This is a genomic window from Duganella violaceipulchra, assembly GCF_019166075.1.
Lineage (GTDB): Bacteria > Pseudomonadota > Gammaproteobacteria > Burkholderiales > Burkholderiaceae_D > Rugamonas > Rugamonas violaceipulchra.
Genome location: NZ_JAHTGR010000002.1, coordinates 114096 through 170895, shown reverse-complemented (window position 1 = coordinate 170895; position 56800 = coordinate 114096). Strand labels below are relative to the sequence as shown.

The window sequence follows — 56800 nt, the reverse complement described above, 5'->3', positions numbered from 1 at the left end:
CCGCGCGCGAATGGCGGCGCGGGAAGACCACGTCGTGCACCACGGCGGCGCAGATGATGCCCAGTCCGACCTCGGTCACGCGCGTGACGGCCAGCGTGAACACGTGGTCCGGCGCGTCGATGGCGGGGACGGCGATCATGCAGGCGGTGTAGCCGGCCAGGACGAAGCTGTACGACTGCTGGTTGCGGTGCATGGCGGCGCCGCCGGTGCACAGGGCGATCCAGACCGCCACGCCGAGCAACAGCAGCGGCGGCGATTGGGGAAACAGCGCCACCAGCAGCAGCGCGGCCGAGCAGCCGACCAGCGTGCCGAGAAAACGGTAGAAAGCCTTTTCCAGCACCATGCCGCTGCTGGGCAGGGCCAGGATCACGGTGGTGGCGAGTGCGGTGTAGGGGGCGTCGAGGCCGAGGCGGAAGGCCAGCCACAGCGCGCAGAAGGACGCCAGCATGGTCTTGGCGACGAACACCCAGCGCGCGCCCTCGGTGTTGAACCAGCCGGCGGTTTGCGCCGCCAGCCAGCGCATTACTCCCCTTGCCGCGCTGGGGTCCTGTTGGGGAGTGGCGGCTAGGGGAGGGTTCATGGCGTCGGTTCAGGCTATGTGAGTGCTTCGAGATTATCCAGCTGCCTTTTGAGCAGCGCTTCAAGTACTTTAACTTCTTCAGGGCTGTAGCCGTCGTAGGCGCGGGTGGTGGTCGCCCAGACTTCCGGCAGCACTTTGGCGGCCAGCTCGCGGCCGGCGTCGGTCAGCGTGATCATCACGCAGCGGCGGTCGCCGGGGCGGTTGCCGCGCGAGATCAGGCCTTGCGATTCCAGGTCGTTGCATACCCGCGTCAGGTTGGCCGGCTTTTCCATGCAGGCCTCGCCCAATGTGGATGCCGTCGATGTCTCGTCGTCCGAGCCGTACAGCACGGCCAGCACCATGTAGCTGGCGTCAACCAGCTCATATTTGCGCAGCGCCGCGTTGCTCAGGTCTTTCATCCTTTTTTGGATGTGGTAAGTCATGCGCAGCACGCGCATCAAATCCTCGGGGAACTCGGGCATTCGGGCATGGATGTTTTTAAGGCGTTTTTTAGTCGCTTCAAAACTGCTCATTGCCTGCTCCTCATACGTTTTTCAAAGGCTTTGATTGTACTATCTAAGCATCATGGCAATTCCAGTTTTATGCCGCCACCCAGCGCGGTCATCAACAATGTGTAGTTATCTAGTTGTTTGCTAGCCACTTGCGCCATCTGCTGTTCCTCGTTCAATAAGGTCAGCTGCGCATTGATCACGTTCAGCGCGTCGGTCATGCCGGCGCGGTAGGCGCGCTCCGCCAGTTCCTGCTGGCGGCGGGCCGAGGCCAGCGCGCGCCGCGCCAGCCGGTCCTGCTGCGTGACCGAGGCGATGCGCACCACCGCGTTGGCCACGTCGGCCATCGCCTGCACCACGGCGGCGTTGTACTGCTCGACCGCGCCGTCGTAGAGCGCGGTCTGGTTGCCGAGTTGACTGCGCAGGCGGCCGCCTTCGAAGATCGGCAGGCTGATGGCCGGCGTCACGCCGCGCATCGCCGAATTACTGTCCAAAAAATGCGTGAACCCCAGCGACTGGAAGCCGACAAACGCCGCCAGGTTGATGTTCGGGTAAAAATCGGCCTTGGCGCCGGCGATGCGGGCGGTCGCCGCTTCCATCCGCCAGCGCTGGGCCGCGATGTCGGGACGGTGGCCGACCAGTTCCGCCGGCAGCGAGGCGGGCAGCGCTTCGCCATGGCCGGCGTCGAGGGCCAGCATCGGCCGGGCGATCGCATCGCCGTCGCCCGGTCCTTTGCCGATCAGTGCCGCCAGCTGGTTGCGCAGCAGGGCGATCGATTCGCCGATCTGCTCATGCTCGCGCCGTCCGGCCGGCAGCGTGGTTTCTATGCTCGCGACGTCGATCTCGCTGGCCAGGCCCGCGGCCTGGCGCTTGCGCGTGATCTCCAGGATGCGCTGGCGCTGCGCCAGGTTCTGCGCCACGCTGTCCTGCAGCGTGTATTCGAGCGACAGCTGGATGTAGCTGCGCACGATGGCCGATTCCAGCGTCAGCCGCGCCATCTGCGATTCGGCCGACGCCATATGCACCTCGTCCAGCGCGGCGGCCAGCGCGTCGCGGTTGCGGCCCCACAGATCGAGGTCGTAGGAGCCGGACAGCGCGGCCGTGTTCTTCCACGCATAGTTGCCGGCCAAGGGAGCGGGCACGGTGCTATGCGCGGAATACAGTTCGCGGTCGGCGCTGGCGGCGGCGCTCACCTGCGGCAGCGTGCCGGCCCTGGCGACGCCGGCCAGCGACTCGGCCTGGCGCACGCGCGCCTGGGTGGCGCGCAGCGTCGGGTTGTCGGCCAGCGCGGCGGCCACCAGTTGGTTCAGCTGCGCGTCATGCAGCGCTTCCCACCATTGCTGCTCTGGCCAGTCGACAGGGGCGCTGGCGGCGGCGATGGCTTTGCCGGGATGCAGTTCTGCCGGTTTCAGCGCGACTGCCTGCGGCTTGATCTTGCCCATGTCGGCGCAACCGGCCAGCAGCGCCAGCACGCAGGCTGCGAGGGCGAAGGACTGGACGGCGCGCGGCGATTTCATGGGGCTGTTTTCCGATTACTTGACGAAGTGCTTCTTGGTCTGGGCGACATCCATGTCGGCTTCAGTTTCGATCAGCGTGCCGTTCTTGCGCGCTTCGAGGAACTCGGCCTGCACCTGGGCGCGGGTCAGGCCGGCCGGTTGGGCTTTGGTGGCCGTCGCCAGCGCGCCGTTGGCGACGACGGTTTGCGCGGCGGAAGTGGTGGCGGCGGTGTTGGCCGTGGTGGCCGTGGCCGGCGCGGTGGTCTGCGCGAATGCAGTGGTGACGGTGGTGGCCGCGGCGGCGATAGCAAATGCGACGGTGGCGGCGGCGGTGATCAGGTTTTTAGTCGTGATGCTCATGGTGCTACTCCTTTGGGTTGGCTGCGGTATGAGTTAACTATAGAGATGAACATTACATTTGTAAAGTAAAAAATTCCTATCGGCACGATAGCCTTTATGCGTGGTCGCGCACGGAACGGCCGCGACGGCGGTGGTCAAATAGGGGTTTTCATAGGGAGGGCAGATCATGTCTGACAGTACCTTGGAGCCGGATAACCTACCGGTAGGCACCGACCGCACGCTGGGGCGCGGCCATGGAACGCGGGCGCTGGGCCCCGGCGACAATTCCGACAGCGGCAGCGACGTCGCCGGCGAGCCCGACCTCGGCCTCGATAGCGACACCGACGCCGAAGGCACCGGCGAGCGCGCCGGCGTGGAGATTGAATCGCTGCCGGCCGATACGGACATAGGCTTCGATTACATCGAGACCATACCGGTGGTGGACGGCGCCTTCCACGACGCCGGGCCGGACCAGCGCCCGGAACGGCGCGACTGGTCGCGCACCAACTAGCCGGTCTTACTTATGGCTGGACGAGCCGGCCCACAGATTGATGGCGCCTTCCTTGGCCAGCAGGTCGATATCGGCCAGCTCGCTGGCGCTGAAGGCCAGGTTCTGCAAGGCCGCCACGTTCTCGCGGATCTGCGCGCTGCTGCTGGCGCCGATCAGCGTGGACGTGACGCGCGCATCGCGCAGCACCCAGGCCAGCGCCATCTGCGCCAGGGTCTGGCCGCGTGCCTTGGCGATCTCGTTCAGGCCACGCACGCGGTCGAGGTTTTCAGCGCTCAGGTGCGCCTTCTGCAAGGAGCCGCCGCCGGGCCGGTTCACGCGTGAGTCTTCCGGTATCCCGTTCAGGTATTTGTCGCTCAGGATGCCCTGCGCCAGCGCGGTGAAGGTGATGCAGCCCATGCCCTGCGCGGCCAGCGTGTCGAGCAGGTCTTCCTCGATCCAGCGGTTCAGCATATTGTAGGACGGCTGGTGGATCAGGCACGGCACCTTCCACTCGGCCAGCAGGCGCGCCGCCTCGGCGGTCTTCTCCGCCGAATAGGACGACACGCCGACATACAGCGCCTTGCCCTGCTGGACCGCGTGCGCCAGCGCGCCCATGGTCTCTTCCAGCGGCGTCTCCGGATCGAAGCGGTGCGAGTAGAAGATGTCGACGTAATCAAGGCCCATGCGCAGCAGGCTCTGATCCAGGCTGGCCAGCACATACTTGCGCGAACCGCCGCCCTGGCCGTAGGGGCCGGGCCACATGTCCCAGCCGGCCTTGGTGGAGATGATCAGCTCATCGCGGTAAGGCTTGAAGTCTTCCTTGTACAGGTGGCCGAAATTGGTTTCGGCGGAACCGTAGGGCGGGCCGTAGTTGTTGGCCAGGTCGAAGTGCGTGATGCCCAGGTCGAAGGCGGTGCGCAGCATGTCGCGCTGCGAGGCCAGGGGATTGGAGTCGCCGAAGTTGTGCCACAGTCCGAGGGACATCAGTGGCAGTTTCAGGCCGCTGCGGCCGCAGCTGCGGTATTGCATGGCGTCGTAGCGTTGCGGCGATGCGAGGTAGGTCATGTTTGATGGGCTCCAGGGTGGATGGGGGCGTCCGCGATTATAGGCATGCCGGCGAAATTTTGCCGTGCAATCCAGCCGTCGATTCTTGCAAACCGTCGCCGCTGCTGGCGTTTCGTCGCATTCCGGCGGCTTGCCGGACCAGGTTTGGGCATGCTGCCGTTTTTATATCGGATGCGGCGCGATGTTCAGACTATCGTTTTCCATGATGCTGCGCGACTGGCGCGCGGGCGAGTTGCGGTTCTTGCTGGCGGCGCTGATGCTGTCGGTGGCGGCGCTGTCGTCGGTGAATTTCTTCGCCGCGCGCATGGGCGCCGGCATCGCGCGCAACGCCAGCCAGGTGCTGGCCGCCGACCTGGTGCTGGCCTCCGACCAGCCACTGCCCGCCGACGTGCGCGCCGAAGCGCAGCGGCGCGGCCTGCGCAGCGCGGACACGGTCGCGATGCTGAACATGGCGATCGCCGGCCGGGACGAGCAGGGCGCGTCGATGCTGGTCGCGCTCAAAAGCGTCAGCGACGCCTATCCCTTGCGCGGCCACCTGAAGCTGCGCCGCGACGGCCAGCCGGACGCCGTAGCCACGGCCATGCCCGCGCCGGGCACCGTGTGGGTCGATGCGACGCTGTCGGCGGCGCTGAACCTGCACACCGGCTCCGTGCTGCGCATCGGCGACCGCAGTTTGACGGTGGCCGGGGTGATCGCCTCCGAGCCCGATGCCGCCGCATCCTTCCTGGCGCTGGCGCCGCGCGCCATGATCTCCAGCGCCGACCTGATGTCCACCAAGCTGCTGCAACAACATGCCATCGCCACCTACCGCCTGCTGCTGGCGGGCGAGCCGGCGCTGCTGGCGGGCTTTGAACAATGGCTCAAGGCACATATCGCCGCCACGCCCAAGCTGGGCATTGAAATCAGCTCGCTCGCCTCGGCGGGCAAGGACAGCCAGTCGATGCAGGACCAGGTGCGGCAGTTCCTGTCGCTGGTTAGCTTGTTGTCCGCGCTGCTGGCCGGGATCGCGGTGGCGATGGCTGCCGGCCGCTTCATGCAACGTCACCTCGACGCCTGCGCGGTGCTGCGCTGCCTCGGCCAGACGCAGGCGCAACAGACGCGCATGTATCTGCTGGAGTTCCTGATGCTGGGCGTGGCCGGCAGCGTGGCCGGCGTGTTGCTGGGCTTTGGCTGCCACTTCGTGCTGCTGGAATGGCTAGGCAAGCTGGTCGACGCCGACCTGCCGCCGCCCGGCTGGCAACCGGCGCTGCAAGGGCTGGCGGCGGGACTGGTGCTGCTGCTTGGCTTCGCGCTGCCGCCGCTGCTCCAGCTGCGCAATGTGTCGCAGGTGCGATTGCTGCGCCGTGAGCAGGAAGCGCCGCAGGCGCGCGCCGTCGCCGCCTATGCGCTGGGCGCCGCCACCTTCACCGCCTTGCTGGTGTGGCAGACCGAGGATGTGATGCTTGGCCTGATGGCGGCCGTCTGCTTCGCGCTGTGCGGAGGCGTGTTTGGCCTGGTGGCCTGGCTGGGCGTCGGTTCGCTGGCGCGGCTGCGTCGCCTGTTCAATCATCCCGCCTGGCGCTTCGCCATCACCGACTTGCGCCGCCGTCCTGCGGCCAGCGTGACGCAGATCGTCGCGCTGGCGCTGGGACTGACCGCCTTGCTGCTGCTGACGATGGTGCGCGGCGACCTGCTGGCGGCCTGGCATCAGGCCACGCCGGACGGCGCGCCGAATCACTACATCATCAACATCCAGCGGGACCAGCAGCAGGAGCTGGCGGCGCGTCTGAAAAAATACGGCCAGCCGCCGATGCATGTGCTGAGCCGTGGACGGCTGATCGGCATTAACGGCAAGCCCGCCAAATCGGACGATCCGGGCGCGAAGGAAATGATCGAGCGCGAACTTGAAATCGAGCAGGCCGACCAGCTGCGGGCGCCCAACACCATCACCGCCGGCCGCTGGTACGACGGCAGCGCGGCGGAGGTCTCGGTGGACCGGGGCATCGCCGAAATCCTTGGCATCAAGCTGGGCGACACCCTGAGCTTCGACGTGGCCGGCGAAACGCTGGAAGTCAAGGCCACCAGCCTGCGCAAGATCGACTGGCGTTCGCACCAGGTGGGCGCGGCGTTCGAGGTGGCGCCCAAGCTGATGGCCGGCATGCCGATGACGCTGGCGACGACGGCGCATGTGCCGGCCAACGACCGGCGCTTCGCCTACCTGCTGGCGCGCGACTATCCGAACCTGAGCGTGTTCGATATCAGCGCCTTCATTCAGCGCATGCAGGATACGCTGGCGCAGGTCAGCGCGGCGGTCGAATTCCTGTTCGGGTTCACGCTGATATCGGGATTGCTGGTACTGTACGCTGCGATGGCGGGATCGCTGGATGCGCGCAAGCGCCAGGCGGCCCTGCTGCGCGCCTTGGGCGCCACGCGCAGGCAGCTGTCGCAGGCACTATGGATAGAACACTTGCTGACCGGCGCCCTGGCGGGCTTGCTGGCGGCGGGCGGCGCAACGGCCGCCAGCTGGGCGCTGGCGCGCTTCAGCTTTCACCTGGAATGGCAATGGTCGCCGCTGTTGTGGATAGCCGGCCTGGCCGCCGGTGCGCTGTGCGCGCTGTTGGGCGGCTGGGCGGGTCTGCGCGGCGTGTTGAACCAGCCGCCATTACTCAGTCTTCGGGAAACTTAGGAGTAGCAATGACCAATATGAATCTCGCCGCCAGCCTGCTGCGGCCCGCGATTGCTGTAAAAAGCCTGTGCAAGCGGGTGGCCGACGCCACCGGCGAACTGACCATCCTGCATGACGTCGACCTGACGGTGCAAGCCGGCGAGACGCTGGCCATCGTCGGCGCCTCCGGCTCCGGCAAGTCGACGCTGCTGGGCATACTGGCGGGGCTGGACTTGCCGACCAGCGGCACGGTGGAGCTGGAGAACACCGACATCTTCCAGCTCACCGAAGACGGTCGCGCCGTGTTCCGGCAGCAGAACGTGGGCTTTGTGTTCCAGTCGTTCCAGCTGCTGCCGCATCTGACGGCGCTGGAGAATGTGATGCTGCCGCTGGAGCTGCGCGGTGAAGGGCAGGCCAGCGAGAAGGCCAAGGCGATGCTGGAGCGGGTAGGCTTGTCGGCCCGCCTGCGCCACTATCCGAAGTACATGTCCGGCGGCGAACAGCAGCGGGTGGCGCTGGCGCGCGCCTTTGTCTGCGAGCCGCCGCTGCTGCTGGCCGACGAACCGACCGGCGCGCTCGATGCCGCCACCGGCGCGGCGGTGATCGAATTGATGTTCGCGCTCAATCGCGAACGTGGCTCGACGCTGGTGATGGTCACCCACGACCTGTCGATCGCCGCGCGTTGCGGCAGAACCGTTACGATGACCGCGGGCCGTCTGGGCCACGCTTGAGAAAGAGGACTGCATGCGTATGTCACATCTGATGTTGATCCCGGTGCTGGCGCTGGCCGGCGGCGCCGCCCATGCCGATGGCCTGACCGATTTGAAGGCCGCGCTGGAGCGCTTGCAGGAACCGGTGCCGTTGAAAGCCTCGCTCGATTCGAGCGTATGGCGCCGCAACGGTGAAGGCAAGGATGCCGATGAAACCAGCGGCCAGGCGGTCGTCGCCATCGAGGATGGACAGCGCGGCATGCAGCTCAGCTACAGCCGCGAGATGCTGGCCAAACTGGATGCCGAGGCCATGACCGTGGCGCGCAACCCCAACGCCAAGACGCCGACCCTGAACGCCGCCCGCGAATTCAGCCCGACCGACCTGCGGCCGATGATTTCTGCGGCCGGCAGTCTGTCGCACATGCTGGAGAAGACCAGCTTCCTGACCGAGAAGGCCGACGTCTACCAGGGCAAGCCGGCGCGCATGCTGAGCTTCGCGCAAGGCATCGACGCGCTGGCTGACCGCGATCGCAAATACGTCAAGGAGTTCGACGGCCGCCTGCACATATGGATCGCGGCCGACGGCACGCCGTTGGCGAGCCGCATCACACAGAGCGTCTACGGCCGCGCCTTCATCGTGGTCACCTTCGAGGCCAAGAATGAAGAGTCCAGCGTCTACGCGCTGGCGGGCAACCGGCTGGTGTCGATCCGCAAGGAGAGCCACAACACCGCCTCCGGCGCCGGCGAGAAGAGCGACTTCAAAACCGTTAAAACACTGCAGCTACAATAAAAAAAACCGGGGTCAGGTCTGACATTCGGACACGAACTCTGCCGTAACATGCCGTTACGGCAGAGTTCGTGTCCGAATGTCAGACCTGACCCCGGAGTGGCTACTCAGATCGCTTAAGCGAAGTTCGCGGCTGCGAAGTCCCAGTTGGCCAGCTTGAAGAAGGTCTCGACATACTTAGGACGCACGTTGCGGTAGTCGATGTAGTAGGCGTGCTCCCACAGGTCGCAGGTCAGCAGCGCTTTGGCGTCGGTGGTCAGCGGGGTGGCGGCGTTCGAGGTGTTGACGATGTCCAGCGTACCGTCAGCCTTTTTCACCAGCCAGGTCCAGCTCGAACCGAAGTTGCCGACGCACGACTTGGTGAACTCTTCCTTGAACTTGTCGAACGAACCCCACTTGGCGTTGATCGCGTCGGCCAGCGCGCCGTCTGGTGCGCCTTTGCCGTTCGGGGTCAGCCCGTTCCAGTAGAAGGTGTGGTTCCATACCTGGGCGGAGTTGTTGAAGATGCCGCCGGACGATTTCTTGACGATCTCTTCCAGGGACAGGTTCTCGAACTCGGTACCCTTGATCAGGTTGTTCAGGTTGGTCACATACGTTTGATGATGCTTGCCGTAGTGGTATTCCAGCGTTTCTTGCGAGATGTGCGGCGCCAGGGCGTCGATTGCATACGGCAGTGGTGGCAGGGTATGTTCCATTGTTCTTCCTTTTGTTGGTTTGACGATGTGAAAAAGATCGAGGTGATTCTTGCCGAAACGTCCGTCATTGTAAAGCGGTTGGGGCTTCGCTGCAGAAAACACCAGTTTTCTGTGTGGCTACTGCGGTCAGCGCACGCGCCGCGTGGTTTCGCGCACGATCAGCTCCAGCGGCGGCACTTCGCCCCGTGCTTCCTCGCCGTTGATGATGCGCAGCAGCGCCTGGGTGGCGATGCGGCCGATGTCGTACAAGGGCTGGCGTATAGTCGTTAAAGGCGGTGTGGTATATGACGAACCGGGCAAATCGTCGAAACCGACCAGCGAGATGTCGTCCGGCACGCGGATGCCCTTGCGGTACAGCGCCAGCCGCGCGCCATACGCGCTCAGGTCGTTGGCGGCGAAGACTGCGGTAAATTGCTGGTGCGTATCGAACAGGCGGTTCATGGCCAGCATGCCGCTGGACTCGTGGTAGTTGCCTTCGACGATCAGGTTCTGGTCCAGCTCGATGTGCGCCTCGCTCAGCGCGCGCGTGTAGCCGGCCAGGCGCTCGGCGGCGTCGATGTTGTTGGCCGGGCCGGAGATGAAGGCGATCTTGCGGTGGCCCAGTTCGATCAGGTGGTGGACCGCCAGGTAGGCGCCCGATTCGTTGTCCAGCTTGAAGCCCAGGGCGCTGCGGGTCTGCAGCGCGCGGCCGGTGGAGACGATCGGGCGCTGGCTGGAAAAGCCCAGCACGGCCTGGTCCGACATGCGGCCCGACAGCAGGATGATGCCGTCGACCTTGCGCGCCAGCAGCAGGCGCATGCGGTCCGCTTCCTCTTCCGCGTTCCAGTGGCCGCTGACGATCACCGAGGCGTAGCCGGTGCCCTTGAGCCCGTCGTCGACGCCGCGCAGCGTTTCGTCGAAGAAGGGCGAGGAGATGTCCTGCACCACGATGCCGATGGTCATCGAGCGGCCTTTTTTCAGGCCCTGCGCCATCTGGTTGGGCGCGAAGTTCATCTTGTCGATGGCGGCCAGCACGGCCAGGCGCTTGTCGTCCGATACCTTGGCGGTGCCGTTGAGGATGCGCGACACGGTACTGGGCGATACTCCCGCCTGGCGTGCAACATCCATCAGGGTCGATGGGCCGGAGGAGTGAGGGATGTCTGCCAAGGTGAGTCCTGTTCTTATCTGAAAACCTTTTCGCCGGAAGATTACCATAAATCCCGCGGCTTTCCGGCAAATCGGCCCCTGACGCCGCATTGACTTTCATGCGGATACGGGTTTTAATGAAAATGGTGCTTGAAAACGTTTTCATAAACGGCGTGGCATATAATCGAGCGGCCGGCAAAAACAAGGAAGAGACCATGAAACGCGAATCTTTTTCGCACCTCGCAAACGGCCCGCGCCTGCTGGCCGACATCGGCGGCACCAGCGCCAGCTTCGCCCTGGAGACCGCCCCCAACCGGATCGAGGCGATCTGGGTGACCGATTGCGCGGCCTATCCGACGCTGGGCGCGGCGCTGGTGGCCTATCTGTCGCAGACGGCCGCGGTGGCGGCGGGCGGCTACCAGGCGCGCTTCGCCGGCATCGCCATCGCCAATCCCATCGACGGCGACTGGGTGACCATGACCAACCACCACTGGTCGTTCTCGATCGAGGCGGTGTGTTCGCAATTCAGCCTGAAATCGCTGGTGGTGGTGAACGACTTCACCGCCCTGGCCAGCGCCTTGCCCTACCTGGCGCCGGACCACAAGCGCCAGATCGGCGGCGGCGTCGCGCGCGCCGGCGCCACCATCGGCCTGGTGGGCGCGGATGCGGGACTGGGCGTGTCCGGCCTGGTGCCGGCCGGCGACCGCTGGATCGCCATCGACAGCGAGGGAGGCCACAGCACCTTCGCGCCGATGAACGAACGCGAGATCGACATCCTGCGCTATGCGCGCCGCTACCACGAGCACGTGTCGAGCGAGCGGCTGGTCTCGGGCATCGGCATCGCGCTGGTGTACCGCGCGCTGGCCGAACGGGCCCGCGTCGAGCCGCAGGACCTGAACACCGCGCAGATCATGGAGCGCGGCCTGCATCGCCTGTGCCCCGTGTGCGAGGAGACGCTGGACGCCTTCTGCGACATGCTCGGCACCGTGGCCGGCAACGTCGCGCTGACGCTGGGCGCCAAGGGCGGCATCTACATCGGCGGCCGCATCGTGGCGCAGATGAGCGAGTTCTTTGAACGCTCCGGCTTCCGCGCGCGCTTCGAACAGAAGGGCCGCTTCTCGGACTACCTGTCGCACATTCCCACCTTCGTCATCACCGAACAATTTCCCACGCTGATCGGCATGTCGGCCATGCTGTCGGCCGGCTGATCACAAATCCCGCTGCGGCTCGAGCGGCAGGCATAGCTCGCAATCCTGCGCCTCCACGCAAGCGTCGAGCCGGTCCGGTTCATAGCGTTCGAAGCAGGGGCGGGCCGCGGCCTTGTAGCGGCCATACAGCACGCCGTCGCGCAGCAGCCGGTGCCAGGCGTCCTTGCTCAGCACACGCGGACCGATGAAGCGCAGCACCGCATACGCGCCGCCGGCGATGGTCTTGATCGGCATGCCGGCCGGCGCCACAAAGCCGTCGGGCACTTCCACGCAGACGTCGTAGCGGCACTTTTCCGGCGCGGTGATGTCGGGATCGTCCAGCCCCATGCCGTAGCGCGGCGAGGGCGGCAGCCCATGCTGGCGGCACCAGGTATCGAGCTGCGACCATTGCGCCGCGCTGTCCACATCATAGGGGCCGAAGTGGCGCGTGTAGGCCACCCGCGCGGTCGGCAGGCGGACGATGCGCACCGGCCCGTTCTGGCCGGCCACCGGCCCCTGGCTGCTGGCGGCGGCCATGTCGCGCCGCTCATCGCGCCAGCGCGACGGCGACAGCCCGAAGTACTGGCGGAAGGCGCGGGCGAAGCCGTCGGCGGTGTCGAAGCCGCAATTCTGCGCGACGGCGGCGATCGAATCGGACGAATACAGCAGCTGCGACGCCCCGGTCTCCAGCCGGCGCCGGCGCACGTAGGCATGCGGCGCCTCGGCGCTCCATTGCTGGAAACGGCGCAGGAAATGATAGCGCGACAAGTGGGCCAGCGCGGCCAGGCAGTCGAGATTCAGGTTCTGCCCCAGATGCCCATCGATGTAGTCCAGCACCTGATTGAGCCGGTACTCCAGCGGCCGGGACGTGGGGGAGGGCATGTGCATAAACTGGTTCCGTCCTGCTAGTTGATAAATGACAAATGCTGTAAATATATAAAGACAAGTGAAACGTTTCCATCATAGTCATCTCTTTCCTGCAAGACCAGCACCGTTACATGTGCTGTGGTTGAAAAGACACTCTCCACGCTGCGCAACTTTGAACGGGTGGTGGACTGGCAATCTGACTATGCTTTATCCGTATGCAATGTTGTTGTTTGGCATTGCATACACGGAGATCTCTTACAAAAATAGGATGGAGACTAAGCAAATGGCATACACCACGTTTTCCAAATTGACGCTCGCGGCAGCCATCACGCTCGCCTACAGCGCACCCGGCATGGCCGCATCGAGCTGCGAGCGTTACGCCTCGTATCCGGTGCTGGGCGAGACCTACACCGTCATCACCAACTACTGGAACGACAAGGCCAGCGGTTCGCAGTGCATCAACGTCAATCCCGACACCGGCGAATGGAGCTTGAGCAGCGCGCCGTCGTCGCCGGACAGCACGCCGGCCTCGTATCCGGCCATCTACAAGGGCTGCCACTGGGGCTCGTGCACCAAGGACAGCGGCCTGCCGCTGCAGGCGAAGGCGCTGAGCTACGCGCCGACCCGCTGGCGCATCGCGCCCGGCGCGGCCGGCAACTGGGACGTCGCCTACGACATCTGGTTCTCGTCCGGCCCGACCGCGCCGGCCAGCGGCCAGCCGGACGGCGCCGAGATCATGATCTGGATTAACCACAACGGCCCGGCGCAACCGGCCGGCAGCAAGACCGGCAACGTCAACCTCAATGGCATGAACTGGGACGTGTGGGTCGACTGGAAAAATCCGGGCGGCTGGCCGGGCTGGAACATCATTTCCTACGTCGCCACCTCGCCGGTGAATGAAGTCAACTTCGACCTGGTGCCGTTCTTCCGCGACTCGGTCGGGCGCAACGTGGTCAACAACAACTGGTACCTGCTGGACGTCGAAGCGGGCACCGAGATCTGGCGCAACGGCGCCGGCTTCACCAGCAGCGCCTTCGACGTGCAGTTCCACACCGACCCGGTCAAGGGCATCGACCCGAGCAAGTGGTACAGCGTGGTCAACAAGAACAGCGGCTCCTGCATCGACGATGCCGGCTACTCGACCAGCAACGGCGCGGCGGTCCAGCAATGGGCTTGCGACAGCCGCGGCGCCGCCAACCAGCAGTGGCAGTTCACGCCCACCGACAGCGGCAACTACCGCGTCAGCACCCAGCAGGCGCCGGCGCTGGCGTGGGACGTGGCCGGCTGGGGCACGGCCAACGGTTCGCCGGTCCAGCTGTGGACCTACGGCGGCGGCAGCAACCAGCAATGGCAGGCGGTCGACCAGGGCGACGGCTATTACAAATTCGTTGGCCGCGCCAGCGGCAAGTGCCTGGACGTGCCGGCCGCCTCCACCTCCAACGGCGTCCAACTGCAGCTCTGGGACTGCAACGGCACACCGGCCCAGTCGTTCAAGCTGATCGCCCAATAAGGACCAGCGACAAGTTCATCGCTTCGCCCGCCGCGAAGTTGCCGGCCTCGATACAGGGGCCGGCTTTTTTACACCTATAAAAGCAGGAGACTTATTTTGCACGCGATGACCAAGAAAACATTAATGAGCCTGGCAATTGCCGGCGCCTTCAGCCTGACGGCGCAGCACGCTTTTGCCGCCGCGGAGGATGCGGCCGCAGCTGCTGCAGCGCCAAAAGTCGTCGGCGCCGACATCGACAAGGACGGCATCCCGGAAGTGAAGGTAACCGCCACCCGCTACGCCACCTCGCTGTTGAAAACCCCGCTGGCGGTCACCGCCTTCACCCAGGACAAGCTGACCCGCCAGGGCATCACCACGCTCAAGGGCATTTCCGGCGAGCTGCCCAATGTGCAGATGACCGAAGGTAACGATTCGGCGGTGCAGATCACCATCCGCGGCATCAGCGCCACCAACTTCACCGAGATCGGCGACCCGTCGGCCGGCCTGCACGTGGCGGGCCTGTACTCGCCGCGTCCGCAGGGCGCGCAGGCGTTGATGTTCGACCTGGAGCAGGTGGAAGTGCTGCGCGGCCCGCAAGGCACGCTTTTCGGCCGCAACTCCACCGCCGGCAGCATCAACATCATTCCGGCCAAGCCGGAATTCGGCAGCACCTACGGCAGCAGTTCCTACGAGATGGGCAGCCTGCACATGAAGCAGCTCAACATGATCCAGAACATCGCCGTCAACGACAGCCTGGCCTTGCGCGCCACCTTCATGAAAGTGAAGAAGGACAGCCGCCTGAACCAGCTGCAGGACTTCACTGGCTACAGCGACAAGGGCTTCGGCGCGGTATTCCCGGCCGGTACGCCGCTGGTGGATCAGCGCTACAACACCAGGGTCGACGCCGCCCACGCCTACAACAACCAGGACGAATGGGCCGGCCGCCTGGCCGCGCGCATGAAGTTCGGGCGCGACGTCGAATGGCTGCTGACGGCGGAAAAATTCCAGAACAACGGCGCCGGCTACGTCAACGTGCGCGATTGCGACCAGGCCGCCGGCACCCGCTACGCCTGCACGCGCGGCCAGTGGGATGTGCTGATCAACGTGCCGGGCAAGACCGACATGACGATCAACACGGTGCGCTCGCAAGCGACCTGGAACGTGAACGCCAACACCACGCTGGACTACGGCTTCGCCTGGGCCGACCAGCAGCGCAGCCAGGTGCACGACGACGACAACGGCTTCCATCCGCTGCCGTTCCAGATCGAAGCGAGCCTGCCGCTGCCGTCTGGCGGCAACTGGGGCACCTGGCCGGTCAAAGACAGCGCCACCCGCACCCATGATTCGCGCTACAAGTCCACCGTCAACGAGCTGCAGCTGAAGCAGACTTTCGGCGCGCTCAAATACGTCGCCGGCCTGTTCTGGATGCACGAGAAAAACCAGATCAACTTCTCGCAGGAGAACCTGGTCTACGGCCCCTACGGCGCGCCGATCTCGCAGTACTACGCGCAGCCCGACCGCGAGATCGACGCCAAGGCCGCCTTCGCGCAGGCCGACTGGAGCTTCGCGCCGACCTGGACCGGCACCGCCGGCGCCCGCTTCAGCCGCGACAGCAAATCCGACCAGGGCGGCATGAACTACGGCGGCGGCAGCTGGGGCGGCGGCTTCCCCAACGCCTACTATCTGGGCCTGATCAATCCCGGCGTGCCCGGTTCGCCCGGCTGGCGTCCGCACAACGGCAACGACCTGACCACGGCGATGGGGCCGAACAACGGCCCGCAAGCCTTGCTCGGCTTCGGCGATCCGACCCCGAACGACCATGCCGACAGCTGGCGCAAACTGACCTGGCGCCTGGGCCTGAGCAAGCAGATCAACGCGCAGGAAATGGCCTATGGTTCGATCTCCACCGGCTACAAGTCCGGCGGCTTTGGCGACAAGCACGATCTGTGCGGCGGCATGGTGTGCGTGAGCGGGCCGACACCCAACATCACCTACACGCCGTACGGCCCGGAGACGGTCATCAACTTCGAGCTGGGCTACAAGGCCAAGCTGCTGCAGAACCGTCTGGGCCTGTCGGTGGTGGCGTTCTTCCAGCGCTACAAGGACATGCAGATCACCGGCGACAACTTCTTCGCCCAGATCATACCGAAGAGCCCATGCACCTCCGATCCGGCGTGCGACATCCAGCACGGCTGGCAGACCGTCAACGTGGCCAAGGTCAACATCCCCGGCGTGGAAATCGAATGGGACTACAAACCGTGGGCCGGCGCCAAGCTGGGCGGCTTCGCCAGCTACATCAAGCCGACCATCCATGACTACGATTCCTACAACGACGGCTACCTGTGCAACGAGCGCATCGAGTTCAAGTCGGCCTCGCAATGCCCGGCGATGTACAGCGGGCCGGAGGCGCGCCTGCGCGGCCGCCGCGCCCGCAACCTCGAAGGCAACACGCTGCCGAACGCGCCGAAGTACACCTTCGGCCTGAACCTGTCGCAGGACTTCAATCTCGACAGCGGCTACAAGCTGGTGGCCTGGGGCGGAATGCGTTACCAGAGCAAGATATACTTTGACCTGCTCAATTTCGACGACCCGCATATCGGCCTGTCGCAGAAGGGCTACGCCAAGGGCGACGTCTCGCTCAAGTTGATCAGCCCGGACGACAAATGGAACCTGGACGGCTATGTGCGCAACGTCAGCGATACCTGGGCCAAGACCTGGGGTGGTGCGGCGACCGGCGGCCAGATGCAGGCCGGCTATATCGAACCGCGCACGGTCGGCGTGCGGCTCGGCATCAACTACTAACTTGGAGCGCCACGGCGTCTGCGGCCGCCGTGGTTTGCCTCGACCACAAGGAGACACTTTGAAATCTGCTTTGAATCTTCGTTTGCTGGCGATGGCGCTGGCGATAGCCGGCGCGCTGTCGGCCAACGCTGCCGACACCGTTCCGGCCGACCGTCCGTGGCTGGACGCCAAGCTGGGTGCCGACCAGCGCGCGACGCTGGCGCTGCAAGCGATGACGCAACAGGAAAAACTGGGCTGGGTGATGGGCTGGTTCGGCAACGACTTCGCCGACAAGAAGCGCAACCCGGCCGCGCTGCCTTTATCGGCGGGCTATATCGCCGGCGTGCCGCGACTGGGCCTGCCGGCGCTGTTCGAGACCGACGCCGGCCTGGGTGTCGCCAGCCAAGCCGGCAAGACGCCGCGCGAACGCACCTCGCTGCCATCCGGCCTGGCCACCGCCGCCACCTGGGACCGAAAGCTGGCCTACAGCGGCGGCGCGATGATAGGCGCCGAGGCGCGCGCCTCCGGCTTCAACGTCATGCTGGCGGGCGGCGTGAACCTGCTGCGCGAGCCGCGCAACGGCCGCAATTTCGAATACGCCGGTGAAGATCCGCTGCTGGCCAGCACCATGGTGGCGCAGCAGATCAAGGGCATCCAATCCAATCACGTGATCGCGACGATGAAGCACTTCGCCGTCAACGATCAGGAGACCGGCCGCTTCATTCTCGATAGCCGCATCGACGACGCCAGCAACCGCATGTCCGACCTGCTGGCCTTCCAGCTGGTGCTGGAGCGGGCCGAGCCCGGCTCTGTGATGTGCGCCTACAATCGCCTGAACGGTTCCTATGCCTGCGAAAACGACTATCTGCTCAACCAGGTGCTGAAGCAGGACTGGGGGTTCAAAGGCTATGTCATGTCCGACTGGGGCGCGGTGCACAGCACCGTGGCCGCCGCCAACAACGGCCTCGATCAGCAATCGGCCTGGGAGTTCGACAAGAGCCGGTACTTCGGCAACGCGCTGGAAGAAGCTGTGGCCAACGGCCATGTGCCGCAGGCGCGCCTGGACAATATGGTGTTCCGCATCCTGCGCACCATGTTTGACAAGGGTGTGGTCGATCATCCGGTGGCGGAGGGCGGAGCGATCGATTTCGCGGCGCATGCGCTGGTCAGCCGCAGCGATGCGGAGGACGGCATGGTGCTGCTGAAGAACGCCGGCAACGTGCTGCCGTTGAAGGCCGGCGCGAAGAAGATCGTCGTCATCGGCGCGCATGCGGATGTGGGCGTGCTGGCCGGCGGCGGTTCGTCGCTGGTGTATCCGGTCGGCGGCAGCGCCGTCACGGGCATCGCCCCGACCACCTGGCCCGGTCCGGTGGTCTACCATCCGTCGTCGCCGCTGAAGGCGATCCAGGCGCGCGCGCCGGGCGCCAAGGTGGTCTACCTCGATGGCGTGGATGCCGCAGCCGCCGCCCGCGCAGCGGCCGACGCCGACGTTGTGCTGGTGTTCGCGCAGCAGTGGATCGGCGAGGCGCTCGATGCGATGTCGCTGGCGCTGCCGGATAATCAGGACGCGCTGATCGCCGCCGTCGCCAAGGCCAATCCGAAGACGGTGGTGGTGCTGGAGACTTCCGGTCCGGTGCTGATGCCGTGGCTGGAGCAAAGCGCCGCCGTGCTGCAAGCGTGGTACGCCGGCACCAGCGGCGGCGAGGCTATTGCCCGCGTGCTGTTTGGCGAAGTCAATCCGTCGGGCCGTTTGCCGGCGACCTATCCGGCGTCGGCGTCGCAGCTGCCACGGCCGGTGCTGGACGGCGATCCGAAGGATGAGAGGACACGCTTCGCCGTCACCTATCACGAAGGCGCGGCGGTCGGCTACAAGTGGTTCGACCTGAAGGGTTTGAAGCCCTTGTTCCCGTTCGGTCATGGCTTGTCATACACGCAGTTCGCGTATTCCGGCCTGGCCGCGAGCCAGAAGGACGGCAAGCTGCAACTGCGCTTCAAGGTGACCAACACCGGCGCGGTCAAGGGCAAGGACGTGCCGCAGCTGTACGTGGCGCCGCAGGGCGCGAAGTGGGAAGCGCCGAAGCGCCTGGCCGGCTGGGACAAGGTGGAGCTGGCGCCGGGCGAAAGCAGGGAGGTCAGCGTGACGGTCGATCCGCGCCTGCTGGCGACCTACGACAGCGGCAGCAAGAGCTGGCGCGTGGCCAAGGGCAGCTACAAGGTGCTGCTGGCGCGCAGCGCAGCCGATGCCGGCGCGGCCAGCATCAACGTCGCCCTGGAGGCGCGAACGTTCAAGCCGTAGGAATTGTCAGTGCGGATTGATGCGCTCCGTCGGTGCACATCAATCCGCCCCAAAAAGTTGTTCCAGTAAGCGGCTGGATTCGGCCATGCCATGTTCAGTAAGTACGACAGACTTTGCTTTTCCGACTGGGTCCGAAATTAGCCCTTTCGCATGAAGCCGATTCATCGCATCCCAATCAAAGGTCTTCCAAACCCGGACGTCGTCGTGGAGTCCAAGTTGTAGCAGCGCTAGTATGGCGTCGTCGATTTTTTGGGGATCAAGATTCATGATGCATCTCCTTGCACTAAAATAGCTGTGCCGTATCTGATCAGTCCGACTCAACCCTTTTGTTGGGCGATACGTGCCATGATTCTTTGAAAATCCAGTCCAAGTTGATCAAGAGTGGAAGCAAATAAATTTGGTTCAAAACCGAACGCACCATTCCACTCCTTACCGCCTTTCGCAACAGGATATCTGTATAGCATGCTTGGAACCGGAGTCGTCTTTTTGAGTGCTCGAATTTCAGCCTCAGTAAGCTCTCCCCACTCGGTCTTGAACGGAATGTCCCATTCAAAAGAAGGCTCAACGAATCGCTTCTTGTATTCGGTATTCAGATCATCCAGGAGATGATGCTCGACCAAAGCTGTCGGGTCTTTCGCAAGAATTGCACCTTTCAGAAAAAGTTCTGTGGCATGGGCCGCAAGTAGCAGAGTTACGTTGGCATTTGGCCATGTGCACATTGACCTTTCCGATATCATTGACGCACAAAGTACTGAAGCTGCGTTTCGATAAGCCTTCGCATACTCCAAAAATCGTTCCGACACGGACTGGTGCGCGAGTTCGGAATCAGTAACCATATTCCAGTTCATTCTGGGCCCCAACGCGAGAATTTAGCGGCGCCGGCAGACGTCCGCTGGAACTAAAGGTTAGCCGCCTTCGATACGGCTGACCCAGTAACCAGGCCTTCTACGATGATGGACGACAGCGACTACTAAGATTTCAGTCGCGCTCGCCCGATACACCACACTAAATGGAAAGCCTTTTACAAGTCGCCGGCGAGTTCCGCCCGTTGACGGAGCTCCACCAGTGGGATTGGCGACGGCCATGTTTACTGCAGATTCCACCGCGCGTTGAAATTTGATACCGAGGCCAGTACCGGCAGCTGAGAAATACATTACTTCCTTCAGTAGCTCAGCTTCAGCATCAGGGAGAAACCGAAACTTGATCATCGGGCAAGGCTTCGCGCTTTGGCAAAAACATCTTCCCCTGCGACGCTCTGTATTTCTCCACTGTCGTACGCTGCTAATCGCCGCTCAATTTCAATAGCCCAAGCAGCCTCCACCTCGTTTGTAGGTGACTCGTGGAGCGATTCAAGCAAGAGGTCAACGAGGCGTGAACGATCTTCGGTCGAGAGCGCTATGCCGCGCTGCGCGAGTTCTTTCACTTTGTCATTCATGACTATCTCCCCGAAATTAACACCAACAGTCTATACCTTTTGAGACGTCGAAGCATTGAGACTCGGGATTGAGACGGCTAACACCTGAACTAACCCGCCGTCGACCCAGGTCGATTGGTTTGTGACAAGCCAGACCTCGGCGGTTGGGGGGAACGAATTGTTATGCCGTTGCCAGCTTGAGCTTGCCAACACGTTGTAGATTGACGTGCAGCCGAGCCAAGCAAAGATCGTGATTGTTTTGCATAGCGAGCCAGCTCTCGGGCGAACGGCCAATGGCCTTGGAAAGCCGAAGCGCCATTTCTGGCGTGATGCGACTCGTTCCTTTGAGAATGCGGTTAAGGGTCGAGGCCGCAACATCAAGCACTACCGCAAGCTCACTGGCACTGATGCCATTGGGCTCCAGATAGATTTCGGTGATAAACTCACCCGGGTGAGGAGGGGTGTACATGACCATTAGTGATAATCCTCGTAGTCTAGAACGTACGCGTTACCGCTTTTGAACTCAAACGCTAAGCGCTAGTTGCCGTGCACAGAAACCGCTCACCTATCAGGGAATTCTAACGAAAAAGTAACTGGCTGCTGGAACGCGCGGCGTGGAGGCTGCCCAGTTGACTGTAGAGTTGGGTCAAGCCAATACCTTTATGGGGTGCTGCATGAATCGCCAATATGTACCACCTTTTCAAGCACCGGCACCGCGCGGGCTATTTCCGAAGCTACCGCAGGATTCGCAGAAATTGACGTACTTCCAAGCAGTAAATCTTTAATGTTTTGCGCCTTCTCGGATGCCCCAAGTAAAGCAATCGCGAATACCTTTTTCACGAGACGTTGATTTTCGATTCCAGTGACGCCGTTACGAATGATGATCAGGTCGCGCAAATGACTGAGTTCAATATCTGCTTCGTAAATTGATGTCGTCAACTGCATAAGCCACGTCGCCTCCGAGGGATCTGATCTGCGGTACCCGCTGGCGATAGCACTAATGCTCTTCGCCCGGTCCCGAAGATCGACGTTGACTGCCTTCACAGTTGCGTCCGAAATGTAGATCTCACAGCCAGCAAAACTTGTAGCCGGAATCAGAAGTGCAATTTTGACGAATGCAATCCATTTCATAGCCCCTCCTTCAAAAAAAAACACACGCCATCGCCCTACATGTCTGTTCAGCGGTGCCGTCAGGCATCTGTTTTAACTGAAGGTCGGGGGCGCACTATTCGCATTGCCGCTGTCAAAGCCTATCTCCGAAGAGGCGCCAGTCCTTTAAAGTCGCGACGAGTGCGAGATCTACTCCATCTTCGCTTTCGATAGTCGTGACGACTAGAATAATTTCATTTAAATTCGCGCTGGGTTCCGATCTCACGGTCGCATCTCGATCTGAAAGGCGAACGCTGAACTCAAACGGAGCGCGCGTCAGCGCGTTCGCAATTTCCTCAGGCGACTTCTCAATGGCAAATGGATCCGACTTGGTACGTCCCTGCCATTCGTAATAAATGCGGTACTTGTACGTGTTCACACAATTCCTTTTTTTGTCGTTCAACGTGACTGTTCAGCGGCAGAGTTAGGCGTCCGCTGGAACTGAAGGCCAAAAGCAAACTCAGTCGCTGGCATAGTACCGGAAATTACAGCCGCTACCGCTTCAGGTTCCTCGTCTAGGTGAAGCTTGCCAGCCCATCCTTTGATGAAGCACCACTTCAGAAAAAGTGCGATGTGGGTGCCGCCGTGTTCTTCTGGTTGGTCCTGGGGGATGTCCCGCCGGAGTGCCCACTTGCGTCGTCGCATTTTGCCATGTTGCGCTTAGGTTTTGCCGAGCGATAGCCAAAGGCTGTCCACTAGAGTGGGAGCGCGGTATCATGTAGGGTGTGCGGAAAACTTAACGCCGAGTGCACGAGCGACTTTGAGAATGGTTTCGAGACGTGGCTTTGCGCCAGGCGCCAGTGCCTTGTAAAGGCTTTCCCGTCCGAGTCCCGCATCCTTGGCAACTTGCGCCATACCCTTTGCACGTGCGACGTCACTGAGCGCAAGAAGAAAAAGTTCTGTATCTTCGGTGTCAAGGACCGCCGTCATGTACTCGGCAATTGCCTCGTCATCTGTGAGGTAACGAGCCGCGTCGAATGGGAGCAGCTTTGTTTTGGCCTTAGAAGTATTCATTATTCAAGCTCCAGCTGATGCAAGATTTTTTGTGCCCGTTTGACATCTCTTGCCTGAGTTGATTTGTCACCGCCTGCCAGCATGACGATCAGGACATTCTGGCGTTTAGTGAAATACAAACGGTAGCCTGGGCCAAAGGCGATGCGCATCTCTGACACTTCGCTTCCGACAGGTTTCCAATCACCAAGATTCCCGGCCTCGGCCAATCGTAGCCTTGCGACGATGCGTAACTGCGCCTTCTTGTCCTTGAGACCATCGAGCCAGTCTTGGAATTCTTGTGTTTGCCTTACGGTGAACATACCTTGATTGTATCCAAGTAGATACGAAAGTCAAGTAAATGTGATCCTGCGGGACAAGCCTGTGGCGACCTGAAAATGCAACGGCAGGCCGGCCAGCAGCGACGCGAGGTAGGGCGGCTGATGAAAACAAAAAATGATCAACGCCGCCACGCCGGACAATAGCGAGCAAGTGGCCAGTTGCCGGCGTAATTCGATTTTCTTTATGGCCTGGCTCATTCGCGTAGCAACTGGGACAAGGCTCTGTCGATATCGATGGCGTAGAACGCCGTGCGCATTTGATATGGCGTCTGGCAGGGCACTACCAGCCTGCCGCCGTCTTTTAGGCCGAACGCCACTTCGTGCCGCGCCAGGCAGGCGTTGGTCATGGCCGGGCCGGTGCCTGCGTCGCCGAATACCGGATGACCTTCGATGCTGGTCGCGTAGCTGTCCTTGTGGATCGATTTGCAGACCGTCATGCCATCGAGGATGATGCCTTCCGGCGTCTCGGTGGTGCCGCTGCGGCCGGCGCAATCGTCGACCATCAGCTTGACCACGGCGCGCAGCACCATCCGGTCCCGCAAGCCCTGGCTGGGCGTACGCAGCGTGGCCAGCCCGGTCTTGGGCAGCACTTCGTTCCACTGCTGTTCCATGGTCGCGGTGGAGGTCAGCAATGCCGGCAGCACCTGCGGTTTGCAGGCCGGCATGTCGCCGCATTCCAATGCCTGCGCGAAGTCGGGCACCTGGCCTTGGCGCAGCTGATGGTAGAAGCGGTCGAAGCGCGCCAGCGCGGTGCCCGGTCCCTGGCGCTCCGCCAGGCTGTAGACGTAGGCCGGCAGGCCGCACAGGTATTCAAGCCGCTGACTGCCGATCTGGCGCGGCGTCAGCGCGCGCCAGCTTTTGCCTTCGGTGTAGAGGATGCATTCGGCCAGCGCCTTGTCCAGTTGCGCCGCCGCTTCCTGGCGCGTGAGCCAACCCTGCTGCACCGATGTCAGCCAGCGCAGGAACTCGCCGCCGCCTTCGTTGATCAGGCGCGCGTCGGGATAGACATCGACCGCGTCGCGCAACTGAAAGCGGTGGCTGAATTCATGTGACACCAGCAGCGTCAACTTGGATTTTTCGTCCGGCCCTTGCACCTGCGGCCAATTGAACAAGGTCAGGCGCAGGATGTTGCTGGCGTCGCCGCCGACATTGGGCCCTCCAGGTTCGCTGGCGGCGATGGCGGCAATCACCGGCCGGGTGAATCGCGCCAGCGGCAGTTGCTGGCTCAGATAGGAGATCGTGCCATCGGCCACCTCGCGGATTTGCGCGACCGTCGCCGCCGACAAGCGCGGATCGAAGTAATCCAGCGAGGTCGAAGTCTGCGGCGCCAGCATCAGCATGGCGGCGGTGTCGCCGCCGGTGGCGGCGTTGGCGCTTGCCGTGTCGCGGTAGCGCTGGCCGTCCATGACGATATCCGGCGCCAGGTAGCGGTAGCGCACCGGCCCGCAGCTGTCGGCCAGGGCGTAGTTGGAACTGTGGACGTACATGCCGCCGGGGGCGGGGAAGGAACCGGGATAGCCGCTGATCTTTTGCATCGTCGCCGGCACGCGGAAGCGCGCGGTGCAGGCGCCTGCGCTCTTCAGCAGATCGCCTTCCGCAGTGGCGCAATCGTTCTGCTTCTGCCATGCGGCGCGGATCTCCTGGCCGCCTCGTTCGTCTTTGAGGAAGGCGAGGGCGGTGCAATGCTCGGGCAGTGCAAAGCTCACTTCCAGGGCGTCGGCGGAAATCAGTTTAATGTCGACGTCCACCGTTGCCGAGTGGGCGGTGAGCGGCAGCAGCGCTGCGCCCAGCAGGTGCAGCCAGGTACGCGGAATTTTCATGGCAAGTGGATGCTGTGAACGACCGCAAAAAATATCATAAATGCAATCGCGGCACAAGCGGCCGTTGATACCACCCGGTCGATCTAGTCCAGCGAAGGCTGCACCGATTCCACTCCCACTTTGGCGCTGCCTTCCGCCAGGCGCACGGTCAGCGTGCTGCGCGGCTTCAGCTGCGCCGGCGCGCGCACGATGGCGCCCAGGTCATCGGTGACGATGGCGTAGCCGCGCTCCAGCGTGCGCTGCGGGTTCAGCAGCTCCAGCTGCGCGGACAGCGCCGCCAGCGCGTCGCGGCGCTGCGTCAGCTGCGTGGAGACGCTCAATGTCACGCGATGCCGGAAGTCCGACAGCTTGGAACGCGCCGCCGTCACATCCGGCCTGCGCGCGCCGAGGCGGCCGCTCAAACGATCCAGTTGAAAGCGCGCCTGTGACAGCGGGGCGCGGTTGGCGTGCGTCATCGCGGTCGACAGCGCCAGCAGCTTCAGGCGCTGCTGGCGGATCTGCGCGCCGGGGCTGAGCAGGCGCCGCGTGCAGTTGTCCAGGTTCTGCGACGCCTCGCCGACGCTGCGCCGCATCGCGCGCCGCAGGTCGACCACGTCGGCGCGCAGCGACGCCATCCAGTCCGCGCGCGGCGTGACGGCCAGTTCGGCGGCGGCGGTGGGCGTGGCCGCGCGCAGGTCGGCGGCGAAATCGCAGATCGTGAAGTCGGTCTCGTGGCCGACGCCGGAGATCACCGGCATGCGGCAGTTGGCCACGGCGTAGGCCACGTCTTCCTCATTGAAGGACCACAGATCCTCGATGCTGCCGCCGCCACGGCAGACGATCAGCACATCGCAATCGTTGCGCAGCGAGGCGGTATCGATGGCGGCGGCGATCTTGTCGCCCGCGCCCTGGCCCTGCACCGGCGTTGGATACAGCACCACGTTCACGTGCGGCGCGCGCCGCTTCAGCGCGGTCAGCACGTCGCGCAGCGCGGCCGCCTGCGGGCTGGTGACGATGCCCACCGTGCGCGGGAACAACGGCAAGGCGCGTTTGCGCTCCGGGTGGAACAGGCCGGCCGCATCCAGCTTCTCCTTGAGCCGCTGGAAGGCCTCAAACAGCGAGCCCACGCCGGCGCGGCGTATCGCCTCCACATTGATCTGGTAGTCGCCGCGCGCGCCGTACAAGGTCACCAGCGCCCGCACTTCGACCTTGTCGCCTTCGCGCGGAATGAAGCCGGCGTATTGGGCACGGCCGCGGAACATCACGGCGCGCACCTGGGCCGCGTCGTCCTTGAGCGTGAAGTACCAGTGGCCGGAACTGGCCTTGGTGAAGTTGGACACCTCGCCCGAGATCCACGTCAACGGGAAGCTGCGCTCCAGCAGCCGCGCGACCGCCTGATTGAGCGCGGTAACGCTGATGACAGGGGCGGCGGCGGGGGCGGTGTCGTTACGGTCGTCGAAGTTCATAAAGTTCAAAAATTGAAACTATCCACACTTTGTTATTTTTGTAACACAGCGGTCATAGAGTATCTAAAGCGGTAAGTATTATAGGTAGGTATATGATTTTAAAGGGTAAACATTTCTGCCGTATTTGCGTGCAACAAGGAAAAACCCTTACGGATCAAGTACTTTGCCGCAGCCACCAGCAGTTACGCACAAAGTTATCCACAAAAGATGTGTGAAACTTTTGTGATCGATAGCTATTTTCTTCTTGTTGATTTTATCATGCTTAAAATTTACGCAGAGAAAGTATATTGTGACAAATCAATGACTTAGATAGTGATGCAGGGCATTACACACACTTTTATCCACAGAAGATGTGCAAAACTCCCGACTTGCCCCCAGGCGACGCATGACGATGAATAAGGGCGATGTGGGCCGGCGCGCCGGTCGCCGTTCGGCCTGGGGATAAAAAATCGCTTGCTTCATTTTTGCGCATGGCAATAAAAACGATATAAATCAAAGACTTTGCCCGCACTGCGCAGCCTTGCTAACAATCTTATCCACACAAAATGTGCAGAAGTGTTCGCTTACTGGCGATAGGCAGGCATTATCGCTCGCGGACGCGACCGCAGCGGTGGAGAACTGGCTTTTAGCTATGAAAAACGGTCAAAAACCGAGGTCTGCACTATTTTTACTCACGGCAAAAAATCCCTTATAAATCAAGGCTCTTTCACTATGTGGGAGGCGTTGCTCACAATCTTATCCACATTATGTGTGCAGAAGTCCACAGGCCCAGCAGCGCCGACGGCGAGTGTTTTTGGCGGTTTTTTGCTGCGCTTTTTTTACGCATGGAAAAAATACCCTTATAAATCAAGGACTTTGTATACAGTCGGGTTCCTTGCTAACAATCTTATCCACATTATTTGTGCAGAACTCGGCCGGCGTCGGTCGATGGCCACTTTTGGTGGCTGAAATTATTGGAAAGGCAATGGATGGGGTGTGGATATGGCCATATGCCAGATTTTTACGCAAGGGTATAAGTTTGATTGAAATCAATGACTTGGATGGTCATGGCCTGCCTTGCTCACAATCTTATCAACAGAATATGGGCATAACTGGGCATAACTTTTGCTGAGCAAAAAGCGGGCCCGTAGTCATCAATTGCGTCATTTTTAAGCTTTGAAATTATCTTCTTTAAAATCAATGGCTTGAATGGGGTAGGTGGGCATTGCACACACAATTGTCCACAGAAAATGTGCAGAACTCTTACGGTTGTACGATGACCGCCTTGAGGACGGCGGTCCGGCAGTCATCCACCACTTGCCGAGGACGGCCCAACAAGATACATTGCGCCTTCGGGTGTTTATCTAGACAGGAGTTCCTTTTGCTCGCCATATTACAAGCTGCCGGTTGGCCTATCTGGTTGTTGCTGGTCGCATCGATCGTCGCGACTGCCCTGATCATCGAACGCTTGCTCTATCTGCGCCGCAGCAAGATCCTGCCGAAAAAGTTGCTCGACGAAGTGGTGCAGGTCTACCGCGGCGGCAATATCACGCCGGACGTCATCGACAAGCTGGAGAAGAGTTCGCCGCTGGGCGTGGTGCTGTCGGCCGCGCTGCGCAACATCGATTCGCCGCGCGACGTGATGAAGGAATCCATTGAGGAGGCCGGCAGCGGCGTGGCCCACACGCTGGAACGCTTCCTGACCACGCTGGGCACCATCGCGACCCTGGCGCCGCTGATGGGCCTGTTCGGCACGGTGGTCGGCATGATCGAGATTTTCGGCGCGCAAAACGCGACCGGCGCCAACCCGGCGCAACTGGCGCACGGTATTTCGGTGGCCTTGTATAACACCGGCTTCGGCCTGGCGATCGCGATGCCGACGCTGGTCTTCTATCGTCACTTCCGCGCGCTGGTGGACAGTCTCGTCATCGAGATGGAACAGCAGGCGGTGAAATTTGTCGATGTCGTGCACTGCAAGCGCAAGTAAGGACGCCGCATGAATTTCCGCAAAGGCCGGCACCGTGAAGACCCCGAGATCAACCTGATCCCGTTCATCGACGTGCTGCTGGTGATTTTGATCTTCCTGATGGTGAGCACCACCTACAGCAAGTTCACCGAACTGCAGATCACGCTGCCGACCGCCGACGCGCAGAAGGCGACCGACAAGCCGTTCGAGCTGAACGTGACGGTGGACGCCAAGGGCAACTACACGATCAACGGCGATCCGGTGTCCTTCCACGACGTGGCCGGCTTCGCGCAGGCCATGAAGAACGCCGCCGACAAGGGCGGGGCGGGCGGCAAGTCGCCGGTGGTGATCGTCAACGCCGACCAGTTCGCGATGCACCAGATGGTCATCAACGTGATGGAAGCGGCGCGCATCGCAGGCTACGAAAAGCTGACCTTTGCCGCGCAGACCAGTGCCGCAAAATAAGTGTCTACCTCTACTCCCACCAAGACGTCCGCGCTCGAAACGACGCTGACGCGTAACTGGCTGCGGCGCGGGCCGCTGGCGTGCGCCTTGTGGCCGGTGTCGCTGCTGTTCCGCGCGCTCAGCGGCCTGCGGGCGGCCTTGTTCCGTGCCGGCGTGCTGAAGTCCTCGCGGCTGCCGGTGCCGGTGGTGGTGGTGGGCAATATCTACATCGGCGGCACCGGCAAGACGCCGCTGACGATCTGGCTGGTGCAGGCCCTGCAGGCGGCCGGCATGACGCCCGGCGTGATCTCGCGCGGCCACGGCAGTGACGGCGACCACGCGCGCGAGGTGACCGCCTTGTCGACGCCGGCGCAGGTCGGCGACGAGCCGCTGCTGATCCAGCAGCGCACCGGCTGTCCGGTGATGGTCGGCCGCGACCGCGCCGCCACCGGCCGCGCGCTGCTGGCCGCCTATCCCGACGTGAACATCGTGCTGACCGACGACGGCCTGCAGCACTACGCCTTGCAGCGCGACGTGGAAATCATCCTGTTCGACGGCCGCGGCGCCGGCAATGGCTGGCTGCTGCCGGCCGGCCCGTTGCGCGAGCCGGTCTCGCGCCGGCGCGACTTCACCGTCATCAACACCCCGGTGTTGACCGAGGAGCTGGCGCGGTCCGTCGGCTGCCCCCCCCAGGAGGCGGGGTCTGACCCCGTGCGGGGTCAGACCCCTGTTCGCTGCGGTGCGGGGTTGAACCATGCCGGCCAGCACCCGATCCAGATGACGCTGGTGGGCCAGTACGCCGAACAGCTGGTCGATCGCTCACAGCGCCGCTCGCTTTCAACGCTTGCGGAATCCGGCCTGCGCGTGGCCGCCGCCGCCGGCATCGGCAATCCGGCGCGCTTCTTCGGCATGCTGAAGGCCGCCGGCCTGCGCATCACGGAGCTGCCTTTGCCCGACCATCACGACTTCCAGGACCGCCCGTTTGCCGCGCTCGATGCGGACCTGATCTTGATGACCGAGAAGGATGCAGTAAAATGTGCGCAAATTGAAGAACTCAGAGACGACCCGCGACTATGGGTCGTCCCGGTGACGGCGCACCTCGACGGCGCGCTGGCCGACCAAATTGTGGAGAAATGTCGTGGACGCTCGATTGCTTGATATCCTGGTATGCCCGGTCTGCAAAGGCCCCCTGGAGTACGATAAAAAAGCCCAGGAAATGATATGCAAGGGCGACCGCCTGGCTTATCCGATCCGCGACGGCATCCCCATCATGTGGGCCGACGAGGCGCGCACCCTGCAAGACAAGGCGGATTAAGCAGTGTCCTCATTGTCCCCGTTCGTCGTCATCATTCCGGCCCGCCTGGCCTCGACCCGCCTGCCGAACAAGCCGCTGGCCGACCTGGGCGGCAAACCGATGGTGGTGCGCGTGGCCGAGCGCGCGCAGCAGGCCGGCGCCAGCCGCATCATCGTCGCCACCGACCATGAAGACATCCGCGCCGCCTGCGCGCAGCACGGCGTGGAAGTGTGCATGACGCGCGCCGACCACCCGTCCGGCACCGACCGCATCGCCGAAGTGGCGCGCGCGCTGAACCTGCCGGCCGACGCCGTGGTCGTCAACCTGCAGGGCGACGAGCCGCTGATCGATCCGGCGCTGCTGCAGGCGGCCGCCGCGTGCATCAACGCCGACGTGCCGATGGCGACCTGCGCCCACCCGCTGCACGACGCCGCCGACGCCTTCAACCCCAACGTGGTCAAGGTGGTGCTGGACAAGGCCGGCCGGGCCCTGTATTTCTCGCGCGCGACCATACCCTGGAACCGCGACGCCTTTGCGCAGTCTAAATCCACGCTGCCGGACGGTTACGTGCCGCTCCGCCACATCGGACTGTACGCCTACCGCAACGACTTCCTGCAAGCCTACCCGGCGCTGGAGGTGTCGCCGCTGGAAGCGATCGAAGCACTGGAGCAGTTGCGCGTGCTGTGGCACGGCTATTCCATCGCGGTCCACGTGACCGACTCGGCCCCGGCGGCCGGGGTGGACACGCCGGAAGACCTGGTGCGCGTTCGTCAGTTCTATTGATTTGCATCAAACAGGCGCGTCAGCCAGTAGTCAGTTACAACTGATATAACGAAGACAACGGTGCGATATTCATACGGAATATCTCTCTGTAACCCGGTTTCGCCAGCTAAGAACGGTCCAAGCCGTCACAAATTGGCGTTGAGACGAAGTTTTGTGGTAAGTTTCGTACGATCCGATACCAACTAACCCATCCATATCTGTTTTAGGAATTTTTCATGCGTCTTATTCTTTTAGGAGCACCAGGAGCCGGCAAGGGCACCCAGGCTAATTTCATCAAAGAAAAATATAACATCCCGCAAATCTCCACCGGCGACATGCTGCGCGCCGCGATCAAGGCGGGCACGGAAATGGGCCTGGCAGCCAAGAAGGTGATGGATGCAGGCGGTTTGGTATCGGATGACATCATTATCGGCCTGGTCAAGGACCGTCTGGCCGAGCCGGATTGCGCCAACGGCTACCTGTTCGACGGCTTCCCGCGCACCGTGGCGCAAGCCGACGCGATGAAGGACAGCGGCGTGGCGGTCGACTACGTGCTGGAAATCGACGTGCCGGACGCCTCGATCATCGAACGCATGGACGGCCGCCGTTGCCATCCTGGTTCGGGCCGCGTCTACCACGTCAAGTTCAATCCGCCCAAGGTCGAAGGCCTGGACGATGTCACCGGCGAGCCGCTGGTGCAGCGCGACGACGACAAGGCAGAGACCGTCAAGAAGCGCCTGGACGTCTATCACAACCAGACCGAAGTGCTGCTGAGCTACTACAACAACTGGGCGCAAACCGGTCAGCCGGGCGCGCCGAAGTATCGCCGCATCGTCGGCGTCGGTCCGGTCGAGCAAATTCGCGACAGCGCGTTTGCCGCGCTCGCGGATTAAGCGTTAAAGTAGAGCGGACCGAGTGTCCGCTTTTTTTGCGCCCGAAATCGGCTGGATGCCATCCCGTTTTATGAAGTGTTGCAGTTCGCAGGTTTAGTTGGCTGCGCTTGCCTACCCGGCGGGCGTTGGTTTTCTGAAGTGTGGGTTGGTAGGCTCGATCAATAAAAATAAGGGGACACTATGGCAGCTAGTCTTTGGTTTGCAGTGGCGTGCGGCGTTATCGCCGTGATTTACGGCTTATGGTCAAGAAGCTGGATTTTGCGTCAGGACGCGGGCAACGCCCGCATGCAGGAAATTGCCCTGGCCATCCAGGAGGGCGCCGCCGCCTATCTGGCGCGCCAGTACCGCACCATCGCGATCGTCGGCGTGGTGCTGCTCATCCTCATTGCCGCCTTGCTCGACATGAAGACCGCGATCGGCTTCCTGATCGGCGCGGTGCTGTCCGGCGCCTGCGGCTTCATCGGCATGAACGTCTCGGTGCGCGCCAATGTACGCACGGCGCAGGCGGCCACCAAGGGCATGAACGAGGCGCTCGACGTCGCCTTCAAGGGCGGCGCCATCACCGGCATGCTGGTGGTCGGCCTGGGCCTGCTGGGCGTGGTGCTGTTCTATATGTTCCTGACGGGGATGGCGCCGGGCGCGCCGAATCCGCCGCTCAATCCGCACGATGTGATCAAGCCTTTGATCGGCCTGGCCTTCGGCGCGTCGCTGATTTCGATCTTCGCCCGTCTGGGCGGGGGCATCTTCACCAAGGGCGCGGACGTCGGCGCCGATCTGGTGGGCAAGGTGGAGGCGGGCATCCCCGAGGACGACCCGCGCAACCCGGCGGTGATCGCCGATAACGTCGGCGACAACGTCGGTGATTGCGCCGGCATGGCGGCCGACCTGTTCGAGACCTATGTGGTGACCCTGATCGCCACCATGCTGCTGGGCGCCTTGCTGATCACCTCGGCGCCGACGTCGGCCATCGTCTATCCGCTGCTGCTGGGCGCGGTGTCCATCATCGCCTCCATCGTCGGCTGCTCGATGGTCAAGGCCAAGCCGGGCAAGAAAATCATGTCGGCGCTGTACACCGGCCTGTGGTGGGCGGCCGGCCTGTCGCTGATCGGCTTTGCCGTGGTGACCTGGCAGGTCTGGCCGGACGAGGCCATGCGCATGAAGATGATGGGCTGCACCGTGGTCGGCATCGTGCTGACCGGGCTGATGGTCTACATCACCGAGTACTACACCGGCACCGATTTCGCGCCGGTCAAGCATATCGCCGAGGCTTCCACCACCGGCCACGGCACCAACATCATCGCCGGCCTGGGCGTGTCGATGAAGTCCACCGCCTATCCGGTGCTGGCGGTGTGCGCGGCGATCCTGGTGTCGTATCAGCTGGGCCAGTTGTACGGCGTGGCGATCGCCGCCACCGCGATGCTGTCGATGGCCGGCATCGTCGTGGCGCTGGACGCCTACGGTCCGATCACCGACAACGCCGGCGGCATCGCCGAAATGTCGGGCATGCCGGAATCGGTGCGCGCCATCACCGATCCGTTGGACGCGGTGGGCAACACCACCAAGGCCGTCACCAAGGGCTATGCGATCGGTTCGGCCGGCCTGGCCGCGCTGGTGCTGTTCGCCGACTACACGCACGCGCTGGAATCGACCGGCAAGAGCATCACCTTCGATTTGTCGAACCCGATGGTGATCGTCGGCCTGATCATCGGCGGCCTGATCCCGTACCTGTTCGGCGCGATGGCGATGGAGGCCGTGGGCCGCGCCGCCGGCGCCGTGGTGGTGGAAGTACGCCGCCAGTTCCGCGACATCAAGGGCATCATGGAAGGCACGGCCAAGCCGGAGTACGACAAGGCGGTCGACATGCTGACCGCGTCGGCGATCAAGGAAATGATCATCCCGTCGCTGCTGCCGGTGGTGGTGCCGATCGTTGTCGGCATGCTGCTGGGGGCCGCCGCGCTGGGCGGCATGCTGATGGGGACCATCGTGACCGGCCTCTTCGTGGCGATCTCGATGACCACCGGCGGCGGCGCCTGGGACAACGCCAAGAAATACATCGAGGACGGCCACTTCGGCGGCAAGGGTTCGGACGCGCACAAGGCGGCCGTCACCGGCGACACCGTGGGCGATCCGTACAAGGACACGGCCGGCCCGGCGGTCAATCCGCTGATCAAGATCATCAACATCGTGGCCTTGTTGCTGGTGCCGCTGCTGCCGGCCTCGGGCTGGCTGGCGGTGTCCGTGCCGGTGCCGGTCAGCGCGATCACCGCGCCGGAGCCGACGATGATGGTGGCGCCGGACAGGGGCATGATGAAGCCGGCCGATGCGCCACCGCCACCGGTCGGCGCGCCGATGACCGAAGGCCCGGTCCCGAGCCCGGGCGCGCCAGCCGACCAGCCGCCAGCTGCGCCACCGCAAGGCAAGTAAGCGTTACCAATTGTTTCAGATGCTTCCCTCCGGTGCTACACCTGCTAATAATGAAGGTGTAGCACTTCGCGAGGTGACGCCATGAACATGTTGAAACCGGCGCTGACGCTGGCCTTCCTGCTGGGAATGCTGATCAGCCCCAATGCCTGGGCGCAGCATGGCCACGGTGGCGGCGGTCATGGGCATTTCCATGGCGGAGGCGGCCACGGCTATCATCACGGCCACGGCGGCTACGTCCGCGGCGGCATCTTTATCGGTGCGCCGCTGTACTGGCCGCGCTACGGCTACTACGGTCCCTACTACAACGGCTACTACTATCCGCCCGGCTACTACGCCGATGCACCGCTGTACCTGCCGCCGCCCGATGCAGGGATCTCGTCGCGGCGCCTTTACTACTGTGACAATCCGCGCGGCTACTATCCCAACATCACCGCCTGCCTGCTGCCGTGGCGGGCCATGACGGCCACCGTGGTGCCGCCGCCATGACATTGCGTACCGCCCTGTGCCTGATGCTGGCGCTGCCAGGGGGGCTGGCCGTCGCGCAGGCGCCGGAGCCTGGCGCCGTCAGGATCGCCGCCTCCACCAGCCCCGAGTTACGTGAATACGCCAAACTGCCGGTCTGCACACTCAGTGCCGACGGCCTGCGCCTGGCGGTCGAACCCTGTCGCACCGCGCCGGCGCGCAAGCCGATGCCGCGCCGTCCGGTCTCTCAGATCATCCAGCGCATGCCGGTAGTCAAGCAGGCGCCGCAAGTGGCGATGCCTGCCGCGCCGCCGTCGCCGTCGCTGCAAACCTTGCTCAATCCTCCCAATGCGCCCAAGGCGTTGAACAACTGCGGCCCCACCGGCTGCAATGACGCCAGCGGCGCGCGCATCAACAACGCCGGCCCCGGCACGGCCATCTCACCTGCCGGCAAAGTCTGCAATCGTAATGGCGTCTGGTTGCAATGCTAATGCGCAACTTACCGGCTTGTGGTGACAATGTGAGTAACTTTTGTACCCTGTGATCAAGTATTCTGTCTGCTTATCAATGAATACGGGCGTAGCGTACATGAAGTTCAACCTAGTCAACCTTGGCGCACTTATGGTCTGCGCGTCGGTCGTTTCCCATGCCGCCGCCGCTGCTGACGTGAGCCCCGTCATGGTCGCCGACAGATTCGTGGATGCGCTACAGCACCAGCGGTATAAGGACGCGGCGGCGCTGTTCGCGCCGGAGCCAACGCAAAAAGCCGGGACGACCGAGCGTGCCTTGAAACGCGTCGACGATAGCCTTGGCGGTTTTTCGACGATACATTCTGTCGCGACGCTGCCCGACGGGAAAAGCATCAGGTTGGAAGTCCCCCGGCATAAAAACCTCCCGTTCAAAGTCCAGAACTTTGTTCAAGTCCGCTACGCTTCCACCGCCAGCGATGGGCAACCGGTGTTTTACGAATTGAACCTTAGCGCCGACAACACGCCGCCGCAGGTCATGTCGTTCAGGTTGCATCTCCCCGCGACAGATGCCAAGTCAAGCAAACGTGCGTATCAACTGGCGGCTGTCATCAACCGCTGAAGTGGCGCCGCCGCGTTCCAAGCGCACCCAAAATCGACGCGTTTGTTTGACGTAGTCGACATCGGCACCTGAGGCCAATGTCATAGTGATAGGGCTGGTTCGTCTAACCCAGGACTATCACAACCCCCATGACCATCGACTTGAGCCAAGCGCAGGAAGTCAACGACTCAGCCCAGGCCAACACAGCCGCCGCTTGTCCATTGGTGGTCGATCTCGATGGCACATTGACGCCAACCGATACGCTGCTTGAATCGGTCATCCAACTCGTCAAGCAATCCCCCCTCAATTTGCTGCGCCTGCCTTTCTGGTTGCTGAAAGGGCGTGCAGCTTTCAAGGAAACGGTCTCATCCCATACAAGGATCTCGGCAGCCCACTTGCCTTACCGTGAGGCCTTTCTGGCCTATCTCTACGGCGAAAAAAACAAGGGGCGCCGTATCATCCTGGCCACGGCGGCGCACCGGTCAATCGCCCATGACGTAGCCGACCACCTGGCGTTGTTCGATGAGGTACTTGCTACGGACATGGGCTGCAACCTCAAGGGCAACACCAAACTGGCAGCCATCCAGCAAAAGGTTGGCGCCGAGTTTGTGTATGCCGGCGATAGCCGCGCGGACATTCCCATCTGGAACGCGGCGCAGGCAGCTGTTTTGGTTGGGGCCTCGGCCGGCTTGAGCAAATCCGTCCGGCGCCGCAACTCGGTTGAGCAGGAATTCCCCAGGGAGGCTGTCGGTTTTTCCACGTGGCTGAAGGCACTGCGGGTTCACCAGTGGCTGAAAAACCTGCTGTTGTTCGTTCCCTTGCTGACCGCTTTTTCATTCATGGATAGCGCCCGGCTTGCGACCACCGCCATCGCCTGCCTGTCATTTTCGTTGGCCGCGTCTGCAACGTATGTGGTCAACGACTTATGGGACTTGGAAAGCGACCGGGCGCATCCACGGAAAAAGCACCGTCCGCTTGCCAGCGCCAGGATACCGATACTTGCAGGACTTGCTGTCGCCGGCGGCTTGCTCCTGCTGGCGGTGGCGCTGGCGCTGGTGGTCTCCCAGCCTTTCTTTTTCATGCTGCTGTTGTATGTCGTGCTGACCAGCACCTACAGCTGGCTGTTCAAGGAATACGTGCTGATAGACGTGATCATGCTGTCCATACTTTACACCCTGCGCATCCTGGCCGGTTCCGTGGCCATTGCCGTTGTCACCAGTGCCTGGCTACTGGCCTTCTCGGTGTTTATGTTCTTGAGTCTGGCACTGGTGAAACGCTGCTCTGAACTGATTTCGCTGGAACAGATCGGCAAGGCCGCTGCCTGTGGGCGCGACTACCGGGTAACGGACCTGGCGGTGTTATCGCCGCTGGGGCTGGCATCCGCCATGTCCGCAGTCGTCGTGTTCGGGCTTTTCATCAACTCCCCCGATACCCAAGCCCGCTACGCGACACCGGATTTATTGTGGCTGGTGGCTTTGGGATTGATTTACTGGCTGGCCCGGCTTTGGATCAAGACCGCGCGCGGAGAGATGCACGACGATCCCGTGATCTATGCGATCAAAGACCGTGGCAGCAGGAGCGCCATCATTGTCATGGGTGTCACGATGCTGATCGCACATTTCTTTGGGTTGAATTAGGGGGGGCTATGCGTGAGAAGCAGTGGCTGGTTCTGATTTTGCTGGTCGCGTTTCTGGTGCGGATCGCGACAGCCTTTGCTTTCCAATTCCAGCCTGTCAGCGACTATGCCGGATACGAACGCATGGCGGTGAACCTGTTGGCGGGCAAGGGTTTGGTTGACGGGGGAAATGCCGCATTTTTGAGTGCCGGCTACCCCTTGTTTGTTCTGGCGCCGGTGTACGCCGTGTTCGGCCACCATCTGCTGGCGGCGCTGCTGGCCAACGCATTGCTGTGCACGGTCAGCGCCTGGCTGATTTATTTGATCGCGCGGGACGCCGGCGCCGGCAAGGTGGGGCGGCTGCTCAGTGCCGGCCTTTTCGCCGTGTACTTGCCGTCGTGGATATATGCGGCATATCTTTCCAAAGAAAATCTCATGACGCCGCTGATGCTCGGCGTTGTCCTGCTTTCCTTGCGATGTACAGCGCGGCCTTCGGCGCGGATCGCGATCTCGGTTGGCGCGGTTCTTGGTCTGCTTGCCATCACAGGAAATTCCGGTTTGGCGCTTACCCCGATACTGGCGATCGCGTTGATGACCACATCCTGGCCGCTTCCCCGGAAGCTGGCCACACTGGGCCTGGCCGGATTGGTTGCCATGCTGGTGGTGGCGCCCTGGCTGATACGCAACTACCAGGTCGTTGGCGCCCCGGTTTTAAATACCAATGGTGGCTTTAATCTCTACATAGGTAACAATTCCTCGGCCGACGGCATGTTTGTCTCCATTGCCGACACGCCAAGAGGCGCCAGCTGGCAACAGTTGCGCAAGCAGGGCGAGGTCGTGGCAAATGACACCTTGAAACATGAGGCGATCGATTGGATCAAGCAGCATCCGGCACAGTTTGTTACTCTTGCATTGAGGAAAGTTGCTCTGTTCTGGATGCCGCCGGTACACGAGGGGGAGGGCCCCCAGCCCAGGGGCGAGGCTTTGACGCGGCTGGCCTGGCTCGCACAATACCTGTTGATCTGCGGCGCGGCGGTGGCCGGCGTTGTTTATCGGCGGCTGCGCAGCAAGAATACCGGCCTGCTCTGGCTTGCGGTCCTGTGCTACACCGCCGTGCACATGATGTTTTACGTGATTTATCGCTACCGGGAGCCGATCATGCCCTTGTTGATCGTGCTTGCCGCGATGGCGATGGAGCAGGCGCTTCAAGCGCGCATGCAGTCGAAAAAAACGGTACCGCAAACGACTTACTCGAAGATGAAAAATTAGCTACAATTGCGATGTGACGTTAACGTAAACGTCAAATAAAAACGAGATAGGGACAGACATGCAAATTCAGAACAATGTATTCATCGTCACCGGCGGCGCGTCGGGCCTGGGCGCCGCGACCGCGCGCATGATCGTCGAGCAGGGCGGCAAGGTGGTGCTGGCCGACGTGCAGGTGGAACCGGGCGAGGCGCTGGCCGCCGAACTCAAGGCCGTCTTCGTCAAGTGCGACGTCACCTCGGAAGCCGACGGCAAGGCCGTGGTCGACGCCGCCGTCGCCTTGGGCACGCTGCGCGGCCTGATCAACTGCGCCGGCGTGGCGCCGGCCGTCAAGACCGTCGGCAAGGACGGCCCGCACCCGCTGGACGTGTTCCAGCGCACCGTCAACATCAACCTGGTCGGCACTTTCAACATGGCCCGCCTGGCCGCCGACGCGATGGGCAAGACCGCCGCCACCGATAGCGGCGAGCGCGGCGTGATCATCAATACCGCCTCGGTCGCGGCCTTCGACGGCCAGATCGGCCAGGTCGCCTACGCCGCCTCCAAGGCCGCCGTCGCCGGCCTGACCTTGCCGATGGCGCGTGACCTGTCGCGCAGCGCCATCCGCGTGATGACCATCGCCCCCGGCATCTTCGAAACGCCGATGTTGATGGGCATGCCGGAAGAAGTGCGCACCGCCCTGGGCAATATGGTGCCGTTCCCGCCGCGCCTGGGCCGCCCGGACGAATACGCCCACCTGGCCAAGACCATCATCGAGAACACCATGCTGAACGGCGAAACCATCCGCCTGGACGGCGCCATCCGCATGCAGCCGAAGTAAACGGTTTACTCGATTTCGTGTAGGATGCCAGAGTGATCGGGCGCGCGGCCCTGGCCGCGCGCCTCTTATTTTGGAGAGTCCATGTTCCGCAAGTTTCATATCGAGCCTTTGGCGCTGAGCCTCGCGCTGTCCCTTTCGCTGCTGCACGCACCTGTTTACGCACAGCGCACCGGCGCCGACGTGGCGCCCGAAATCGCCACCGGCTACACCGAGAAAGCCGGCAAGTCCGCGCAAAAATTCATGGTGGCGGCGGCCAATCCGCTGGCCACCCAGGCCGGCTACCAGATGCTCAAGCAGGGCGGCAGCGCGATCGACGCCGCCATCGCCACCCAGCTGGTACTGACCCTGGTCGAGCCGCAATCGTCCGGCATCGGCGGCGGCTCCTTCCTGCTGTACTCCGACGGCAAGCGCGTGCAATCCTACGACGGCCGCGAAACCGCGCCCGCCTCGGCGGACGAACACCTGTTCCAGGACAAGGACGGCAAGGCCGTCTCGCGCGAGATCGGCGTGATCGGCGGCCGCTCGGTCGGCGCGCCCGGCGTGCTGCGCATGCTGGAGCTGGCGCACAAGGAGCACGGCAAGCTGGCGTGGAAGGCGCTGTTCGCGCCGGCCATCAAGCTGGCCGAAGACGGCTTCAATGTCAGCCCGCGCCTGAACGCGCTGCTCAACTACGACCGCTACCTGGCGCGCGATCCGGTCGCCAAGGCCTACTTCTTCGGCGAGGACGGCAAACCGCGCCCGGTCGGCTACCTGCTGAAGAACCCGGAACTGGCGCGCACCCTGCGCGAGATCGCCGACGGCGGCGCCGACGCCTTCTACAAAGGCCGCATCGCCGGCGACATCGCCGCCAAGGTGGCCGCGCATCCGACCAATCCCGGCAAGCTGACCGCCGCCGACATCGCCGGCTACCAGGCCAAGGAGCGCGCGCCGGTCTGCAGCGACTACAAGGCGTGGACCGTGTGCGGCGCGCCGCCGCCGTCGTCCGGCGGCATCGCCATCGCGCAGATGCTGGGCATCCTGGAAGTGAAGGACATCAGCCCATATAAACCGGTCAACGGCATGCTGACAGCCGAAGGCATCCACCTGTTCACCGAGGCCGGCCGCCTGGCCTACGCCGACCGCAACCGCTACGCCGCCGACACCGATTTCGTGCCGCTGCCCGGCAAGGGCGTGGCCGCGCTGCTCGACAAGGGCTACCTGAAGCAGCGCGCGGCGCTGATCGGCGAAAAATCCATGGGCCGCGCCAACTACGGCACGCCGGCCACCATGCAGGTCGCGTGGGGCGCCGACACCGCCATCGACAAGCCGTCCACCTCGCACCTGGTGGCGGTGGACGCCTTTGGCGGCGGCCTGTCGATGACCACCTCGGTGGAAGACGCCTTCGGCGCGCGCCAGATGGTCGACGGCTTCATGCTCAACAACCAGCTGACCGACTTCTCCTTCGATTCGCAGGACGAAAACGGCCCGATCGCCAACCGCGTGCAGGCCGGCAAGCGCCCGCGCAGCGCCATGTCGCCGACGCTTGTGTTCGACAAGGGCACCCACAACATGGTGCTGGCCACCGGCTCGCCGGGCGGTTCGACCATCATCAACTACGTGGCCAAGGTGCTGGTCGGCACGCTGGACTGGAAGCTCGACGTGCAGCAGGCCATCAGCCTGCCCAACTTCGGCAGCCGCAACGGGCCCACCGAACTGGAAGCGGGGCGGGTGTCGCCGGCCGTGGTCGAGCAGCTCAAGGCGCGCGGCCACCAGGTGCGCGAGTTCGAGCTCAACTCCGGCCTGCAGGGCATCCAGCGCCGCACCGTCGAAGGCAAGCAGGAGTGGTTCGGCGGCGCCGATCCCCGTCGCGAAGGTGTCGTATTAGGCGACTAATGCCTCTAAACTGGCTCCAAACTGGCCCCCGCGCCTCCCCAAACCCGGTAGACCCTGCTAATCTTGTCGTATGGGAATTCAAAAGAAAACAGGGTTGATCCTGACGGGCGGCGGCGCCCGCGCCGCCTACCAGGTGGGCGTGCTGCAGGCGATCTCGGAGATACTGTGGGAAGCGGGCTGGCCGCCCGCGCGCAATCCGTTCGACATCATCTGCGGCACCTCGGCCGGCGCCATCAACGCCACCGCGCTGGCCTGCCGCGCCGACAACTTCGGCGAGGGCGTGCAAAAGCTGCTCGACGTCTGGCAGAACATCGAGGTCGAACAGGTCTACCGCGCCGATTCGCTGGGCGTGATCCGCTCCGGCGCGCGCTGGCTGTCGCTGCTGTCGTTCGGCTGGCTGCTGCGCAAGTGGCGCGCCGCGCCGCCCGCCTCGCTGCTGGACAACACCCCGCTGGTCGGCCTGCTGCACCGCATGCTCGATCTGCCGCGGCTGGACGCGGTGCTGTCCGAAGGCCTGCTGCACGCGCTGGCCGTCACCGCCTCGTCCTACACCGCCGGCAACCACCTGACCTTTTACCAGACCGCCGCCGACATCGCGCCGTGGATACGCATGCAGCGCGTGGCTCTGCAGGACCAGATCGGCGTCGAGCATTTGCTGGCGTCGTCGGCGATCCCGTTCATCTTCCCGGCCACGCCGCTGTACATGGGCGGCCACCGCGAATACTGCGGCGACGGTTCGATGCGCCAGCTGGCGCCGATCTCGCCCGCCATCCACCTGGGCGCCAGCAAGGTGCTGGTGGTCGGCGCAGGGCGCCTGACCGAACCGGCCCGCAGCGCCGCCGAAAAAAGCGCGGCCCGTTATCCCAGCCTGGCGCAGATCGCCGGCCATGCGATGTCGTCGATCTTTCTCGACAGCCTGGCGGTCGACATCGAACGGCTGGAGCGGATCAACAAGACGCTGTCCATGCTGCCGCCGGAGCTGCTGGAGAAGACCCCGCTCAAGCCGGTGCAGCTGCTGGTGATCGCGCCGTCCGAACGGCTCGACGATATCGCCAGCCGCCACATCGCCAGTTTGCCGGCGCCGATACGCACCATGCTGTCGGGGATAGGCGCGACCGAAACACGCGGCGCCGCACTTGCGTCGTACCTATTGTTCGAATCGACATATACTTGCGAGTTGATCCGCCTCGGACAGCGCGACACGCAAGCGCGCAAGGACGACGTACTGGCTTTTTTCGAGTCCTGACGTGCGCGCGATATCTGGATAAACGGGGCTCCCTTGCTGTTTTTAATCCGCCTCTGTAGCCGTTTGCTGCTGCCCGTCCTGCTGTTGTGGGGCCTGGGCGGGGCCGCCGCATGGGCGGGGGCGCCGCCACGCACGCTGCGCTTCGAGCAGCTCAGCGTCGAGCACGGGCTGGCGCAGGAATCGGTGCTGGCCATCGCCCAGGACAAGCAGGGCTTCGTCTGGCTCGGCACCCAGGCCGGCCTGACCCGCTTCGACGGCTACCGCACCATCACCTACAAGAGCGCCGTCTCCGATCCGCGCAGCCTGGCCGACAACTGGGTGCGCGTGCTGCACCTGGACCGCAGCGGCCAGCTGTGGGTGGGCACCGACGGCGGCCTGGATCGCTACGACGCCGCCACCAAGAGCTTCACCCACTTCCTGCCGCACGAATCGCCGCAGCGCGGCAACGGCAACCGCCACGTGCGCGCCATCGCCGACGACGGCAAGGGCGGCCTGTGGCTGGCCAGCGCCGACGGCCTGCATCACTTCGACCCGGCCAGCGGCCGCTTCACCAGCTGGCACCACGACCCGGCCGATGCCGGCAGCCTGGCCAACGACCAGGTCAACGCGCTGGCGCGCGACGCCGCCGGCCGCCTGTGGGTGGCCACCGCCACCGGCCTCGATATGCTGGCGCCGGGCGATTCGCGCTTCCAGCACTTCACCATCGACGCCAGCGGCGACAGCAAGTTCAACGCGGTGCTGGCGCTGCAGGTCGACAGCGCGCAGACGCTGTGGGTGGGCACCCTGGGCGGCCTGGAACAATGGCGCCTGCTGGGCAAGGAGCCGCAGCGCCGCCGCCTCGGCCCGCGCGAAGGCATCAAGCCGGGCATGAGCATCACCACCTTGTACGTCGACGCCGAAACCAACGTCTGGGTCGGCACCCAGGCCGACGGCCTGCTGCGCTGGCTGCCGTCGGAGAACCGGCTGGTGCAGTACATCCACCAGTTCAGCGACAGCCACAGCGTGGCGGACAACCAGATCTCGGCGCTGTTCCGCGACCGCGTCGGCACCTTCTGGGTCGGCACCTGGAACGACGGCGCCAGCCGGGTGGACCTGGGCAGCGGCGGCTTCGCCCGCATCGTGCGCCAGGCCGACATCCCCAACACGCTGTCGGACAACAAGGTGCGCGCCATCGTCGCCGAGGCGCGCGGCCAGCTGTGGCTGGGCAGCAGCGGCGGCCTGAATCTGTACGATCCGGTCAGCGGCGAGGGCAAGGTGTGGCGCCACGATCCGCAGCGCGCCAACAGCTTGAGCGACGACCAGGTCACCGCGCTGTGGCGCGAGAAGAACGGCAATATGTGGATAGGCGGCCGGGCCGGCGTCAACCACCTGAACGTGGAGAGCGGCGCGATCAAGGCGCTGTCCTTCGTGCGCGGCGACCCGGCCAGCGACACCATCCGCAACATCGTCGGCGACCGCAGCGGCATCCTGTGGATCGCCTCGCGCGGCGGCTTGCACCGGCTCGACCCGCAGACCATGGACGTGCGCACCTTCCGCCACGACCCGTCCGACGTGAACAGCCTGTCCGACAACGTGGTGCGCCCCATCCTGGAGGACCGCAAGGGCCAGCTGTGGATCGGCACCTTCAACGGCCTCGATCTGCTGGACCGCAAGACCGGCAGGTTCCGCCACTTCCGGCGCGACCCGGCCGACCCGTTCAGCCTCAGTCACGACGAGGTGCACTACCTGTACGAGGACGGCCGCGGCGTCATCTGGGTCGGCACGGCGGCGGGCCTGAACAAGATGGAAGTGGCGGCCGACGGCGCCATCCGCTTCCGCCGCTACCTGCGCAAGGACGGCATCGCCGACGACGCCATCGCCTCCATCCTGCCCGACGACACCGGCAACCTCTGGCTGAGCACCAACAGCGGCCTGTCGCGCCTGAACACCGGCACGGGCCTGGTGCGCAACTACAGCGGCGCCGACGGCACCATCGAGGGCGCCTACTTCGACGGCGCCGCGCTGCGCACGCCGGACGGCACGCTGTACTTCGGCGGCTTCAATGGCATCACCGCCTTCGTGCCGGCGGAGGTGCGCGAGAACAGCGTGGCGCCGACCGTCGCCATCACCGATTTCCAGATCTTCAACAAGTCGCTCAAGCCGGGGCAGGGTGAACATCCCGACGTGCTGAAGGTGGCGATCGAATACACCAACGCGTTGACGCTGTTGGAGAGCGACTCCGTGTTCTCGCTGGAGTTCGCGGCGCTGCACTACGCGGCGCCGCAGCGCAACCGCTTCGCCTACCAGCTGCAGGGCTTCGACGAGGACTGGGTCGTCACCGACTCCACCAAGCGCTTCGCCACCTACACCAATCTCGATACGGGCCGGTACACCTTCCGCGTCAAGGCCGCCAACAAGGACGGCATCTGGAACGACAACGCCGCCACGCTGGAGATCACCATCCTGCCGCCGTTCTGGAAGACCTGGTGGTTCCGCAGCCTGTTCGGCGTGGCCCTGCTGGGCTCCGCCTACGCCGCCTACGCCGCGCGCGTGCGCAGCCTGCACCAGCAGCAACAGCGGCTGGAGGAGCTGGTCGGCTCGCGCACGGCGGAAGTCGAGCACAAGAACCTGCTGCTGCAACAGCAGAAGCAGGAACTGGAGCAGCGCCGCCTGGAGGCGGAGGCGCAGCGCGCCGAGGCCGAGCAGCGCCGCGTCGACACCGAGCGGCAAAAAGAGGAAGTCGAGCGGCAGAAGGAAAACGTCGAGCAGGCGCACCGCAACATCTCGGTCCTGAGCGAACTGGGTCGCGAGATGAGCGCCACGCTGGACATGGAAACCTCGATGCGCACGCTGTACCGCCACGTGCACCACCTGATGGATGCGCAGATCTTCGGCATCGGCTTCGTGCGCGAGGAGCAGGGCGTGATCGACTTCCCGTTCGCCATCGACGCCGGCGTGCGCACCTTGCCCTACCAGCGCCGCCTGGATCAGCCCAACCAGCTGGCCGTGTGGTGCCTGAGCGAGCGCAAGCCGGTGTTCATCAACGACTTCGACGCCGAGTTCCGCAACTACATGGACGAATCGGGCCTGGACACGCTGGTGACCTGCCTGCGCGAAGACGGCCTGCCGGCGGCCGTGGCGCAATCGATGATGTATGCGCCGCTGGTGGCCAACGACAAGGTGGTCGGCCTGCTGTGCGTGCAGAGCGTGGAGAAGAACAGCTACCAGCAGGTCCACATGGACATGCTGCAGACGCTGGCCTCGCACGCGGCCGCCGGCCTGGAAAACGCCCGCGCCTACCAGCAGCTGGAGGAGACGCTGCAAACCCTGCGCCAGACCCAGGCCCAGTTGCTGCAACAGGAGCGTCAGGTACGGCTGCACACCGAGGAGCTGGCGCTGGCCAACCGCGCCTTGCAGGAGAACGACGAGCGCCTGCGCCTGGCCAAGCAGAAGGCGGAAGACGCCACCCGCCAGAAGTCCGAATTCCTGGCCAATATGAGCCACGAGATGCGCACCCCGCTGGCCGGCGTGATCGGCATGCTGGGCTTCGCGCTGCGCGACAGCCGGCTGGCGGTCAGCACGCGCGAGCAGATCCTGCGCGGCCAGGCCAGCGCGCAGTCGCTGCTGTCGATCATCAACGACCTGCTGGACTTCTCGAAGATCGAGGCCGGCAAGCTGACCATCGAGAATATCGATTACTCGCTGTCGTCGGCGGTGGAGAACGTGGTCAGCCTGTTCGAGGAGCAGGCCGCCGCGCACAGCGTGCAATTTTGCCTGGAGTTCGGCGAAGGCCTGCCGCAGTTCGTCGTCGGCGATCCGACCCGGCTGCGCCAGGTGCTGGTCAACCTGGTCGGCAACGCCTTCAAATTCACCGAGCACGGTTCGGTGCGGATGCGCGTCGAACGCGTGCCGCATGAGGACGACGCGCGGGCCCGCGCCGGCTACAAGGGAGCGCTCAACCGCATCCGCTTCAGCGTCACCGACACCGGCATCGGTATCGAGGCGGAGGCGATACCGCGCCTGTTCCAGCAGTTCGAGCAGGCCGACGCCTCCACCACGCGCCGCTACGGCGGCACCGGCCTGGGACTGGCGATCTGCCGCCAGCTGGTCGAACTGATGGGCGGCGGCATCAACGCCGTCAGCGCGCCGGGCGAGGGCAGCACCTTCTCGTTCGAACTGCCGCTGGCCAACGGCGTGCCGCCGCCGCTGGTGCCGCACGTGCCGCGCGAGCCGCACAGCCACCAGCTCAAGGTGCTGTGCGCGGAGGATTTCCCGACCAACCAGATCATCATCCGCATGATGCTGGAAGACCTGGGCCACAAGGTCGACATCGCGGCCAACGGCGCGCTGGCGGTCAAGGCCTGCTCGCTGACGCGCTATGACCTGATCCTGATGGACGGCCGCATGCCGGAAATGGACGGCGCCAGCGCCACCCGCATGATACGCTCGGGCGGCAGCGAGGCGGCGCCGGTGCGCGACCAGGAACTGATGATCATCGCGCTGACCGCCAACGCCAGCGAGGAAGACCGCAGCCGCTACCTGGCCGCCGGCATGGACGATTTCCTGACCAAGCCGATCGACGAGGACAAGCTGCACTTCCAGCTCAGCCGCGCGATCGAACGCCAGCTGCAGCGGGGCGTGCAGCTGCCGCGCATGGAGGTGCGCCACAACCCGGCGCTGGGCACGCCGGAGCTGGACTCGCTGTTCGGCGTGGCGCCGGCCGACGAGGAACCGGCCCGGCTGGCGCAGCACAGCGGCGGCAGCGACCTGAAACTGCGCCTGCGCAGCGCCTTCCACCAGGACGCGCCGCTGCGGCTGGCGGAGCTGGAACGCGCGGTGGCGCAGGCCGACGCCGACACCGCCAGCCGTCTGCTGCATGGCATGAAAGGCAGCGCCGGTTATCTGGAAGAGCAGGAATTGCAGGCGCTGTGCGGGGAACTGGAGCTCGATGCGGACCATGGCAACTGGCCGCGCATCGCCGATGCCATGCCCCAGCTGCGCGCCTTGCTGCGGCGGGCCGGCGCGGCTAGCACTTTGTAAGCTGCGGCAATTCGCACAAATCCTTGTCTGTCCAGGACGTATGGACCCGGTTTTTCATGTAATATCGTCGGAAAGTGCCGTACTGAGGTCACACAAGAGTAGTTGTTTAGGGCACAGGGAGTCTCATGAAAGTTCTGGTAGTCGACGACGATGTCGTCTCGCGCATGGTGTTGATGCACCTGATCGACAGCTGCGGCAAGTTCGATATCGTCGAAGCGGAAGACGGCGCCGACGCCTGGCAGCAGCTGGAAGACGGCCTGCGTCCCGCGATCTGCTTCTGCGATCTGCGCATGCCGCGCCTGTCCGGCATGGAGCTGCTCCAGCGTGTGAAGGCGCATGCGGAACTGAACACCATGCCCTTCGTGCTGGTGACGTCGGCCAACGACAAGGACACCGTGCAGGAGGCCTCCAGTTCCGGCGCGGCCGGCTACATCGTCAAACCATTCCAGGCCGAGCAGGTGCGCGTGCACCTGGTAGGTTTCCTCGACCAGGCGGCCAGCGGCTACGACCACCACGCCGAAGATCCCGCCACCACCCTGCGCCGCCTGGGCATCAACGCCGAGCGGCTGCTGGTCTACCTGAGCGGTTTCCAGAACCAGCTGACCGCCGCCGGCGGCGACCTGGAGGTCCTGCTGGCCAAGGCCCAGCAGCCGGAGGCGCAGGCGCGCATCGACCGTCTGCACGCCGGTTGCGTCACGCTGGGGCTGGACGGCGCGGCCGTCGCGCTGAAGGGTTTCGATCCGGGCGGCCTGACCAACGACGCGGTGCAAGCGGTGCTGGCCGACGTGGTGCGCGCCGTGATCCATCAATCCGGCCTGGTACGGCAGGGCGCCTCCGCCTGAACGATAGCACTTGATGTCGAGATAGTTTAGGTTTAAAGTATCTGCTGGGTGAGCAGCGGACACCGAACGACCTTCAACTTCAGGGCGACCATGACCAGACCGACAGCCAGTTCCGCCAGCGCTTCCGTCGCCAGCGGCGACAGCGCACATACCGACCGTTTCGCGCGCGAGCACTTGCCGCCGCCGGAGCAATGGCCCGAGTTGCGCTTCGACCTGCCCGAGCTTCAATATCCGCCGCGTCTCAATTGCGTGGCGGAGCTGTTCGAGGGCGCGCTGGCCGGCGGCGGCGCCGAACGCGTCGCGGTGCGCGGCGAGCAGCTCAGCTGGACCTACGCGCAACTGCTGGAGCAGATCGACCGCATCGCCCACGTGCTGCGCGGCCCGCTGGGACTGGAGGCGGGCAACCGTGTGCTGCTGCGCGGCGCCAACAATCCGATGATGGCGGCCTGCGTGCTGGCGGTGCTCAAGGCCGGCTGCATCGCGGTGCCCACCATGCCGCTGCTGCGCGCGCGCGAACTGGGCACGATCGCCGCCAAGGCCGAGATCAACGCCGTGCTGTGCGCCGACGGCCTGCGCGCCGAAATGGAAGCGGTGGATTTGCCCTCCGCGGTGAAGGCGAAGACCTTGTGGTTCGGCGCCGCCGATGGTGGTTTGGAAGCGCTGATGGCGCGGCAGCCGGCCGGTTTCGACGCGGTGGACACGGCGGCCGACGACGTTTGCCTGATCAGCTTCACCTCCGGCACCACCGGCATCCCCAAGGGCACCATGCATTTCCATCGCGACGTGATGGCGATCTGCGACTGCTTCCCGCGCTCGGTGCTGGCCTCGCAGCGCAGCGACGTTTTCATCGGCACGCCGCCGCTGGCCTTTACCTTTGGCCTCGGTGGCTTGCTGCTGTTCCCGTTGCGGGTCGGCGCGACCGCCGTGCTGCTGGAAAAACTGACGCCGGAAACCCTGCTCAAGGCGATCGAACAATACCGCGCCACGGTATGCTTCACGGCGCCCACCTTCTACCGGCAGATGGCGCCGCTGGCCGACAAGTACGACATCGGCAGCCTGCAGAAAAGCGTCTCGGCCGGCGAGGCGCTGCCGCTGGCCACGCGCGAGAGCTGGCGCCAGGCCACCGGGCTGGCGATGATAGACGGCATAGGCGCCACCGAGCTGCTGCACATTTTTATTTCGGCGGCGGGCGACCAGATACGGCCGGGCGCCACCGGCAAGCCGGTGCCGGGCTACCAGGCCTGCATCCTCGACTACGACGGCAATCCGGTCGGGCCGGGCGTGATTGGCCGGCTGGCGGTGAAGGGCCCGACCGGCTGCCGCTACCTGGCGGACGAGCGCCAGCGCGACTACGTGCTCAATGGCTGGAACCTGACCGGCGACGCCTACGAGATGGACGCCGACGGCTATTTCTACTACCGCTCGCGCACCGACGACATGATCATCTCGGCCGGCTACAACATCGCCGGCCCGGAAGTGGAGGACGCGCTGCTGCGCCATCCCGCCGTGGCCGAATGCGGCGTGATCGGGCGGGCCGACGAGGAACGCGGGCAGATCGTCGAGGCCCACGTGGTGCTCAAGCAGGGCCACGGGGCGTCGCCGGAGTTGACGGCGCAACTGCAGGAGTTCGTCAAAGGGCAGATCGCGCCGTACAAGTATCCGCGCGCCATCCGCTACCTGACCGCGCTGCCCCGCACCGAAACCGGAAAGCTGCAGCGTTTCAAGCTGCGTACCGAATAAAGAGACTCGCATGAATATTGTTTGCATAGGCGGCGGCCCCGCCGGGCTGTATTTCAGCCTGTTGATGAAGAAGCAGGACCCGTGCCGCCAGATCACGGTGGTGGAGCGCAACCGTCCCTACGACACCTTCGGCTGGGGCGTGGTGTTCTCCGACCAGACGCTGGGCAACCTGATGAACTCCGACGAGGCGACCGCGCGCGCGATCCTGCAATCGTTCAACCACTGGGACGATATCGACGTTTTCTTCAAGGGCGAGAAGGTCACGTCCGGCGGCCACGGTTTCTGCGGCATCGGCCGCAAGCGCCTGCTCAACATCCTGCAGCAGCGCTGCGAGGAGCTGGGCGTGTCGCTGGTGTTCGAGACCGAGGTGATGGACGACCAGCAGATCGCCGCCCGCTACAACGCGCAGCTGGTGATCGCCTCCGATGGCCTGAACAGCCGCACCCGCGGCCGCTACGCCGACAGCTACCAGCCGCAGATCGAGGCGCGCCAGTGCCGCTTCGTGTGGCTGGGCACGCGCAAGAAGTTCGACGCCTTCACCTTCGCCTTCAAACAGACGGAGCACGGCTGGTTCCAGGCCCACATCTACCAGTACGACGGCGACACCTCGACCTTCATCGTCGAGACGCCGGAATCCGTGTGGTGCGCGGCGGGACTGGAGGACATGAGCGCGGAGCAGTCGATCGCCTATTGCGAGCGGCTGTTCGCGGAACAGCTGGATGGGCACGAGCTGATGTCCAATTCGGCGCACCTGCGCGGCTCCGGCATGTGGATCAAGTTCCCGCGCATCGTCTGCGGGCAATGGGTGCACTGGAATGGCGATGTACCGGTGGTGTTGATGGGCGACGCCGCGCACTCGGCGCACTATTCGATCGGTTCCGGCACCAAGCTGGCGCTGGAGGACGCGATCGAACTGGCGCGCTGCTTCGGCCAGCATGCGGATGCCAGGGCCGCGCTGGCGGCGTACCAGTCGGCGCGCGCGGTGGAGGTCATCAAGCTGCAAAGCGCGGCGCGCAATTCGATGGAGTGGTTCGAGAACGTCGAGCGTTATACGGCGATGGAAGCGCCGCAGTTCGCCTATTCGATGCTGACGCGCAGCCAGCGCCTGTCGCACGAGAACCTGCGCCTGCGCGACGCGGCCTACGTGGCGGACTACGAGCGCTGGTTCGCCGCCCGCGCCGGCGAACAGGCCGGCCTGGCGCCGGCCAAGGCCGCGCCGCCGATGTTCACGCCGTTCAAGGTGCGCGACGTCGTTTTGAAAAATCGCATCGTGGTCTCGCCGATGGCGCAATACAGCGCGGTCGACGGCGTCGTCGGCGACTATCACCTGGCCCACCTCGGCGCGCGCGCGCTGGGCGGCGCGGCGATGGTGTTCGCCGAAATGACCTGCGTGTCGGCCGATGCGCGCATCACGCCGGCCTGTCCCGGCATGTACGCGCCGGAGCACACGCAGGCCTGGAAGCGCATCGTCGATTTCGTCCACCAGCACAGCGACGCCAGGATCGCGCTGCAACTGGGCCACGCCGGCGCCAAGGGTTCGACCCGCGCCATGTGGGACGGCATCGACCAGCCGCTGGACAAGGGCAACTGGCCGCTGGTCTCCGCCTCGCAGCAGCAATACCTGGCCGGCATATCGCAGACCGCACACGCCATGACGCCGGCCGACATGGACCGCATCGAAGCCGACTTCGTGCGCGCCACGCAGGCGGCCGACGCGGCGGGCTTCGACTGGCTGGAGCTGCACTGCGCGCACGGCTACCTGCTGTCGTCCTTCATCTCGCCGCTGACCAATCAGCGCGGCGACGAATATGGCGGCAGCCTGGAAAACCGATGTCGCTATCCGCTGCGCGTGTTCGCCGCGATGCGCGCCGCCTGGCCGCAGCGCAAGCCGATGAGCGTGCGTATCTCCGCGCACGACTGGGTCGAAGGCGGCATCACGCCGGACGACGCGGTGCACATCGCCCGCCTGTTCAAGGCCGCCGGCGCCGACATGATCGACTGCTCGTCGGGCCAGGTCAGCAAGCTGGAAAAACCGGTCTACGGCCGCATGTTCCAGACGCCGTTCGCGGACCGCATCCGCAACGAGGCGGGCATCGCCGCGATCGCGGTCGGTTCGATCTTCGAGGCCGACCACGCCAACGGCATCATCGCCGCCGGCCGCGCCGACCTGTGCGCCGTCGGCCGCCCGCACCTGGCCAATCCGGCGTGGACGCTGGCGGAAGCGGCGAAGATCGGTTATTCCGCCATCGCCTGGCCCAAGCAGTACCTGCCGGCCAAGCAGCAGCTGGAACGCAATCTGGAACGCGAACGCCAGCTGGCTGCGGCCAGCACCGGCCTCACGCCGCAGCAGGTCGCGGCCAGGCTGCTGGAAGGGTGAACGGATGAACACCGCGAACAAATCCCGCGCGGCCTATCTGGCGCCCGGCTCGACCCCGGTTGGCGCGAACCTGCCGCTGGCCGGCAAGCACGCGCTGGTGACGGGCGGCGCGCGCGGCATCGGCGCTGCCTGCGCGCTGGCCTTGCTGCTGCGTGGCGCGCGCGTCACGCTGGCGGGCCGCGATGCGCAGGCGCTGCAGGCCGCCGTGGTATCCATGAACGCCATCGCCCAGCCGCTGGGCGGCGCGGTCGCCATGCAAGTGCTGGACGTGACCGATGAGGCATCGGTGCGCAGCGGCTTCGCCGCCGCCGTCGCATGCTTCGGCCGCGTCGACATCCTGGTCAACAACGCCGGCCAGGCCGCTCCCGCGCCGTTCGGCAAGACCGACGCCGCGCTGTGGCAGCGCATGCTGGACGTGAACCTGACCGGCACCTTCCACTGCACCCAGGCCGCGCTACCCGGCATGCTGGAGGCGAAGTGGGGCCGCATCGTCAACGTCGCCTCGACGGCGGGGCTGGTCGGTTATCGTTACGTGTCGGCCTACGTCGCCGCCAAGCACGGCGTGATCGGCCTGACGCGCGCGCTGGCGCTGGAGGTGGCCACCAAGGGTGTGACGGTCAACGCCGTCTGTCCCGGCTACACCGAAACCGATATCGTGCGCGAGGCGGTCGCCAACATCATCGCCAGGACCGGCCGCAGCGCGGACGAGGCGCGCGCCGAACTGGCCGCCGGCAATCCGCAGAAGCGGCTGGTGCAAAGCGAGGAAGTCGCCAGCGCCGTGGCCTGGCTTTGCCTGCCCGAAGCGGGCGCCATGAATGGACAATCCGTCGCCGTCGCCGGCGGCGAAGTCATGTGAAGTACGAGGAAACTATGCCACCATTTTCAGACAACGAGAACGAACAAAACCCGGTCGAGGACGAGGATGCGCCGGTGCTGGACCTGGCCAGCCGCCTGACGCAGGACCATCACCAGTCGCTCAAGCTGTGGCTGCGCATGCTGTCCTGCACCGTCAGGATCGAGAACGAAATCCGCAGCCGGCTGCGCGCCAGCTTCGGCATCACCTTGCCGCGCTTCGACCTGATGGCGCAGCTGGAGCGCTACCCGCAGGGCCTGCGCATGGGCGAGCTGTCCAAGCGCATGATGGTCACTGGCGGTAACATCACCGGCATCACCGACCAGCTGGAGCAGGAAAAGCTGGTGGTGCGCGTACCGGACCCGAAGGACGGCCGCGCCTACAGCGTCAAGCTGACGGCGGCCGGCCGCAAGGCCTTCGCCACCATGGCCGCCGAACACGAAGGCTGGATCGCCGAGCTGCTGCAAGGCCTGTCCGGCGCCGACAAGAGCCAGATGATCGAGCTGCTGTCGCAGATGAAGCAGCACCTGAACGCCTCGGACGAAAAATAAGGAACCACACCATGCGATATCTTCCCGGCGAAGCCCAGCAACTGCCCGGCAACCGCGCCGCGCTGGCCGACTACCAGGCCAGCCATTTTCTGTTTGAGGTCAGCGGCGGCGTCGCCACGCTGACGCTCAATCGCCCCGAGCGCAAAAACCCGCTGACCTTCGATTCCTACGCCGAGCTGCGCGACCTGTTCCGCGCGCTGGCCTATGCGGACGACGTCAAGGCCGTGGTCATCACCGGCGCCGGCGACAACTTCTGCTCCGGCGGCGACGTGCACGACATCATCGGCCCGCTGACCAGGCTCGATATGCCCGGCCTGCTGGCGTTCACGCGCATGACGGGCGACCTGGTGAAAGCCATCCGCGCCTGCCCGCAGCCGATCGTGGCGGCGGTCGACGGCATCTGCGCCGGCGCCGGCGCGATCCTGGCGCTGGCCTCGGACATCCGCCTCGGCACGGCGCGCAGCAAGACCGCCTTCCTGTTCACGCGGGTCGGCCTGGCCGGCTGCGACATGGGCGCCTGCGCCTTGCTGCCGCGCGTGATCGGCCAGGGCCGCGCGGCCGAGCTGTTGTACACCGGACGTTCGATGTCCGGCGCGGAGGCCGAGCGCTGGGGCTTCTTCAACAGCCTGCAGGAACCGGAAGCGCTGCTGGCCTCCGCGCGCGCCTTCGCCCAAGGCCTGGCCGACGGCCCGACCTTCGCCCACGGCATGACCAAGAAAATGCTGCAGCAGGAATGGAATATGGGCGTCGACGAAGCCATCGAGGCGGAAGCGCAGGCGCAGGCGATCTGCATGGCGACCAACGATTTCCACCGCGCCTACCATGCTTTCGTGGCCAAGCAAAAACCTGAATTCGAAGGCGACTGATGAGCGATAAAACCTATCTGGAATGGCCGTTCTTCGAGCCGCGCCATGCGGTGCTGGAGCGCGAGCTCGAGGCCTGGGCCGCGCAGCACGTCGCGCAGCATCACGAGGCCGACGTCGATGCCGCCTGCCGCCAGCTGGTGCGCCAGCTGGGCGACGCCGGCTGGCTGCGGCACGCGATCGCCGGCGCGGCGGGGGAGAGCATCGACACCCGCGCCATCTGCCTGATCCGCGAGACGCTGGCGCGCCACAACGGCCTGGCCGATTTCGCCTTCGCCATGCAGGGCCTGGGCTCGGGCGCCATCAGCCTGCACGGCACGCCGGCCCAGCGCGAGGCGTACCTGCCGCGCGTGGCGCGCGGCGAGGCGATTGCCGCCTTCGCGCTGTCCGAGCCGCAGGCCGGTTCCGACGTCGCCGCCATGCAGTGCGCGGCGGTCCAGGATGGCGACCACTATGTGCTCAATGGCGAGAAGACCTGGATCTCCAACGGCGGCATCGCCGATTTCTACGTGGTGTTCGCGCGCACCGGCGAAGCCGCGCAGCCGGGGGCTGCGCGGCGGGCGGCGGGCATCAGCGCCTTCATCGTCGACGCCGATACGCCGGGCTTCGAGATCGCCGAGCGCATCCAGGTGATCGCCCCGCATCCGCTGGCGCGCCTGGTGTTCCGCGATTGCCGCGTGCCGGCCACGCAGCGCATCGGCGCGGCGGGGCAGGGCTTCAAGGTCGCGATGTCGACGCTGGACGTGTTCCGCACCTCGGTGGCGGCGGCCGCGCTGGGTTTCGCGCGGCGCGCGCTGGACGAGGCGCTGGCGCACGCCATGCAGCGCAAGATGTTCGGCCAGATGCTGTCGGACTTCCAGATGACGCAGGCCAAGCTGGCGCAGATGGCGACCGGCATCGACGCCGCCGCGCTGCTGACCTACCGCGCCGCCTGGCAACGCGACCAGGGACGCAACGTGACCAGGGAGGCGGCGATGGCCAAGCTCACGGCCACCGAAACGGCGCAGCAGGTGATCGACGCCGCGCTGCAGATGTTCGGCGGCCTGGGCGTGGTCAGCGAGCAGCCGGTCGAGCGCCTGTACCGCGAGATCCGCGCGCTGCGCATCTACGAGGGCGCCACCGAAGTCCAGCAACTGATCATCGCGCGCGAATTGCTGCGCGCGGCACACACCAAGGAACAATGATGGAATTTCTTCAACCGCCGGGCTGGGTCCGGCCGCGTGGCTATTCGAACGGCGTGGCCGCCAGCGGACGCACGGTGTGCGTCAGCGGCATGATAGGGTGGGACGGCGAGGGCGTGTTCCACACCGACGACTTCGCCGGCCAGGTACGCCAGGCCTTGCTCAACGTGGTGGCGGTGCTGGCCGAGGCCGGCGCGCGGCCCGAGCACATCGTGCGCATGACCTGGTATGTGCTCGACAAAAAGGAGTACGTCGGCGCCTACAAGGAGGTGGGCGCGGCCTACCGCGAGGTCATCGGCCTGCACTTCCCGGCCATGACGGCGGTGCAGGTGGCCGGGCTGGTCGAGGACCGGGCCCGGGTGGAGATCGAGGTGACGGCGGTGGTGGCCGATGCGTGAGAGCGGGCGCTCAGAAGTCCAGTGAGGCCGCCAGGGCGACCGTGAACACGGCAGCGCCGATTACCAGACTCTGCCCATCGAACGGCGCAACGCCAGTCCCGCTCCGCAGCATAGACGCGCGCGCGAATTGCTGCGAGCGCAGCAAGCGGGCGCCATATAATCAAAATAACAAGGACAATTTGAATGAAAGCTCTTCAACCGCCAGGTGGGCCGCCTTGCCCGGCGATGACGGCGGTCCCGGTGCCGGGTGTGCTGGACGCACCCGCCTTGATGGAAATCGTCGTCACCGCCATCGTTCGGGATATGCTTACTTGATTTGCAAAAGAACAAACTATTAATTTTAATTGCCAATGTGCTATATTTAGCACATCGGATAATTTTGTATAAGAGGTAATGCCATGAAGACCGTTGCAAAGAGAGTCGTCACAGTAATGAGCGCCACGCTGGCACTGGCGCTGGCGCTGCCTGGCGCCGCCGGCGCCGCAGGTGCGGGGCTGCTGACCAACGCTGACCAAGCCCAGCTGGCTTCGTGGCTGGATCGGCCCGATTTGAAATTGTCTTTGTTGTTCAGCAAATCGAGCGGCGATACCGCGACGCAATTTCATGCCGCGGTCGACAATAAGGGCCCGACTTTCTCCATCATGGAGGCAAGCAATTCGTCCGGTCA

General features: G+C 64.2%; 55 protein-coding genes (2 of these 55 only partly in view). 34 read left to right on the top strand and 21 right to left on the bottom strand.

The window, feature by feature from the left end; all coding sequences use genetic code 11:
* The 4 genes in view from KVP70_RS03635 to KVP70_RS03620 are tightly spaced (at most 50 nt apart) and all read right to left on the bottom strand, a layout consistent with a single transcriptional unit that may run on beyond the window.
* Nucleotides 1-580 carry the beginning of an FUSC family protein gene (locus KVP70_RS03635; RefSeq protein WP_217940717.1) on the bottom strand. The gene continues 1580 nt to the left of window position 1, outside the view, so 580 of the gene's 2160 nt are visible here — the first part of the coding sequence; it begins with the start codon at nt 578-580; its stop codon lies beyond the left edge, outside the window.
* A 14-nt stretch (nt 581-594) separates the two neighbouring features.
* The gene (locus KVP70_RS03630; protein WP_026335152.1) at nt 595-1092 is read right to left on the bottom strand and encodes a MarR family winged helix-turn-helix transcriptional regulator; all 498 of its coding nucleotides are present in this window, start codon (nt 1090-1092) and stop codon (nt 595-597) included.
* Between the two features lie 50 nt (nt 1093-1142).
* The gene (locus KVP70_RS03625) at nt 1143-2585 is read right to left on the bottom strand and encodes an efflux transporter outer membrane subunit (protein ID WP_217940716.1); all 1443 of its coding nucleotides are present in this window, start codon (nt 2583-2585) and stop codon (nt 1143-1145) included.
* Between the two features lie 15 nt (nt 2586-2600).
* On the bottom strand, nt 2601-2924 hold the full coding sequence (locus KVP70_RS03620; RefSeq protein WP_217940714.1) for a DUF4148 domain-containing protein: 324 nt from the start codon (nt 2922-2924) through the stop codon (nt 2601-2603).
* A gap of 166 nt (nt 2925-3090) precedes the next feature.
* Between KVP70_RS03620 and KVP70_RS03615 the strand changes: the two genes are divergently transcribed.
* On the top strand, nt 3091-3414 hold the full coding sequence (locus KVP70_RS03615) for a hypothetical protein (protein WP_217940713.1): 324 nt from the start codon (nt 3091-3093) through the stop codon (nt 3412-3414).
* Nucleotides 3415-3420: 6 nt separating this feature from the next.
* Here the strand turns inward: KVP70_RS03615 and mgrA are convergent, their stop codons facing one another.
* Nucleotides 3421-4458, bottom strand: a complete 1038-nt coding sequence (mgrA, locus tag KVP70_RS03610; protein ID WP_217940712.1) for an L-glyceraldehyde 3-phosphate reductase — start codon at nt 4456-4458, stop codon at nt 3421-3423.
* Nucleotides 4459-4639: 181 nt separating this feature from the next.
* Here mgrA and KVP70_RS03605 point away from each other — a divergent pair, with 181 nt between their 5' ends.
* The 3 genes from KVP70_RS03605 to KVP70_RS03595 are packed head-to-tail and all read left to right on the top strand — an operon-like array spanning nt 4640 to nt 8602.
* Nucleotides 4640-7123 (top strand): ABC transporter permease, encoded by a 2484-nt coding sequence (locus KVP70_RS03605; RefSeq protein ID WP_217940711.1) that lies wholly within the window; start codon nt 4640-4642, stop codon nt 7121-7123.
* 8 nt (nt 7124-7131) lie between these two features.
* Nucleotides 7132-7833 carry an ABC transporter ATP-binding protein gene (locus tag KVP70_RS03600; protein WP_217940709.1) on the top strand — a complete coding sequence of 234 codons (702 nt, stop codon included), beginning with the start codon at nt 7132-7134 and terminating at the stop codon, nt 7831-7833.
* A 13-nt stretch (nt 7834-7846) separates the two neighbouring features.
* A complete protein-coding gene (locus KVP70_RS03595; RefSeq protein ID WP_229224578.1) occupies nt 7847-8602 on the top strand; it encodes a hypothetical protein in 756 nt (251 codons plus the stop codon).
* Nucleotides 8603-8715: 113 nt separating this feature from the next.
* Here the strand turns inward: KVP70_RS03595 and sodB are convergent, their stop codons facing one another.
* Both sodB and KVP70_RS03585 read right to left on the bottom strand, forming a co-directional pair.
* On the bottom strand, nt 8716-9294 hold the full coding sequence (sodB, locus tag KVP70_RS03590) for a superoxide dismutase [Fe] (RefSeq protein WP_070358558.1): 579 nt from the start codon (nt 9292-9294) through the stop codon (nt 8716-8718).
* A gap of 126 nt (nt 9295-9420) precedes the next feature.
* Nucleotides 9421-10401: a LacI family DNA-binding transcriptional regulator gene (locus tag KVP70_RS03585; RefSeq protein ID WP_217941137.1), complete on the bottom strand. Its 981-nt coding sequence runs from the start codon at nt 10399-10401 to the stop codon at nt 9421-9423.
* 233 nt (nt 10402-10634) lie between these two features.
* Here KVP70_RS03585 and KVP70_RS03580 point away from each other — a divergent pair, with 233 nt between their 5' ends.
* On the top strand, nt 10635-11627 hold the full coding sequence (locus tag KVP70_RS03580) for a glucokinase (RefSeq protein WP_229224577.1): 993 nt from the start codon (nt 10635-10637) through the stop codon (nt 11625-11627).
* On the opposite strand, the gene KVP70_RS03575 is transcribed toward KVP70_RS03580, so the two are convergent.
* On the bottom strand, nt 11628-12494 hold the full coding sequence (locus KVP70_RS03575) for an AraC family transcriptional regulator (RefSeq protein WP_217940706.1): 867 nt from the start codon (nt 12492-12494) through the stop codon (nt 11628-11630).
* A 262-nt stretch (nt 12495-12756) separates the two neighbouring features.
* Here KVP70_RS03575 and KVP70_RS03570 point away from each other — a divergent pair, with 262 nt between their 5' ends.
* The 3 genes from KVP70_RS03570 to KVP70_RS03560 all read left to right on the top strand — a co-directional run bounded on the left by KVP70_RS03570 (nt 12757) and on the right by KVP70_RS03560 (nt 19039).
* The gene (locus KVP70_RS03570; RefSeq protein WP_217940703.1) at nt 12757-13983 is read left to right on the top strand and encodes an RICIN domain-containing protein; all 1227 of its coding nucleotides are present in this window, start codon (nt 12757-12759) and stop codon (nt 13981-13983) included.
* A gap of 123 nt (nt 13984-14106) precedes the next feature.
* Nucleotides 14107-16764, top strand: a complete 2658-nt coding sequence (locus KVP70_RS03565) for a TonB-dependent receptor (protein ID WP_217940701.1) — start codon at nt 14107-14109, stop codon at nt 16762-16764.
* Nucleotides 16765-16855: 91 nt separating this feature from the next.
* Entirely contained in the window at nt 16856-19039 is a 2184-nt protein-coding gene (locus KVP70_RS03560) for a glycoside hydrolase family 3 C-terminal domain-containing protein (protein ID WP_217941136.1), read from the top strand.
* A gap of 39 nt (nt 19040-19078) precedes the next feature.
* On the opposite strand, the gene KVP70_RS03555 is transcribed toward KVP70_RS03560, so the two are convergent.
* The 13 genes from KVP70_RS03555 to xseA all read right to left on the bottom strand — a co-directional run bounded on the left by KVP70_RS03555 (nt 19079) and on the right by xseA (nt 26198).
* A complete protein-coding gene (locus KVP70_RS03555) occupies nt 19079-19306 on the bottom strand; it encodes a DUF6429 family protein (RefSeq protein ID WP_217940699.1) in 228 nt (75 codons plus the stop codon).
* A 50-nt stretch (nt 19307-19356) separates the two neighbouring features.
* Complete coding sequence (locus tag KVP70_RS03550) at nt 19357-19887, bottom strand: hypothetical protein (RefSeq protein WP_217940697.1); 531 nt, start codon at nt 19885-19887, stop codon at nt 19357-19359.
* Nucleotides 19888-19944: 57 nt separating this feature from the next.
* Nucleotides 19945-20247 (bottom strand): type II toxin-antitoxin system RelE/ParE family toxin, encoded by a 303-nt coding sequence (locus KVP70_RS03545; RefSeq protein WP_217940695.1) that lies wholly within the window; start codon nt 20245-20247, stop codon nt 19945-19947.
* Nucleotides 20244-20474, bottom strand: a complete 231-nt coding sequence (locus KVP70_RS03540) for an addiction module protein (protein WP_217940694.1) — start codon at nt 20472-20474, stop codon at nt 20244-20246. The genes KVP70_RS03545 and KVP70_RS03540 overlap by 4 nt, the downstream gene beginning before the upstream one ends.
* Nucleotides 20475-20634: 160 nt before the next feature.
* A complete protein-coding gene (locus tag KVP70_RS03535) occupies nt 20635-20928 on the bottom strand; it encodes a HigA family addiction module antitoxin (RefSeq protein ID WP_217940692.1) in 294 nt (97 codons plus the stop codon).
* A gap of 185 nt (nt 20929-21113) precedes the next feature.
* Nucleotides 21114-21584: a hypothetical protein gene (locus KVP70_RS03530; protein ID WP_217940691.1), complete on the bottom strand. Its 471-nt coding sequence runs from the start codon at nt 21582-21584 to the stop codon at nt 21114-21116.
* Between the two features lie 112 nt (nt 21585-21696).
* Nucleotides 21697-21981, bottom strand: a complete 285-nt coding sequence (locus KVP70_RS03525) for a hypothetical protein (protein ID WP_217940690.1) — start codon at nt 21979-21981, stop codon at nt 21697-21699.
* Nucleotides 21982-22001: 20 nt separating this feature from the next.
* On the bottom strand, nt 22002-22247 hold the full coding sequence (locus KVP70_RS35625; protein WP_439897408.1) for a DUF7832 domain-containing protein: 246 nt from the start codon (nt 22245-22247) through the stop codon (nt 22002-22004).
* 69 nt (nt 22248-22316) lie between these two features.
* A complete protein-coding gene (locus KVP70_RS03520) occupies nt 22317-22616 on the bottom strand; it encodes an addiction module antidote protein (protein ID WP_217940689.1) in 300 nt (99 codons plus the stop codon).
* Nucleotides 22616-22915 carry a type II toxin-antitoxin system RelE/ParE family toxin gene (locus tag KVP70_RS03515; protein ID WP_217940687.1) on the bottom strand — a complete coding sequence of 100 codons (300 nt, stop codon included), beginning with the start codon at nt 22913-22915 and terminating at the stop codon, nt 22616-22618. The genes KVP70_RS03520 and KVP70_RS03515 overlap by 1 nt, the downstream gene beginning before the upstream one ends.
* 30 nt (nt 22916-22945) lie before the next feature.
* Nucleotides 22946-23131, bottom strand: a complete 186-nt coding sequence (locus KVP70_RS03510; RefSeq protein WP_217940685.1) for a hypothetical protein — start codon at nt 23129-23131, stop codon at nt 22946-22948.
* Nucleotides 23128-24753, bottom strand: coding sequence for a hypothetical protein (locus KVP70_RS03505; protein ID WP_217940684.1), 1626 nt, complete (start codon nt 24751-24753; stop codon nt 23128-23130). The genes KVP70_RS03510 and KVP70_RS03505 overlap by 4 nt, the downstream gene beginning before the upstream one ends.
* A gap of 83 nt (nt 24754-24836) precedes the next feature.
* On the bottom strand, nt 24837-26198 hold the full coding sequence (gene xseA / locus KVP70_RS03500; RefSeq protein WP_217940683.1) for an exodeoxyribonuclease VII large subunit: 1362 nt from the start codon (nt 26196-26198) through the stop codon (nt 24837-24839).
* A gap of 1360 nt (nt 26199-27558) precedes the next feature.
* Between xseA and KVP70_RS03495 the strand changes: the two genes are divergently transcribed.
* From KVP70_RS03495 to KVP70_RS03375, 26 genes are all read left to right on the top strand, one after another.
* Nucleotides 27559-28164, top strand: coding sequence for a MotA/TolQ/ExbB proton channel family protein (locus tag KVP70_RS03495; protein ID WP_217940681.1), 606 nt, complete (start codon nt 27559-27561; stop codon nt 28162-28164).
* Between the two features lie 9 nt (nt 28165-28173).
* Nucleotides 28174-28608: an ExbD/TolR family protein gene (locus KVP70_RS03490; RefSeq protein ID WP_020705552.1), complete on the top strand. Its 435-nt coding sequence runs from the start codon at nt 28174-28176 to the stop codon at nt 28606-28608.
* Nucleotides 28609-29745 (top strand): tetraacyldisaccharide 4'-kinase, encoded by a 1137-nt coding sequence (gene lpxK, locus KVP70_RS03485; RefSeq protein ID WP_217940680.1) that lies wholly within the window; start codon nt 28609-28611, stop codon nt 29743-29745.
* Complete coding sequence (locus tag KVP70_RS03480; RefSeq protein ID WP_081632595.1) at nt 29726-29902, top strand: Trm112 family protein; 177 nt, start codon at nt 29726-29728, stop codon at nt 29900-29902. The genes lpxK and KVP70_RS03480 overlap by 20 nt, the downstream gene beginning before the upstream one ends.
* A gap of 3 nt (nt 29903-29905) precedes the next feature.
* Nucleotides 29906-30664, top strand: coding sequence for a 3-deoxy-manno-octulosonate cytidylyltransferase (kdsB, locus tag KVP70_RS03475; RefSeq protein ID WP_262311756.1), 759 nt, complete (start codon nt 29906-29908; stop codon nt 30662-30664).
* A gap of 215 nt (nt 30665-30879) precedes the next feature.
* Entirely contained in the window at nt 30880-31536 is a 657-nt protein-coding gene (gene adk, locus KVP70_RS03470) for an adenylate kinase (protein ID WP_217940679.1), read from the top strand.
* Nucleotides 31537-31716: 180 nt separating this feature from the next.
* Entirely contained in the window at nt 31717-33960 is a 2244-nt protein-coding gene (locus KVP70_RS03465; protein ID WP_217940677.1) for a sodium-translocating pyrophosphatase, read from the top strand.
* A gap of 81 nt (nt 33961-34041) precedes the next feature.
* On the top strand, nt 34042-34446 hold the full coding sequence (locus tag KVP70_RS03460) for a hypothetical protein (protein ID WP_217940675.1): 405 nt from the start codon (nt 34042-34044) through the stop codon (nt 34444-34446).
* Nucleotides 34443-34913: a hypothetical protein gene (locus KVP70_RS03455; protein WP_217940673.1), complete on the top strand. Its 471-nt coding sequence runs from the start codon at nt 34443-34445 to the stop codon at nt 34911-34913. The genes KVP70_RS03460 and KVP70_RS03455 overlap by 4 nt, the downstream gene beginning before the upstream one ends.
* A 97-nt stretch (nt 34914-35010) precedes the next feature.
* The gene (locus tag KVP70_RS03450) at nt 35011-35511 is read left to right on the top strand and encodes a hypothetical protein (RefSeq protein ID WP_217940671.1); all 501 of its coding nucleotides are present in this window, start codon (nt 35011-35013) and stop codon (nt 35509-35511) included.
* 128 nt (nt 35512-35639) lie between these two features.
* A complete protein-coding gene (locus tag KVP70_RS03445; protein WP_217940669.1) occupies nt 35640-37127 on the top strand; it encodes a UbiA family prenyltransferase in 1488 nt (495 codons plus the stop codon).
* Nucleotides 37128-37135: 8 nt separating this feature from the next.
* Nucleotides 37136-38374, top strand: coding sequence for an ArnT family glycosyltransferase (locus KVP70_RS03440; RefSeq protein ID WP_217940667.1), 1239 nt, complete (start codon nt 37136-37138; stop codon nt 38372-38374).
* A gap of 58 nt (nt 38375-38432) precedes the next feature.
* Nucleotides 38433-39191 carry a 3-hydroxyacyl-CoA dehydrogenase gene (locus KVP70_RS03435; protein WP_217940665.1) on the top strand — a complete coding sequence of 253 codons (759 nt, stop codon included), beginning with the start codon at nt 38433-38435 and terminating at the stop codon, nt 39189-39191.
* Nucleotides 39192-39272: 81 nt separating this feature from the next.
* Nucleotides 39273-41063, top strand: a complete 1791-nt coding sequence (gene ggt / locus KVP70_RS03430) for a gamma-glutamyltransferase (protein WP_217940663.1) — start codon at nt 39273-39275, stop codon at nt 41061-41063.
* A gap of 70 nt (nt 41064-41133) precedes the next feature.
* A complete protein-coding gene (locus KVP70_RS03425; RefSeq protein ID WP_217940660.1) occupies nt 41134-42309 on the top strand; it encodes a patatin-like phospholipase family protein in 1176 nt (391 codons plus the stop codon).
* A 66-nt stretch (nt 42310-42375) separates the two neighbouring features.
* The gene (locus KVP70_RS03420) at nt 42376-47328 is read left to right on the top strand and encodes a two-component regulator propeller domain-containing protein (RefSeq protein ID WP_229224619.1); all 4953 of its coding nucleotides are present in this window, start codon (nt 42376-42378) and stop codon (nt 47326-47328) included.
* Nucleotides 47329-47453: 125 nt separating this feature from the next.
* Nucleotides 47454-48170, top strand: coding sequence for a response regulator (locus tag KVP70_RS03415; RefSeq protein WP_217940658.1), 717 nt, complete (start codon nt 47454-47456; stop codon nt 48168-48170).
* Nucleotides 48171-48260: 90 nt separating this feature from the next.
* On the top strand, nt 48261-49910 hold the full coding sequence (locus KVP70_RS03410; protein WP_217940656.1) for an AMP-binding protein: 1650 nt from the start codon (nt 48261-48263) through the stop codon (nt 49908-49910).
* 10 nt (nt 49911-49920) lie between these two features.
* The gene (locus KVP70_RS03405; protein WP_217940654.1) at nt 49921-52287 is read left to right on the top strand and encodes a bifunctional salicylyl-CoA 5-hydroxylase/oxidoreductase; all 2367 of its coding nucleotides are present in this window, start codon (nt 49921-49923) and stop codon (nt 52285-52287) included.
* A gap of 4 nt (nt 52288-52291) precedes the next feature.
* The gene (locus tag KVP70_RS03400) at nt 52292-53143 is read left to right on the top strand and encodes an SDR family NAD(P)-dependent oxidoreductase (RefSeq protein ID WP_229224576.1); all 852 of its coding nucleotides are present in this window, start codon (nt 52292-52294) and stop codon (nt 53141-53143) included.
* A 14-nt stretch (nt 53144-53157) separates the two neighbouring features.
* Nucleotides 53158-53691, top strand: coding sequence for a MarR family winged helix-turn-helix transcriptional regulator (locus KVP70_RS03395; protein WP_217940652.1), 534 nt, complete (start codon nt 53158-53160; stop codon nt 53689-53691).
* An 11-nt stretch (nt 53692-53702) separates the two neighbouring features.
* On the top strand, nt 53703-54557 hold the full coding sequence (locus KVP70_RS03390) for an enoyl-CoA hydratase family protein (protein ID WP_217940650.1): 855 nt from the start codon (nt 53703-53705) through the stop codon (nt 54555-54557).
* Nucleotides 54557-55738, top strand: a complete 1182-nt coding sequence (locus tag KVP70_RS03385; RefSeq protein WP_217940648.1) for an acyl-CoA dehydrogenase family protein — start codon at nt 54557-54559, stop codon at nt 55736-55738. Before KVP70_RS03390 ends, KVP70_RS03385 begins: the two co-directional genes overlap by 1 nt.
* A complete protein-coding gene (locus tag KVP70_RS03380) occupies nt 55738-56133 on the top strand; it encodes a RidA family protein (RefSeq protein ID WP_217940645.1) in 396 nt (131 codons plus the stop codon). Before KVP70_RS03385 ends, KVP70_RS03380 begins: the two co-directional genes overlap by 1 nt.
* Nucleotides 56134-56316: 183 nt before the next feature.
* On the top strand, nt 56317-56448 hold the full coding sequence (locus KVP70_RS34590) for a hypothetical protein (protein ID WP_255575745.1): 132 nt from the start codon (nt 56317-56319) through the stop codon (nt 56446-56448).
* Between the two features lie 83 nt (nt 56449-56531).
* Nucleotides 56532-56800: the start of a PEP_CTERM-anchored TLD domain-containing protein gene (locus KVP70_RS03375; RefSeq protein WP_217940643.1), read on the top strand. 454 nt of this gene lie beyond the right edge of the window; the window shows 269 of its 723 coding nt (coding positions 1-269); the start codon lies at nt 56532-56534; the stop codon falls past the right edge of the window.

What these genes read in the sequence shown, in the direction of transcription:
- KVP70_RS03630 (WP_026335152.1), bottom strand. Translation starts at nt 1,092, where the DNA reads ATGAGCAGTTTTGAAGCGACTAAAAAACGCCTTAAAAACATCCATGCC.
- KVP70_RS03625 (WP_217940716.1), bottom strand. Translation starts at nt 2,585, where the DNA reads ATGAAATCGCCGCGCGCCGTCCAGTCCTTCGCCCTCGCAGCCTGCGTG.
- KVP70_RS03620 (WP_217940714.1), bottom strand. Translation starts at nt 2,924, where the DNA reads ATGAGCATCACGACTAAAAACCTGATCACCGCCGCCGCCACCGTCGCA.
- KVP70_RS03615 (WP_217940713.1), top strand. Translation starts at nt 3,091, where the DNA reads ATGTCTGACAGTACCTTGGAGCCGGATAACCTACCGGTAGGCACCGAC.
- mgrA (WP_217940712.1), bottom strand. Translation starts at nt 4,458, where the DNA reads ATGACCTACCTCGCATCGCCGCAACGCTACGACGCCATGCAATACCGC.
- KVP70_RS03605 (WP_217940711.1), top strand. Translation starts at nt 4,640, where the DNA reads ATGTTCAGACTATCGTTTTCCATGATGCTGCGCGACTGGCGCGCGGGC.
- KVP70_RS03600 (WP_217940709.1), top strand. Translation starts at nt 7,132, where the DNA reads ATGACCAATATGAATCTCGCCGCCAGCCTGCTGCGGCCCGCGATTGCT.
- KVP70_RS03595 (WP_229224578.1), top strand. Translation starts at nt 7,847, where the DNA reads ATGCGTATGTCACATCTGATGTTGATCCCGGTGCTGGCGCTGGCCGGC.
- sodB (WP_070358558.1), bottom strand. Translation starts at nt 9,294, where the DNA reads ATGGAACATACCCTGCCACCACTGCCGTATGCAATCGACGCCCTGGCG.
- KVP70_RS03585 (WP_217941137.1), bottom strand. Translation starts at nt 10,401, where the DNA reads ATGGATGTTGCACGCCAGGCGGGAGTATCGCCCAGTACCGTGTCGCGC.
- KVP70_RS03580 (WP_229224577.1), top strand. Translation starts at nt 10,635, where the DNA reads ATGAAACGCGAATCTTTTTCGCACCTCGCAAACGGCCCGCGCCTGCTG.
- KVP70_RS03575 (WP_217940706.1), bottom strand. Translation starts at nt 12,494, where the DNA reads ATGCACATGCCCTCCCCCACGTCCCGGCCGCTGGAGTACCGGCTCAAT.
- KVP70_RS03570 (WP_217940703.1), top strand. Translation starts at nt 12,757, where the DNA reads ATGGCATACACCACGTTTTCCAAATTGACGCTCGCGGCAGCCATCACG.
- KVP70_RS03565 (WP_217940701.1), top strand. Translation starts at nt 14,107, where the DNA reads ATGAGCCTGGCAATTGCCGGCGCCTTCAGCCTGACGGCGCAGCACGCT.
- KVP70_RS03560 (WP_217941136.1), top strand. Translation starts at nt 16,856, where the DNA reads ATGGCGCTGGCGATAGCCGGCGCGCTGTCGGCCAACGCTGCCGACACC.
- KVP70_RS03555 (WP_217940699.1), bottom strand. Translation starts at nt 19,306, where the DNA reads ATGAATCTTGATCCCCAAAAAATCGACGACGCCATACTAGCGCTGCTA.
- KVP70_RS03550 (WP_217940697.1), bottom strand. Translation starts at nt 19,887, where the DNA reads ATGAACTGGAATATGGTTACTGATTCCGAACTCGCGCACCAGTCCGTG.
- KVP70_RS03545 (WP_217940695.1), bottom strand. Translation starts at nt 20,247, where the DNA reads ATGATCAAGTTTCGGTTTCTCCCTGATGCTGAAGCTGAGCTACTGAAG.
- KVP70_RS03540 (WP_217940694.1), bottom strand. Translation starts at nt 20,474, where the DNA reads ATGAATGACAAAGTGAAAGAACTCGCGCAGCGCGGCATAGCGCTCTCG.
- KVP70_RS03535 (WP_217940692.1), bottom strand. Translation starts at nt 20,928, where the DNA reads ATGGTCATGTACACCCCTCCTCACCCGGGTGAGTTTATCACCGAAATC.
- KVP70_RS03530 (WP_217940691.1), bottom strand. Translation starts at nt 21,584, where the DNA reads ATGAAATGGATTGCATTCGTCAAAATTGCACTTCTGATTCCGGCTACA.
- KVP70_RS35625 (WP_439897408.1), bottom strand. Translation starts at nt 22,247, where the DNA reads ATGCGACGACGCAAGTGGGCACTCCGGCGGGACATCCCCCAGGACCAA.
- KVP70_RS03520 (WP_217940689.1), bottom strand. Translation starts at nt 22,616, where the DNA reads ATGAATACTTCTAAGGCCAAAACAAAGCTGCTCCCATTCGACGCGGCT.
- KVP70_RS03515 (WP_217940687.1), bottom strand. Translation starts at nt 22,915, where the DNA reads ATGTTCACCGTAAGGCAAACACAAGAATTCCAAGACTGGCTCGATGGT.
- KVP70_RS03510 (WP_217940685.1), bottom strand. Translation starts at nt 23,131, where the DNA reads ATGAGCCAGGCCATAAAGAAAATCGAATTACGCCGGCAACTGGCCACT.
- KVP70_RS03505 (WP_217940684.1), bottom strand. Translation starts at nt 24,753, where the DNA reads ATGAAAATTCCGCGTACCTGGCTGCACCTGCTGGGCGCAGCGCTGCTG.
- xseA (WP_217940683.1), bottom strand. Translation starts at nt 26,198, where the DNA reads ATGAACTTCGACGACCGTAACGACACCGCCCCCGCCGCCGCCCCTGTC.
- KVP70_RS03490 (WP_020705552.1), top strand. Translation starts at nt 28,174, where the DNA reads ATGAATTTCCGCAAAGGCCGGCACCGTGAAGACCCCGAGATCAACCTG.
- adk (WP_217940679.1), top strand. Translation starts at nt 30,880, where the DNA reads ATGCGTCTTATTCTTTTAGGAGCACCAGGAGCCGGCAAGGGCACCCAG.
- KVP70_RS03465 (WP_217940677.1), top strand. Translation starts at nt 31,717, where the DNA reads ATGGCAGCTAGTCTTTGGTTTGCAGTGGCGTGCGGCGTTATCGCCGTG.
- KVP70_RS03460 (WP_217940675.1), top strand. Translation starts at nt 34,042, where the DNA reads ATGAACATGTTGAAACCGGCGCTGACGCTGGCCTTCCTGCTGGGAATG.
- KVP70_RS03455 (WP_217940673.1), top strand. Translation starts at nt 34,443, where the DNA reads ATGACATTGCGTACCGCCCTGTGCCTGATGCTGGCGCTGCCAGGGGGG.
- KVP70_RS03450 (WP_217940671.1), top strand. Translation starts at nt 35,011, where the DNA reads ATGAAGTTCAACCTAGTCAACCTTGGCGCACTTATGGTCTGCGCGTCG.
- KVP70_RS03445 (WP_217940669.1), top strand. Translation starts at nt 35,640, where the DNA reads ATGACCATCGACTTGAGCCAAGCGCAGGAAGTCAACGACTCAGCCCAG.
- KVP70_RS03440 (WP_217940667.1), top strand. Translation starts at nt 37,136, where the DNA reads ATGCGTGAGAAGCAGTGGCTGGTTCTGATTTTGCTGGTCGCGTTTCTG.
- KVP70_RS03435 (WP_217940665.1), top strand. Translation starts at nt 38,433, where the DNA reads ATGCAAATTCAGAACAATGTATTCATCGTCACCGGCGGCGCGTCGGGC.
- ggt (WP_217940663.1), top strand. Translation starts at nt 39,273, where the DNA reads ATGTTCCGCAAGTTTCATATCGAGCCTTTGGCGCTGAGCCTCGCGCTG.
- KVP70_RS03425 (WP_217940660.1), top strand. Translation starts at nt 41,134, where the DNA reads ATGGGAATTCAAAAGAAAACAGGGTTGATCCTGACGGGCGGCGGCGCC.
- KVP70_RS03415 (WP_217940658.1), top strand. Translation starts at nt 47,454, where the DNA reads ATGAAAGTTCTGGTAGTCGACGACGATGTCGTCTCGCGCATGGTGTTG.
- KVP70_RS03410 (WP_217940656.1), top strand. Translation starts at nt 48,261, where the DNA reads ATGACCAGACCGACAGCCAGTTCCGCCAGCGCTTCCGTCGCCAGCGGC.
- KVP70_RS03405 (WP_217940654.1), top strand. Translation starts at nt 49,921, where the DNA reads ATGAATATTGTTTGCATAGGCGGCGGCCCCGCCGGGCTGTATTTCAGC.
- KVP70_RS03400 (WP_229224576.1), top strand. Translation starts at nt 52,292, where the DNA reads ATGAACACCGCGAACAAATCCCGCGCGGCCTATCTGGCGCCCGGCTCG.
- KVP70_RS03395 (WP_217940652.1), top strand. Translation starts at nt 53,158, where the DNA reads ATGCCACCATTTTCAGACAACGAGAACGAACAAAACCCGGTCGAGGAC.
- KVP70_RS03390 (WP_217940650.1), top strand. Translation starts at nt 53,703, where the DNA reads ATGCGATATCTTCCCGGCGAAGCCCAGCAACTGCCCGGCAACCGCGCC.
- KVP70_RS03385 (WP_217940648.1), top strand. Translation starts at nt 54,557, where the DNA reads ATGAGCGATAAAACCTATCTGGAATGGCCGTTCTTCGAGCCGCGCCAT.
- KVP70_RS03380 (WP_217940645.1), top strand. Translation starts at nt 55,738, where the DNA reads ATGGAATTTCTTCAACCGCCGGGCTGGGTCCGGCCGCGTGGCTATTCG.
- KVP70_RS34590 (WP_255575745.1), top strand. Translation starts at nt 56,317, where the DNA reads ATGAAAGCTCTTCAACCGCCAGGTGGGCCGCCTTGCCCGGCGATGACG.